Source organism: Mycobacterium sp. E735, from assembly GCF_001666955.1.
GTDB lineage: Bacteria > Actinomycetota > Actinomycetes > Mycobacteriales > Mycobacteriaceae > Mycobacterium.
Genome location: NZ_LZIX01000107.1, coordinates 1 through 49,237 on the forward strand (window position 1 = coordinate 1; position 49,237 = coordinate 49,237).

The window sequence follows — 49,237 nt, forward strand, 5'->3', positions numbered from 1 at the left end:
GGGTGTACCGGCTGGCTTACCGCCTCTCGGGCAATCAGCATGACGCGGAAGACCTGACGCAGGAGACCTTCATCCGGGTTTTCCGATCGGTGCAGAACTACCAGCCGGGAACGTTCGAAGGCTGGCTGCACCGCATCACCACCAACCTTTTCCTCGACATGGTGCGCCGGCGCGCCCGCATCCGGATGAAGGTCTCCTGCGTCAGGTCTTCCGCGTCATGCTGATTGCCCGAGAGGCGGTAAGCCAGCCGGTACACCCGGTCGGCGTGCTGACGGACCAACTCGTCCCACGAGGGCATCGTGGACTTGTCCCCGGTCGCGTCGAAAACCGCGGTGCCCTGCAGGCCGTCGGAAGGCTCCACCCACTCGTCGGCGGGGCAGTCCTGCGGGTGCGACATGCTGGTCGGGCCCAAAAGCGTGGTGATGATCGAATCCTCCGAATCCGTCCTGTCACAAAGCGACAAGTCGTCATCGACGGCAACACGTGGCCGCCAATCCGTATTCCCGGTCCCACCCGCTCCGCGATCCATAGGGACACCGTCGCGTATGGGCGTATGTGCGATATATGAACAGTCTGAGCTCAGCCTGAGAAACCTTTTCGTTACCAGCGCTGTGCTGGACATATCCGTCGCGGGGTGAGGTTAAACGCACCGGCTTTCCCGGGCGTGTCGTGGCGGCGCGGCTTAGGCGTGCCATGCCGGGGCGCGCACCGGAGTGGAATACGCTGCGGGCATGGACGGCACCGACGCAGACACCCCCGGCCAGCCGGCGCCCAGTCGAGCCGAATCCCTCTTCGCGCACGCCGAGGGGTCGATCTCCGAGGACGCGCTGCTGGCGGCCGCCCGCGAGCGCGCCGTGGACATCGGTGCGGGCGCGGTCACGCCCGCGGTCGGCGCGCTGCTGAGCCTGCTGGTCAAGCTCAGCGGCGGCAAGGCCGTGGCGGAGGTGGGCACCGGCGCCGGGGTCAGCGGACTTTGGTTGCTATCCGGCATGAGCGACGACGGCGTCCTGACGACGATCGACATCGAACCCGAGTACCTGCGGCTCGCCAAGCAGGCCTTCTCCGAGGCCGGGATCGGCCCCTCGCGCACCCGGTTGATCAGCGGCCGGGCCCAGGAGGTCCTCACCCGCCTGGCCGACGAGTCCTACGACCTGGTGTTCGTCGACGCCGACCCGGTCGACCAGCCCGACTACGTCATGGAGGGCGTGCGGCTGCTGCGGTCCGGCGGCGTCATCGTGGTGCACCGGGCCGCTCTCGGCGGGCGCGCCGGCGACCCCGCCGCCCGCGACGCCGAGGTGGTCGCGGTGCGGGAAGCGGCACGGCTTATCGCCGAGGACGAGCGGCTCACGCCCGCCCTGGTGCCGCTGGGCGACGGCATCTTGGCCGCGGTTCGCGACTGACCCGCGCGGCGACCCGCCGCGCCCGGCCGCGCCGCGCTTGCGATCGCCACTGGTCCGATGGTGGCGACCCGCCGCGCCCGGCCGCGCCGCGCTTGCGATCGCCACTAGTTCGATGGTGGCGACCCGCCGCGCCCGGCCGCGCCGCGCTTGCGATCGCCACTGGTTCGATGTTTACGAATTCTTGACGCGATACCACCTTGACTCGCGACTGAACGGCCGTTTAACGTACTGAACATGCGTTCAGCCGACCTGACCGCAACCGCTCGAATCCGCGACGCGGCCATCGAGCAGTTCGGACAGCACGGCTTCGGCGTGGGACTGAGGGCCATCGCCGAAGCCGCGGGGGTGAGCGCCGCGCTCGTCATTCACCACTTCGGTTCCAAGGAAGGCCTGCGAAAGGCCTGCGACGACTACGTCGCCGAAGAGATCCGCAGTTCCAAATCGGAGGCGATGCGGTCCAACGACCCCGCCACCTGGTTCGCGCAGCTCGCCGAGATCGAGGAATTCGCGCCGCTGACAGCCTACCTCCTGCGCAGCATGCAGACGGGCGGCGACCTGGCGAAGATGTTGTGGCAGAGGATGATCGACAACGCCAAAGAGTACATAGAAGAGGGTGTGCGGGCCGGGACGATAAAGCCCAGCCGTGACCCGAAGGCCAGGGCCAAGTATCTCGGCATCACGGGAGGCGGCGGCCTCCTGCTCTATCTGCAAATGCACGACACGCCAACGGATTTGCGTGCGGTCCTGCGCGATTACGCCAGGGACATGATCCTGCCGGCCCTCGAGATCTACAGCGAGGGCCTGATGGTGGACCGCACCATGTACGACGCATTCCTGGCCGCCGAAGATCAAGGAGGATCACATGCCAGCTGACAGTGTCGCACCCATCGAAATACGCGGGTTGACCAAGAACTTCGGAGCTGTGCGTGCGCTGGACGGCCTCGACCTGACGGTGCGCGAAGGTGAAGTCCACGGCTTCCTCGGCCCGAACGGCGCCGGGAAGTCGACGACCATCCGCATCTTGCTGGGCCTGGTCAAGGCAGACGGCGGTAGCGTTCGGATGCTGGGCGGCGACCCGTGGGCCGACGCGGTCGCGCTGCACCGTCAGATCGCCTATGTGCCAGGCGATGTCACGCTGTGGCCGACATTGACCGGGGGCGAGACCATCGACATGCTGGCCCGCATGCGCGGTGGCATCGATGAAAGGCGGCGCGCCGAGTTGGTCGAGCGCTTCGACCTCGACCCACACAAGAAGGCGCGGACTTACTCGAAGGGCAACCGGCAGAAAGTCTCGCTGATCTCCGCGTTCTCGTCGCGCGCCCGCCTGCTGCTCCTGGACGAGCCGAGCAGCGGCCTGGACCCGTTGATGGAGAACGTCTTTCAGCAATGCGTCGCCGAGGCTCGCGATCGCGGCGCGACCATCCTGCTGTCCAGTCACATCCTGGCCGAGACCGAAGCGCTGTGCGAACGGGTGACCATCATCCGGGCCGGCAAGACCGTCGAGAGCGGCTCGCTGGACTCGATGCGGCATCTCAGCCGCACCTCGATCAGGGCCGAAATGACCGGCGACCCCGGCGACCTCACGCGCATCAAGGGCGTCGAGGACGTCAGCGTCGAAGGCAACACCGTGCGTGCCCAGGTCGACGGCGAAAGCCTCGGAGAACTGATCCGGGCACTTGGCGACGCGGGCGTGCGCACCCTCGTCAGCCAGCCGCCGACGCTCGAGGAACTCTTCCTGCGCCACTACGACACGGCGGACAGGGTGTCCGCATCATGAGCACCGCAACCTTGGACCGGTCACACCGCCCCGCCCACCCCGCACCGCAACGGCGGCCGAACTTCGCGGGGACGCTTGGCATGCTGCGGCTCTACCTACGGCGCGACCGGGTTTCGTTGCCGCTGTGGGTGTTGCTGCTGTCGGTGCCGCTGGCAACGGTGTACGTCGGCAGCATCGAGAAGGTCTACCCCACCGAGGCGGCGCGCGCCGGCTTCGCGGCTTCCATCATGGCGAGCCCGGCACAGCGTGCCCTCTACGGGCAGGTCTACAACGACAGCCTTGGGGCGGTGGGCATTTGGAAGGCCGGGATGTTCCACCTGCTCATCTCGGTGGCCGTCATCCTGACCGTCATCCGGCACACCCGCGCCGACGAGGAGGCCGGCCGGACCGAGCTCGTGGACTCGACCGCGGTCGGGCGCTACGCCAGCCTCAGCGCCGCCCTCCTGTTGTCCTTCGGGGCCAGCCTCGCCACGGGCATGATCGGCGCGGCGGGTCTGCTCACCACCGATGTCGCCCCGGGCGGGTCCCTCGCCTTCGGTGCGGCGCTGGCCTGCTCCGGCCTGGTGTTCACCGCCGTCGCCGCGGTGGCCGCGCAGTTGTCGCCGAGCGCGCGGTCCGCCCGCGGCGCCGCGTTCGCGGTCCTGGCGGCGGCCTTCACACTGCGCGCCCTCGGCGACGCCGGTTCGGGCGCGCTGTCCTGGCTCTCGCCGCTGGGGTGGTCGCTGCAGGTCCGGCCGTACGCGGGCGACCACTGGCCGGTTCTGCTGTTGCACCTGGCGACGACCATCGTCCTCACCGCGGTGGCCTATCGGCTCCTCGCGAGCCGTGACGTGGGTGCCGGGCTGTTCGCCGAACGCCCCGGCCCCGGCTCCGCCGCCCCGGCGCTGGGCAACGTGTTCGGGCTGGCATGGCGGCTGGACCGCGGTGCCCTCGTGTTGTGGACCGTGGGCCTGTGCCTCTACGGCATCTTGATGGGCAGCGTGGTGCACGGCATCGGCGACGAGCTCGGCGGCAGCAACGCCGCGCGCGACATCGTTCTCCGAATGGGCGGGACCAACGCCTTGGCGGAGGCTTTCATCGCCGTCGCGTTCACCATGCTGGGCATGGCCGCGGCCGCGTTCGCGATCTCGCTGACGCTGCGGCTACACCAGGAGGAATCGGCGCAACGGGCCGAGACGACGCTGGCCGGTGCGGTGTCGCGAACCCGTTGGCTCGCCAGCCACGTGCTGGCCGCACTGCTCGGATCCACGGTCGCGATGCTGCTCAGCGGGCTGACCGGGGGGCTGGTCTACGGAGCCGCAGCCGGTGACATCGGCGGCAAGGTGGCCGTCGTGGTGGCGAGCGCGGCGGTACAGCTGCCCGCCGTCTGGTTGTTGTGCGCCGTGACCGTCGCCGTGTTCGGGCTTGCGCCGCGATTCACACCCGTGGCGTGGGGTGTTCTGGTCGGGTTCATCGCCCTGTACCTGATCGGCTCCCTGGCCGGGTTCTCCCAGTGGCTGCTCGACCTGGAGCCGTTCGCCCACATCCCGCGCGTCGGCGGCGATTTCACGGCCACACCACTGTTGTGGTTGCTCGCCATAGATGCCACACTGATCGCCCTGGGAGCCGTGGCTTTTCGACGACGCGATCTGCGAGTTTAGGAGCGTCATGAAGATCGGTGTTCGACTGGCGGCATCATCGATTCTCGGAATCGCCGCCTATGCTCTGGTCCTGTTCTTGCCGGCCGGCACCTTCCGCTATTGGCAGGGCTGGGTTTTCATCGCCCTGTTCACGGTGGTATCGATCGTCCCCACAATCTATCTGGCGCGCAAACATCCGGCGGCCCTGCAACGGCGCATGCATGCGGGACCGCAGGCGGAAACCCGCACGGCCCAGAAGGTCATCAGTGCCGGCGCCTTCGGAACCCTCTTCGTCGTCATGGCGTTCAGCGCGTTCGACCATCGGATGGGCTGGTCGACCGTGCCCGTGTGGCTGTGCGTGGTGGGTGACGTCCTGATGGCGACCGGCCTGGCCGTCGCCATGCGCGTGATCATCGAGAACAGTTATGCCGCTGCGACCGTGACGGTGGAGAGCGGCCAGAAGGTCGCCTCCGACGGGCTCTACAGGTTCGTCAGGCACCCGATGTACGCGGGGAACGTGATCATGATGGTGGGAATGCCCCTGGCGCTCGGCTCGTACTGGGCACTTCTCCTCGTCGTTCCCGGCGTCGCGATCCTGGTGCTGCGCATTCTCGACGAGGAGAAGCTGCTCAAGACGGAGCTCCCGGGATATCGCGAATATGCGCAACGCGTCCGCTATCGGCTGCTGCCGAGTGTGTGGTAGCCGTTTAATCTGATCCCGTGGTCCGCACTCCCGCGCCCACCAGGGATCGGCCGTGGCGTCGCCCGGGCGTCCTTCGCTACGCGCTGAGCCGGATACGCGGCTTCGCCAAGCCGCCGGTCACTGTGACCGACCCACCGGCCGAGATCGCCGTCGACCGTGACGTTGCCGTGCCCACCCGCGACGGAACGACGTTGCGGATCAACGTCTTCCGGCATGCCGGCGCCGGGGCCGGGCCGGTCATTCTGAGCATTCACCCGTACGGCAAGGACAATCTGCCGAAGCGCCGCGGCAACAGGTGGACCTTCTCCATCCAGTACCGGGTACTGCGCCAGCCCCGGCCGGTGACCTTCTCGGCGCTGACCGGTTGGGAGGCGCCCGATCCCGCGTGGTGGAGCGCGCAGGGCTTCGTCGTGGTGAACGCCGACTCGCGGGGCTGTGGCCACTCCGGCGGCACCGGAAAGCTGTTGTCGCGGCGAGAGGCCGAGGACACCTACGACCTGGTGCAGTGGATCGCCAGTCAGCCGTGGAGTGACGGGCGGGTCGTCATGCTCGGGGTGTCGTACCTGGCCATCAGCCAGTACGCGGCCGCGGCCCTACGGCCGCCGGCACTGCGGGCGATCTGCCCATGGGAAGGGTTCACCGACGCCTACCGCGACCTCACCTTTCCCGGCGGGGTCCGCGAACGGGGCTTCACCCGGGTGTGGTCGCGCAACGTGCGGCGCGACACCCGCCAGGCCTACGACCTGGAGCGGATGCAGGATGCCCACCCACTGCGTGACGAGTTCTGGCGCTCGCTGGTGCCGGACCTCGCCGCGATCGACGTGCCGATGCTGGTGTGCGGCAGCTTCTCCGACAACAACCTGCACGGCCGCGGCTCCATCCGCGCGTTCACGCACGCGAGTTCCGGCCACGCCCGCCTCTACACCCACCGGGCCGGTAAGTGGGCGACGTTCTACTCCGAGCCCGCGCTGGCCGAGCAGCTGAAATTCTTCCGGGCGGCGCTGGACGGGGCGCCCGGTTCCCGCAGCGTCCGCTTGGAGGTCCGCGAAGACCGCGACACCGTCGTCGCGGTGCGCGAAGAGGCCGACTGGCCGCTGGGGCGAACCCATTGGCGGCCAATGTATTTGGCCGCGGGCGGACTGCTGACCGCTTCGCGGCCGTCGGCAGAGGGTGGCATCTCGTTCGAAACCCGCTCCGGCGCAGCCGCTTTCAGCTGGACGGCGCCGGAGGATGTCGAGTTGACCGGCCCGATGGCGGCGCGGTTGTGGATCGAGCTGGCCGGCTGCGACGACGCCAACCTGTTCGTCGGCGTGGAGAAATGGCGCGACGGGCGGTTCGTCGGGTTCGAGGGTTCGTACGGTTACGGCCGGGACCGGGTGAGCACCGGGTGGCAACGGGTCTCGCTGCGGGCGCTGGATCGCGAGCTCTCGCGGCCGTGGGAACCCGTCGCGGCATGCACCGACCCACAGCCCGTCCCCGCGCACGAGGCCGTCGAGGTCAATGTCGCGCTCGGCCCGTCGGCGACGCTGTTCCGCGCCGGCGAGCAGCTGCGGCTGGTGGTCGCCGGGCGCTGGTTGTGCCCGAGAAACCCGCTTACCGGCCAGCTCCCCGCGGCCTACACCGGCTCCCCCCGCGGGCGCATCAGGCTGCGTTGGGGGCCGCGCTACGACGCGCACCTGCTGATCCCGGAGATCCCGGGCTAGATCCGGTCGGCGTCGGCTTCCCCGGTGCCCGCATCGTTGCCGGGCTAGATCCAAACGCCCTTGCCGACCGCGACGACGCCGCCGGCGCTGATCGCGAACCGCTCCCGGTCCTTCTCCAGGTCCACGCCCACCATCTCGCCGGGGCCGACGACCACGTTCTTGTCCAAAATCGCGTGGCGCACCACGGCGCCCCGACCGACCCGGGCGCCCGGCATGATCACGCTGCCCTCCACGATCGCGCCGTCGTCGACCACGACGTTGGACGACAGCACCGAGTTGCGCACCGAGGCGGCCGAGATGATGCTGCCGGCGCCGACGACCGACTCCTGTGCCGATCCGCCATTGACGAACTTGGCCGGCGCCAGGTTCTCCGACTCCCCCCGGATCGGCCAGCGCTTGTTGTACAGGTTGAACACCGGGTGCACCGACACCAGGTCCATGTGAGCGTCGTAGAAGGCGTCCAGCGTCCCCACGTCCCGCCAGTAGGCCCGGTCGCGGTCGGTGGCACCGGGCACCTCGTTGTCGTTGAAGTCGTACACCGCAGCCATTCCGTCGCCGACCAGACGCGGGATGATGTCACCGCCCATGTCGTGATCGGAGTGGTCGTCGTCGGCGTCCGCGCGGATGGCGTCGATGAGGACCTTGGTGGTGAAGATGTAGTTGCCCATCGACACGAACGTCGAATCGGGGTCGTCCGGGACGCTCGGCGGGTCCAGGGGCTTCTCCACGAAATCGCGGATGCGGCCGGAGTCGTCGGCGTCGATGCAGCCGAAAGCGCTGGCCTCGGCGCGCGGCACCCGGATGCCGGCCACGGTTGCCCCTGCCCCACTTTCGATGTGGAACTGGACCATCTGCTCGGGGTCCATCCGGTAGACGTGGTCGGCGCCGAAAACGACTATGTAATCGGGGTCTTCGTCGTAGATCAGATTGAGCGACTGGTAGATCGCGTCGGCGGAGCCGGTGTACCAGCGCGGGCCCAGGCGCTGCTGGGCGGGCACCGGCGTGATGTATTCACCGGCCAGACCGGACAACCGCCAGTTCTGCGAAATATGACGGTCCAGTGAATGCGACTTGTACTGAGTGAGAACGCAGATCCGCAAATAGCGGGCATTGACGAGGTTGGACAGCACGAAGTCGATCAGTCGGTAGGCGCCGCCGAAGGGGACCGCGGGCTTGGCCCGATCCGCGGTCAGCGGATACAGCCGCTTGCCCTCACCCCCGGCCAGGACAATGCCCAGCACGTGTGGCGCTTCCCTCATGGGTCAAACCTATCGGCCGTCGCGAACCGCTGCCAGAGGGATCGCTCTATTGGCGATCTGCTGCGCGGCTGTCCGTCAAGGTCTTTGGTTTCCTCCCCGATTGTCCAGCCCGACTCGCGGGCCTCGCCAACGCCGAACTACCGTGCGGGTATGCGGGTGGCGATGATGACTCGGGAGTACCCACCGGAGGTCTACGGGGGAGCCGGTGTACACGTCACCGAACTGGTCGCCCAACTGCGCCGGCTATGCGCGGTCGACGTGCACTGCATGGGCGCGCCGCGGCCGAACGCCTTCGTGCACCAGCCCGATCCGCGCCTGCAGGGCGCCAACGCGGCGCTGTCGACGTTGTCCTCGGACCTGTTGATGGCCAACGCCGCGTCGGCGGCCAGCGTCGTGCATTCGCACACCTGGTACACCGGCATGGCCGGTCATCTGGCCGCCCTGCTCTACGACATCCCCCACGTACTGACCGCCCACTCCCTCGAGCCGCTGCGGCCGTGGAAAGCCGAGCAGCTCGGCGGCGGCTATCGCGTGTCGACCTGGGTGGAGCACACCGCCGTACAGGCCTCGGACGCCGTCATCGCGGTGAGCTCCGCGATGCGCGAAGACATCCTGCGCGTCTACCCCGCCCTGGACCCCAGCGTGGTGCACGTCATCCGCAACGGGGTCGACACCGACGTCTGGCATCCGGCCGGACCGACGCAAACCGGGTCGCTGCTGGCGGAGCTCGGGGTCGACCCGGACCGGCCCATCGTGGCGTTCGTCGGCCGGATCACCCGGCAGAAGGGCGTCGCCCACCTGGTGGCGGCGGCGCACCACTTCGACCCCGAAGCGCAGGTGGTGCTGTGCGCGGGCGCCCCCGACACCCCGGAGATCGCCGACGAGATGCGGTCCGCGGTGGCGCGGCTGTCCGACCACCGGCGCGGCGTGTTCTGGATCCGAGAGATGTTGCCCATCGGCGAATTGCGCGAAATTCTCTCGGCGGCAACCGTATTCGTGTGCCCCTCGGTGTACGAGCCACTGGGCATCGTGAACCTGGAGGCCATGGCATGCGCGACGGCGGTGGTGGCGTCCGACGTCGGCGGGATACCGGAGGTGGTCGCCGACGGGGTGACCGGCTCGCTGGTGCATTACGACCCCAGCGATCCGGCCGGTTACCAGGCCAGGCTGGCCGAAGCGGTCAATGCGCTCATCGCCGATCCCGAGAAGGCGAAGCGCTACGGCGAGGCGGGACGGCAGCGCTGCGTCGAGGACTTCTCCTGGGCCCACGTCGCCGAGCAGACCCTGGACATCTACCGAAAGGTGTGTGCGTAGCGCAGCCGTCCGTCGGCGCGCGTTCAGCTGGAGCTCGTGACACCCTTGAGTTCGTCACCGAGGGCGGCGGCTTCGTCGGGCGTCAGCTCAACGACCAGTCGACCGCCTCCCTCAAGTGGTACCCGCATCACGATGCCGCGCCCCTCCTTGGTTGCTTCCAGAGGACCGTCGCCGGTCCGGGGCTTCATCGCCGCCATCGAGTGCTCCCTCCAGGTTCGAGCTGGCCCGCCTTTGCGGACCTGGTCGGCGCCGAGCATGCCCCGCCAGCGATTTTCCAGCCATACCCGACATCGAACTGCCAAATCACGCCTCTATTGTTCCCTATCCAGGTCACGAGTTGAACAAAGACCCGGTTCTCCGGCCTTAGCGGGCCGGTCACGGCCCGCGCCGTCAACGGGGGGAAGGCACCCAACAACCCCGGATATGGTCGTCGACCATCCCGGTCGCCTGCATCAGCGCATAGGCGGTGGTCGGCCCGACGAACCGGAACCCGCGCCGCTTGAGGTCGCGCGCCATGGCCTTAGATTCCTCAGTGGCCGAGGGGATTTGGGAGCCGTCCGCGGGCCGGGGGCGCGGCTCTGGCGCGAACGACCACAGCAGCTTCGACAGGTCCGCGGGGGTTCCCAGCTCAGCGGCGGCGCGGGCGTTCGCGATCGTCGCGTCGATCTTGGCGCGGTTGCGCACGATTCCGGTGTCCGCCATCAGCCGCTGCACGTCGGCGTCGCTGTAACCGGCGACCTGCCCGAAGTCGAAGCCGGCGAAGGCCCGCCGGAAGTTCTCCCGTTTGCGCAGGATGATCAGCCACGACAGCCCGCTCTGGAACGCCTCCAGGCTCATCCGCTCGAAGAGTGCCACCCCGTCGTGCACCGGGCGGCCCCACTCCTGGTCGTGGTAGTCGCGGTACATCTCGAAATCGGGTCCCGGCCGGATGGCCGCCCAGCTACACCGCACCAGCCCGTCATCGCTCACATCTAGTCCTGACGATCCTCGGCCTCCCCGGGTTCCACGTCCCCGGGGTCGGCGTGGGCCTCCGCGGGGGCGTGCACCGCGGCCAGCTGGCCGCGCAGCGCCTCGAGCTCGCGGGCGAGCCGGTCCAGCACCCAGTCCACCTCGCTGGTCTTGTATCCGCGCAGCACCTGGGTGAACTTGACGGCATCGACGTCCGCGCCGGTCATACCGTAGGCGGGCAAGACCGTCGCGGTCGTGCCCCGCGGCAGGGGCGGCAACTGCTCGCCCCGTCCGAACAGCAGGCTCGCCGCGCCGAAGAGCACGATCGCCACCAGCACCAGCACCACCAGGTAGAGCAACACCAACGCCACGTCGTCGATACTGCCCTATGCCACCGACACCGCGATGACGCAGCGGGGCCTTAGCGCGGCCGCAGCACCTTCATCGGCGGCCGGTCCGCCAGCGACACCGGCGACGTGTGCTGGGTGAAGTCCTGAAAGTCGGAACCCTCGGTGTCGTCGACGAAGAACTGCGTCAGCCCTACGCCGGAGTCGGGCACCCCGCACCGGGAGAGCAGGGTCGCGATGACCTGGCGGCTCATGGCGCCCAACTCGGCCAGCGGCCGGTTGCGATGCGCGCGCACACCGAGGTTGACCTGGGCGATCGCCCCCAATCCCAGCCGGTCGAAGGTGTCCAGCAGCAGGCCGATCTCCACGCCGTAGCCCGGCGCGAACGGCACCGACGTCAGCAGTTCGCGGGTGGCCGCGTACTCCCCGCCGAGCGGTTGCAGGATGCCGCCCAGCTCCGGGCGCAGCGCGGCGAGCAGCGGCCGGGCCACCAACTCGGTGACCCGTCCGCCTCCGGTCGCGCCCGCCACGTCGCCCACGCGCAGGGGGCGCCGGTAGAAGCTCTTGACCAGGTGGACGCCGTCGCCGGTGAGCAGCGGGCCGACCAGCCACGGGACGAACATCGGGTGCGGGTTGATCAGGTCGGAGTCGACGAACACGACGATGTCGCCGCTGGTGGCCGCGAGCGAGCGCCACAGCGCCTCGCCCTTGCCCGGCCGGATCGGCACCTCGGGCAACGCCTGCTCCCGGCTGACGACGCGGGCGCCGGCGGCGACGGCGCGGATCTCGGTGTCGTCGGTGGAGCCGGAGTCCAGCACGATCAGCTCGTCGACCAGCCCGTCGACCAGCGGTGAGATGCTGTCGATCACCGATTCGATGGTCTCTTCTTCGTCGAGGGCCGGCAGCACCACCGAGATGGTGCGGCCCGCCTTGGCGGCCTCGAGTTCGGCGACGGTCCAGCCCGGGCGGTTCCAGCTGCGGTCGGCCAGCCAGGTGTCGCCGGGGCGGGCGGCCAGCACCGCGTCGTGGGTGAGGTCGCCGGCGAACAGGTCGGATGCCGTCATGCCAGCCCCCTTACCGTGCGCGCGGGCGGGCGTATGCCCTGGATCGAGGCCACCATTTCGAGCACCCGGCGGGTCGCGGCGACCTCGTGGACGCGAAACATCCGCGCACCGGCGGCAGCCGCCAGCGCGGTGGCCGCCAACGTGCCCTCGAGCCGCTCGGTCAATTCCACCCCCAGAGTCTCCCCGACGAAGTCCTTGTTACTCAAAGCCATGAGTACGGGCCATCCGGTATTAACAAGATCGCTGAGGTGGCGCAACAGCAGCAGGCCGTGGAACGTGTTCTTGCCGAAGTCGTGGGCCGGGTCGATCAGCACGCGGTCGCGGGCCACCCCGCGGGCGACCGCGCGCTCGGCGGCGGCCGTGACCTGGCGAATGACGTCGTCGACCACCCCGCGGGTGGTGGTTCCGTAGCGCACCCGGAACGGACGCGTGCGGGGCAGCGCCCCGCCGGTGTGCGAGCACACCAGGCCCGCCCCGAACTCCGCGGCGACCCCGGCAAGGTCCGGGTCGATGCCGCCCCAGGTGTCGTTGATCAGGTCCGCCCCGGCGGCGCAGGCCACCCTGGCCACCTCGGAGCGCCAGGTGTCGACGCTGATCAGCTGGTCGGGGAACGCGTCGCGCAGCCATTCGATGAACGGGATCAACCGGGCGATCTCGGTGTCCGCGTCGACGTCCTGGCCCGGGCCGGCTTTGACGCCGCCGACGTCGATGACGTCGGCACCTTCGGCGACGGCCCGGTGTGCGGCGGACCGGGCGGCCTCGTCGCTGAAGGTCGCGCCCTTGTCGTAGAACGAATCGGGGGTGCGGTTGACGATCGCCATGATCAGCGGCCGATCGCCGGCGACCGGGCGGCCGCACCAGGTCGATCCGGCTGACGCCGACGGTGTCGATTGCACACGTCCATGGTGCCCGGTCGGGCCCGCGAGTGTGCGGCCAGCCGCACGGTGGACGCCGAATGTGCGGCTGGGCGCACACTCAGCGCGCAATCAGCCCTTCGGCCGCTTACCGTCGGCCACCTCGTCGGGGTACTCGTCGTAGTACGGCACGTAGCCCTCGTCGCGGCCGGCCAGCACGTAGAGCGGGTCCTTGATGTCCGGCCCGTAGGCCTGGTCGCGCAGTTCCACCTTGCGGCTCTTGAACGTCGTGGTGTGCTCGAGCGACTCGACCACCCGCACGAACAGCGGCAGCGCGTAGGCGGGCAGCTGGCCGTACACCGCGTTCGCCAGCGACTTGCCGTCGAACTCCGCGCCGTCGCGCAGCTTGACCGCGGCCATCCCGGCGCGGCCGCCGGTGCGCGGGATCTCGACTCCGAAGACCGTGCACTCCTCGACGTGCTCGTCGGACGCCAGCGCGGCCTCCACCTGGGTGGTGGCGACGTTCTCGCCCTTCCACCGGAACGTGTCGCCGAGACGGTCGACGAAGGCGGCGTGCCCCATGCCCTGCGGGCTCATCACGTCGCCGGAGTTGAACCACACGTCACCCTCGCGGAAGGCGTTGCGCACCAACTTCTTCTCGCTCGACTCCTTGTCGGTGTAGCCGTCGAACGGCTGCAACCGGTTGACCGGGCTGAGCAGCAGGCCGGGCTCACCCGGCGGCACCCGGCGCACCCGCCCGTTGTCGTCCCGCAGCGGGGCACCGGTGTCGGGGTCGTACTCCACATAGGCCAACGGCATGGGGAAGACGCCGGTGGTCCGCGGCACGTTGAAGATGTTGATGAACGCCGTGTTGCCCTCGCTGGAGGCGTAGAACTCGCAGACCCGGGCGATGTCGAACCGATTCGTGAACTCGTCCCAGATCTCCGGCCGCAACCCGTTGCCGGCGATCACCCGCACCCGGTGCGCGCGATCGGTGACCTTGCGCGGCTGGTTGAGCAGATAGCGGCAGATCTCGCCGATGTAGATGAAGGCCGTCGCCTCCGCGGCGATGACCTCGTCCCAGAATTTCGACGCCGAGAACGACTTGCCCAGCGCCAGCGTGGCCCCGGAGTTGATCACCGACGACAACGCGACCGTCAGCGCGTTGTTGTGATACAGCGGCAGGCAGCTGTACAGCGTGTCGGAGCTCTTCAGCCTCAGCCCGATGCCGCCGAACGCCGCGAGTGCCTTCAGCCACCGCAGGTGGGTCATCACGCTGGCCTTGGGGAATCCCGTTGTGCCCGAGGTGAAGATGTAGAACGCGGTGTCCTTGGCCTGCACGGCCGACGCCGACGGCGGGTTGGTGGCCGGGGCGCTGACGGCGAACCGCTCCAGGTCCTCCACGGTCATCGTCTCGGTGTCGCCGGCGCCGCCGCACTCGGCCACCGCGCTGACCAGGTCGGTCTCCGCGATCAACACCTTGGCCTTGAGCAGGCCCAGGCTGTGCGCCAGCACCTCGCCGCGCTGGTGGTAGTTCAGCATCCCGGCGACGGCGCCGCACTTGACGGCGGCCAGCATCGTCAGCACCGCGTTGGGCGAGTTGCGCAGCATGATCGCGACGACGTCGCCGCGGCCGACACCGCGCGAGGCCAGCACCGCCGCGTACCTGTTGGCGGCGGCGTTGGCGTCGCGGTAGCTCAGTTGCTGGTCGCCGAACCGCAGGAAGATGCGGTCGCCGTATCGGGCGGCGCGGTCGGCGAACACCGTGCCGATCGACTTCTTCGAACCCGGCTGGGCCAGCAGTCCGGTCATCGCCCCGCGAACGATCACCGGCATATCGGCCAGCAACCTGGGCGCCCGAGACGCGAGATCGGTCAGTTTGACCGCCGTGCGCGCTCCCCCGTCGTGATTCGACACGTCATCCCTCAATTCTTCGTGAACAACCCGGCGCACAGCCTAGTAGGGCTGGCCGGAGTGCCGGGCCCTCAATCCGGCGCGCACGCCTCCACGGCGGCGCTCACCTTGTCGACCAGCAACAACCGGTCCATCGCCGGCTGCGAGATGTAGCCGCTGTCGAGCAGCCCGCACAGCCAGAGCCACAGGCCTTCGTAGTGGCCCAGCGGGTCGAGCATCACGATGGGTTTGCCGTGCAGGCCGAGATAGCCCGTGGTCCACGAGTCGAGCAACTCGTCCAGGGTGCCGACGCCGCCGGGAAGCACGACGAACGCGTCGGCACGCTCCTCCATGACCTGCTTGCGCTCGTGCATGGTCCCGGTGACGATCAGCTCGTCGGCGTCGGTGTCGGCAATCTCGCGGCGCATCAGGATTTGGGGGATGACGCCGACGGTCCGGCCCCCGCGGGCGCGCGCCGCGGTCGCCACCGCGCCCATCGCCGACACCCGGCCGCCGCCCCACACCAGGGTCCAGCCGCGCTCGGCGATCGCCTCGCCCAGTTCGGCAGCGACCGCGAGCAATTCGGGATGTTCCGGGCCGGACGCGCAGTACACACAGATCGCCCAGTCGCGCATACAACGAAAGGTAGACCAAGCTTGCTGCGGGCCGCATACCGCGCGCAATAAAATCCGGCGATGCCGATTCGATGGAACGTCCCCCAGCACGCCTCGGCCCTGGACCGGCTGGCCGCGGCGCTCGCGACGGGCAGGGGTGCGGTCGTCCTCGGCCCGGACGGCTGCGGCAAGTCCACCTTGGCCCGGATGGCCGCCGAAGACTTCGGCCGCGACCACCCGGACACCCGCGTCCGCTGGGTCACCGGCACCCCGACCGAGCGGGCGGTGCCGTTCGGCGCCTTCGGCCACCTGGTCGAGATCGCCGACATCGGCAAGCCGGCCGCGCTGTTGCGCGCCGCCCGGGCGTCACTGGACGGCCCAGAGCACGGGGATCTTCTGCTCGTCGTCGATGACGCCCACGACCTGGACATCCTGTCGGCGACCCTGGTGTACCAGCTGGCGCTGGCCGGCAGGGCCAGGCTGATCGTCACCGGCCGCGCCGCGTCGTCTCCCGAGGCCATCGCGGCGCTGTGGACCGATCGCGTGCTTCCGAGAATCGACATCGAACCGACCGGCGGGATGACCACGGCTGCGGAGGTCGACGCGTTCCTCGCCGAAATCCCCGCGGCGGCCCGGGCGGTGCTGGACTACCTCGCCGTCTCGGAGCCGCTGTCGCTCGCCGACCTGGGCGCCCTGACCGGCGCGGACGCGGTCCGCGAGGCCACCGACTGCGGGGCGGTGGAGACGCGGGCGCGCGGCGGGGAGTCGGACGAGCCGGTGGTGTACACGGCCCACCCGCTGTTCGCCGAGCGGGCGCGCGCCGCGCTCGGCGGCGACGCCGCGCGGCAACGGCGCACCGAGTTGGTGCGGCTGCTGACGCAGCACTCGTCGGACCACCTCAGCGACCGGCTGCGGTTGGCGTCACTGGCCCTGGACAGCGACGCCCCCCAGCCGACCGCCGAGGTGGTGGCCGCCGCGCAGCAGGCGCTGCGGCTGGGCGACCTGGCCCTGGGCGAACGGCTGGCCTCCTCGGCGCTGGAGCGCTCCGGCGGGCTGGCCGCACGGCTGGCGCTGGCGCACGCCCTGGGGTGGCAGGGCCGCGGCCGCGAGGCCGACGCGGTGCTGGGCGGGCTGGACCCCGCCGCGCTGACCGAAGCCGCGCTCATGGACTGGGCGCTGCTGCGCGCGGCCAACCAGTTCTGGATGCTCGGTGAGCCCGAGCGGGCCACCGCGTTTCTGCGCACCGTCCGCAATCGCGTCGCGGACGCGGCCGCCCGTACCACCCTGGACGCGCTGAGCGCCACATTCGCGATGAACGCGGGCAACGTCGGGCACGCCGTGAAGGTCGCCGGCGAGGTGCTGGCCGCGCCGGACGCCGACGACCAGGCGGTGGCCTGGGCGGCCAGCGCGGCGGCGCTGTGCGCGGCGCGGCAGGGGCGTTTCGACGACGTCGAGCCGCTGGCCCAGCGCGCCCTGGCCGCCGAACATCCCGGGTTGCTGCGTTTCACCATCGGGTTGGGGCAGACTACCGCGCTGTTGATGGCGGGCCGGCTCGAGGCGGCCCGCGAACTCGCCCAGCAGTTCACCGATTTCGCCGAGTTGCAGCAGCCGGGCCGCGCGATCGGCGAGGTGCTGCTGGCCCATGTGTTGCTCGCCGACGGTGAATTCGCCCGGGCCGCTGCGCTATTGGGCCCGGCGGCCGCGACGCTGGAACGCACCGGCTATTCGTGGGGGCCGCTCTCGCTGACGTTGTTGGCCACCGCCCTGGCCCAGCAGGGTGATATCGCGGCCGCGGGAAAAACGTTGGGAAGGGCCGAATCCCGGCACGGTACCAAATCGGCGTTGTTCGCGCCGGAGCTCGGCGTCGCCCGGGCGTGGCGGCTGGCCTCGATGCGTGACGCACACGGTGCGGTGGCCGCCGCCCGCGATGCCGCCCGCATGGCCGAGCGCGGCGGTCAGCGGGCGGTGGCGATGCGCGTGTGGCACGAGGCCGTGCGGCTCGGCGACACCCGCGCGGCCGATCCGTTGGGCCGGCTGTGTGACGAGATCGACTGCGCGGCAGGCAAACTCGCGCTCACCCACGCGCAGGCGCTGGCGGCTGGCGATGGTGCGGCGCTGCTGGCGGCGTCGGACGACCTGGCCGCGGTGGGAATGCGCGCGGCGGCCGCCGACGCGGCCGCGCAGGCGCGGCGGTGCGCGGGCTGACTAACCGCGAGCGTCACGCCAGCGCGACCGCCGGCGCCGAGCGTCACGCTGGCGGGACGCTCGGCGACCGGCCAGCGAAAGACTAGCCGCCGAGGTAGCCGCGCAGCATGTCCACCGCGGCGGTGATGTTGGCGACCGGGACGCTCTCGTCGCGCCGGTGCGCGAGGTTGGGATCGCCCGGGCCGAAGTTGACGGCCGGGATGCCCAGCGCGGCGAACCGCGCGACGTCGGTCCACCCGTACTTCGCCCGGACGTGTCCCCCGGCGGCCTCGACCAGCGCCTTGGCCGCGGGCTGCGACAGCCCGGGCAGCGCGCCCGCGGCGGCGTCGGTCTGCTCGATCCGCACGTCGAGCCCGTCGAACACCTCGTGCACGTGCTGCAGCGCCGCGGCTAACGACCGGTCGGGCGCGAAGCGGAAGTTGACCGTGACCGCGGCCGCGTCGGGGATGACGTTGCCCGCCACGCCGCCGTCGATGCGGACGGCGGACAGGCCCTCGCGGTATTCGCATCCGTCGATGTCGACGGTGCGCGCGGAGTAGGCGGCCAGCCGGTCCACGACGGCGCCGAGCTTGTGAATGGCGTTGTCGCCCAACCACGGCCGCGCCGAGTGGGCGCGCGTTCCGGTGGCGCTGATCACGACGCGCAGCGTGCCCTGGCAGCCGGCCTCGATGTAGCCGCCGGTGGGCTCGCCCAGGATGGCCACGTCGGCGGACAGCCAGTCGGGCAGCTCGCGCTCGATGCGGCCCAAACCGTTTGCCGCCGCGTCGATTTCCTCGCAGTCGTAAAACACCAGGGTCAGGTCGTGGACCGGTTCGGCCACGGTCGCAGCCAGATGAAGGAAGACCGCGTCACCCGACTTCATGTCGGCGGCGCCGCACCCGTACAGGTCGCCGTCCTCGAGGCGGCTGGGCAGGTTGCCCGCGACCGGGACGGTGTCGAGATGTCCGGCCAGCAGGACTCGCGACGGCCGCTGGCGGCGGGTGCGCGCCAGCACGGCGTTGCCGTTGCGGACGATCTCGAAACCGGACGTCTGGGCGCGCAGCGCGGCCTCCACCTCGTCGGCCAGGCGCGCCTCGTCTCGTGATTCGCTGGGGATGTCGACCAACGCCGCGGTCAGCTCGATCGGATCCCCACGCAAGTCCAGCACGGGTCCAAGGTTATCCGCTGCCGGGCGGCAAGTAACCTGGCCGCCGTGACTGGAGCTGTGGGCATCGGACTGGCGACGCTGGCCGCCGACGGATCGATCCTCGACACGTGGTTTCCCGCACCGGAACTGACCGAATCGGGCACCGGCGGCACGTCTCGGCTGGCGTTGTCGGACATCCCGCCGGAGCTGGTGGCGCTGGTCGGCCGGGACGACGACCGCGGCACCGAGACCGTCGCGGTGCGGACGGTCATCGGCTCGCTCGACGACGTGGCCGCCGACGCCTACGACGCCTACCTGCGGCTGCATCTGTTGTCGCACCGGTTGGTGACGCCGCACGGGCTGAACGCCGGCGGCCTGTTCGGGGTATTGACCAATGTCGTGTGGACTAACCGCGGTCCGTGTGCGGTCGACGGGTTCGAGGCCGTCCGGGCCCGGCTGCGCCGGCACGGGCCCGTGACCGTCTACGGCATCGACAAGTTCCCGCGGATGGTCGACTACGTCGTGCCGACCGGGGTGCGCATCGCCGACGCCGACCGGGTGCGCCTCGGCGCCCACCTGGCGCCCGGTACGACGGTGATGCACGAGGGCTTCGTCAACTACAACGCCGGCACCCTGGGCGCGTCGATGGTGGAGGGCCGCATCTCGGCCGGCGTGGTGGTGGGCGACGGTTCCGACATCGGCGGTGGGGCGTCCATCATGGGCACGCTGTCCGGCGGTGGTACCGAGGTCATCTCGATCGGCAAGCGGTGCCTGCTCGGCGCCAACGCGGGGCTGGGCATCTCGCTGGGCGACGACTGCGTCGTCGAAGCGGGCCTGTACGTGACCGCGGGCACCAAGGTCGCCACGCCCGACGGCCAGCTGCTGAAGGCCCTGGAGCTGTCCGGCGGCAACAACCTGCTGTTTCGGCGCAACTCGGTCAGCGGGGCCGTCGAGGTGGTGGCCCGCGGCGGTCAGGGCATCGCCCTCAACGAAGACCTGCACGCCAACTGAGCGCGGCTAGACGTCCGCGGCGACCTTCTCCGCGGCGGGGACGGCGCCCAGCGTCGTTCCCCTGGTTTCGGGCAGCAGATAGACGGACGCGAAACTGGCCACCACCAGCGTGGCCATCATGAGCCCGATCGCCCAGCTGCCGTAGGTCGCCAGCAGGGTGCCGGCCATCAGCGGCGGCACGGCCGCCCCGAGGACGCCGGCCAGGTTCATCGCCACCGCCGCGCCGCTGTAGCGGAAGCGGGTGGCGAACAGTTCGGGCACGAACGCCGCCGTGGGACCGTTGGCCACCGCCGCCGCGCCGAACATGCCGACGATGGCGACGACGTACAACACCGGCCTGCGGGTGTCCAGCAGCGGGACGACCCCGAACGCCCACGGCAGGCACGCCACCAGTCCGCACAGCATCACCCGGCGCCGCCCGACCCGGTCGGAGATCCACGCCGAGAACGCCACGAACACCATGCTGGTGAGCCCGCCCAGCGCGCCCACGCCCCAAATGAAGCTCCGCGAGTAGCCCAGCTGGTTGTGGGCGTACATGACGAGGAAGGTGTTGCCCAGGTAGACGAAGCCCATGCCGCCCAGGAAACTGCCGGCGACGAGGACGATCTCCCGCCGCTGTAACCGCAGCAGCTCCGCGAGCGGCGCCTTGGGTACCAGGTCGCGGGCCTTCTCCTCGACGAAGAGCGGAGTCTCTTCGATGTTCAGCCGCACGTACAACGCGATGCCGATCAACCCGCTGCTGATCAGGAACGGGACCCGCCATCCCCACGCCATGAACGCCGGGCTGTTCTCCCCCATGGTGACGTTGACGGCCAGAAACGTCAGGCTGGCGAGGATTCCGGCGGTGCCGCCGCCGAGCAGGGTGAACATGCCGTACCAGCCGCGCTTGCCGGTCGGGGCGTACTCGGCGCTCAGCAGGACCGATCCCGCCCACTCGCCGCCGACCGCGAACCCCTGCAACAGCCGCAACACGATCAGGATCAGCGGCGCCGCGATGCCGATCGACGCCGTGCTGGGGACCATGCCGACGCTCACCGTCGAGGCGCCCATGATCAGCAGCGTGGCCACCAGCGTCTTCTTGCGGCCGAGCCGGTCCCCGAAGTAGCCGAAGACGGCCGCCCCCAGCGGGCGGGACAGGAACGCCGTTGCGAACGTCGCCATGGCGGCGACGGTGGCCAGCGTCGGACCGAGCGCCGGAAAGAACACCGTGGGAAACACCAGCGCCGCCGCGGTCCCGTAGATCAGGAAGTCGTAGAACTCGATGGCCGAGCCGACGAGGCAGGCGGCGGCAATCCGCCGCATGGGGGTGGTGGGCCGGTGCACGGTTACGACGGTAGGTGACGCTTGCCGGTCACGCTCGGCGCTGAAGCTGGCAACTTGCTGCGTGTCAGCCGTCGGCCAGCAGCTGTTTTTTCAGTACCTTGCCCATCGCGTTGCGGGGCAGCGCGTCCACCAGCCGCACCTCGCGTGGCCGCTTGTGCACGGAAAGCTCTTGGGCGACGTGGTTGATCAGGTCGTCGGCGTCCAGACCCTCCGCACCGACGATGAACGCGACGATCCGCTGGCCCAGGTCTTGGTCCGGCATTCCGACGACCGCGGCTTCGCGCACCCCAGGATGGCCGAGCAGCGCCGTTTCGATCTCGCCCGCGCCGATCCGGTAGCCGCCGGACTTGATCAGGTCCACCGACTCGCGGCCCACGATGCGGTGCATGCCGCCGCCGTCGATGACGGCCACGTCACCGGTGCGGTACCAGCCGTCGGCGTCGAACGCCTCGGCGGTGGCCTCCGGCCGGTTCAGGTAGCCGTCGAACATCATTGGGCCCCGAACCTCAAGGCGCCCAACGGTTTCCCCGTCGTGCGGCACCGGGGCGCCATTCTCGTCGAGCAGTCTGGTCTGCACGCCGGTGAGCGGCAGACCCACCCAGCCGGCGCGTCGCTCGCCGTCCGCGCGGGTGGACAGCGTGATCAGCGATTCGGAGGCTCCGTAGCGTTCGACCGGCTCATGCCCGGTCAGCCCGGCCAGCCGGTCGAACACCGGCACCGGCAGCGGTGCGCTCCCGGACACCAGCAGCCGCGCCGCGCGCAGCGCCCGGGCGGCGGCCTCGTCGCCGACCACCCGCGACCACACCGTCGGCACCCCGAAATAGAGGGTTCCCCCGGCCTGCGCGTAATTCGCCGGCGTCGGTTTTCCGGTGTGCACGAAGCGGTTTCCCACCCGCAGCGACCCGAGCAACCCCAGTACCAGCCCGTGCACGTGAAACAACGGCAGGCCGTGCACCAGCACGTCGTCCGGTGTCCACTGCCAGGCCTCCGCCAGGGCGTCGAGGTCGGCGGCGATCGCGCGCCGGCTCAACACCACGCCCTTGGGCAGCCCGGTGGTCCCGGAGGTGTAGATGATCATCGCGGTGGCGTCGGGCGACGGCTCGGGGTAGCGGTGCCAGGACCGGGCGTGCAGCCGCACCGGGATGTGCGGCAGCCCCTCCGACTCGTCGGGGACGGGGCCGAGCCAGGCCCGCACCCCGGAATCGGTGAGCATGTGGCGGCGCTCGGACGCGCCGACATCGGCGGGCACCGGGACGAACGGCACGCCGGCGATCAGGCAGCCGGTGACCGCCAGCACCGTCGACGCGGTCGGCGTGGCCAGGATCGCGACCCGCTGTGCCCCGGCGGCCCGCTCGGCCACCGAGGTGGCGGCGCCGACCAGGTCGCCGCGGCTCAGCACGGCGCCGTCGATGCGCACCGCGTCGGCGATGTCGGTGGCGTTGACCGCCGCGGGATTCAGGGACGCCAGCAGCACTTCAGCAGGCTACCCGGCGGCGGGGAGGGTCAGCCTTGCTCGTCCCAGATCTTGGTCAGGGTGGACAGGATCTCCTCGCCGCGGCCCAGGCCGCCGAGGTGGCTCTCGCCCGGCAGCACGATCAGCTCGCAGTCGGGCAGCAGGGACACGACGTGCTCGCCGTGCGCGAACGGCACGATGTGGTCGCTGTCGCCGTGCCACCAGCGGACCGGGACCTTGACCTCGTCGAGCCGGAATCCCCAGTCCTGGGTGAACAGGATGATGTCGTTGAACGGGGCCGCCAGTTGCTTGCGGCTGCCGTTGAGCAGGTCGTCGAGGAACATGGCGCCGAACTCCGGCCGGGTCAACAGGCGCCGGTCGCCCTCGGGCGATATCGCGGCGTAGAGCAGCAGCCCGGGGTTCGCGACCGGTCGAATCATCCGGATGACCAGACTCGCGCCGATCCGCAGGGGATCGCCGCCCAGCTTCAGCAGGGGCGCCATCCGCTTGCCCAGGTTCATCAGCCCGCTGGTGATGCCCTCGTCGCCGAGGAAGGGCGCGACGCCGCCGAGGATGCCGGCCGCCACGACGCGATCGGAGAGCACGGCGGCGGCCGCCAGCGCGTAGGGGCCGCCGCCGGACAGGCCGATGACGGCCATCTTGTCGATGCCCAGCGTGTCGGCGATGGTGCCCAGGTCGTCGGCGAAGGCCCGGATATTCGGATAGCGGTGGGGCGTCGAGGAGCCGGTTCCGGGACGGTCCAAGCCGATCAGGCGGATGTGATGGTTCTCGGCGTAGACGCGCGCCTCTACCGGGATCTGCCGGCGGGCGCCGGGCGTTCCGTGGAACCAGAACATCGCGCGCCCCTGCGGGTCGCCGAATTCGGCGAAGCCGATCTGGCGGTCCTCCCCGACGGCAATGTTTCCTTCGAGCTTCGGGCGGGCGATCTCGATGACCATGCCAGCAGCCTCGCATGTGACGGGCCGTTTACGAAATGCTCACGGCTCCGGCGTTGAGCGGCCGCTAAGCGCGGCGGCCGGAGCGGGCGTCGATCCAGTCGGAGTATCGGGTGGCAAAGATCGTGGCGTTCTCGTCGGTTGCGAGGGTGCGATCGTCGATAAGGGCTCCGAAGTATGGCGCCCGGACGCCAGTCACGACCCTACGGTGATCACCAATTGCCGCAAGGCCCGCGCGGACGAAGTCGTCCATCCCCATCGCTTCTGGTCCCGCGATCTCCCGCACACCGTTGAGGGGTGGCCCGGCAGCGACGTCGGCCACGGCGGTGGCGACATCGTCGGCCGCGATAGGACGGAACAAGGCGGGTGGCAGCCTGACGATGTCTCCGTCCGTCGCGGAATCGGCTAAGCCAACCGCGAATTCGTAGAACGGCGTTGCCCGCACGATCGAATAGGGCCGGCCCGAATCCTTGATCAGATTTTCCTGAGCCGCTTTCGCGGTGTTGTAGCCGCTATCCGGCATGATCTGCGCGCCTACTACGGACAACGCGACATGGTGTTCCACTCCCGCGTCATGTTCAGCGGCAAGAAGATTCGTCGTCGTGGTTGTGAAGAAATGCATCACGGGCTCATCGTCGAACAACGGTGAATCGGCGACGTCGACCACGACGTCCGCACCGGCGACCGCGTTGGCGAGGCCTTCACCGGTGAGCGAGTCGACACCCGATCGGCGTGAGGCGGCGAGCACGTCGTGCCCCTGCGCGCTGAGCTTCGACGCCACTTTCGAGCCGATCAGCCCACGCCCTCCAATGACTACGATCTTCATGATGAACCTTTCAGTCGTCTGACTTGTCGGGTGGTCGAGGGCGCAGAAGCGCCGGTGATGACTTTCTTGGCCTCAAATGCATTCGGGGCGCCTTGCTGGTTCTCCAGGGAGCGATAATCCCGCCCGGTTGTGGACGTACCTGATCATGAAGCGGTCCGGGGTGAGTTGTCATCGCCCCAACCACTCTTTCACCCGGGTGAGTAGCGCGCCGCCGTGAACCGACGCGTGGATTGCGTTGATCGGGTGGACGATTACTGAGGCGGAGGTGACTCGGTCGCGGCCGAGGGGCTACCGGGCAGCGCGGGTTGCACCCCCGGCCGGTCACGGCACAGCGCCGCGATGTCGCAGGGCACCGGTTGGCTTCCGGCAACGGGGTTGGTGATCCACAGTGCGGAGCACAACGCGCCCAGGGCGAACAGCGCTGCGCTCACCTGTAACACGTGGGCGAATCCGGAGGCGCTCGCCGTCCCGACGCTGATCAGACCGATAGTCCCGATCGACGTCAGCGCGGCCAGCCGTGAGACGCCGTTGTTGATGGCTGACGCCAGGCCACTGTGTTCGATTGGCACCGAGGCCAGCGTCAGCGCCGTCAATGGCGTGATCGTCGCGACCAGCCCGAGGGCCAGCACGATCATCCCGGGAAGCAGGTCGGTAATCGCATGGAATCCATCAGGTTTCGGGCGGACCAGCAGCAGCCCGATCCCCGCCAGGGCGGGCCCTGCAATCAGGAACGCGCGTGGTCCCACCCGTGCGGCGATGCGGCCGACATGACGGGCGAATACGAACGACAACACCGGGATCGGCAGGGTGGCCAGGCCGGCGGCGGTGGCTGAGTAGCGGCCGATTTCTTGGGTGTAGAGCGTGATGGCCAGCGACCCCAGCGTCAACGCACCGTAGACGAACGCGGTGACGAGGTTGGCGGCGGCGAAGTTGCGAAAGGCGAACAGCGGCAACGGAAGCATCGGGCGCCTACTGCGGCGTTGCCAACCCACGAAGCCGGCCAGTGCGGTAATCCCGACCACGGTCGGTGCGATCACCGACGGGTCGGACCAGCCGTCGCGTTGCGATTCGATCAACGCATAGACGGTGGCGCCCAACCCTAGCGACGATAGGACCACCCCGGCGGTATCTACCTGAGCGCCTTCGACGCGCCCCGACATCGGGCACAGCCAGAAGGTCAGCGCATACCCGACCGCCATGGGGATCGCTGACAACACGAAAATCCAACGCCAGCCCAGCCAATCGACGCACATTCCGCCCAGCAGCGGGCCCAACGCGAAGGCGATTCCCGTCCACCCGGTCCAGACACCGATCGCTGCGGACTGGTGTGCTTTGTCGAACACCGTGTTGATCAGCGCCACCGAGCCCGGAACGAGAAATGCCGCACCCAGACCCTGGATGAGGCGCGCGGTGATCAGCATCGCCGGTGAGGTGGCAGCCGCCGCCAACACCGAGCCCGCCCCGAACGCCAACAGCCCGAACCTCATCACCGGAACGCGGCCGAACATGTCCGAAATGGACCCGCCGGGGAGGATCGCGGCCGCCGTGGCCAATAGGTAGCCATCGACGATCCATTGCTGCAACACCAAGCCGCCGCCGAGGTCGTGTTCGATGGCCGGCAATGCCAGGTTTATCACCGTGGAGTCGAGGAAGGCGACCATCGACACCATCACCGCGACCACCATCGCACGGCTGGTCGGTGCCGCGTCGCGCAACGTCACTGTCGGCGCCGTCCGGGTTGTGACGATGAGTGGTGATCCGGGATGTTAGTAAGGCTTGCACCGGCGTAATCGCCGTTCATGGTTGTCCTCCTTCACCTTTCGTTCCCGCCCATTCGTGCGTGTTCAACACGCGGGGGGAAGACGTTTGCGAAAGCGGGTGCTGGTCAGCAATGCGCCGGTGGAGAGGCCGGGTTATCGCTCACGCCGGCAGGATGGCGATGACTTCGACTTCCACGCGGATGTTGGGCCACACCAACCCGTCGATGATGGCGAACATGGCGGCGGGTTCGTGGCGAATGATCTCTTTGCTCACCGCCAGGTATGCAGACGCGTTGTCACGGCGGGTGATCCATTGGCGCATGTAGACGATGTCGGTGAGCTTGGCGCCGGCCTTGCCGAGCGCACTTTCGACGTTGGCCCAGCACTGCCGGGCTTCGTCGATGAAGTCCTCGGGCAGAGTGCCGTCTTCGCGCACCCCGGGCGTACCGGAGACGAAAATCTGCGTGCCGCCACCGGATACGGTGAGAGCATCGGCGTATTCGCCGATGTGATCGGCCACTCCGGTGCGGATCCTGGCAATAATGGTCATCTCGCGACTCCTTCTTCGTGTGAGGTCTTTTCGGCTGACTGGTTAGACGTCGGGCGTGATGACCACTCCGCTGCACTCGCGCCCGGCGACAACATGTGCAAGTGCGTCCGCGGCCTGATCCAGGGGGATGGAACGCGGGCTCGGCATGTTCAACCGGTGGGAACCGAGCAACGCGGTCAGGCGATCGAGTTGAGCGCCGTCGGAACGGACGTAAACCGCGATGACCTTGATGCCACGGGTGGACGCGGGCGGGCCGGGGGTGATAGTGGCCAGCCGGCCACCGTCGGCAAGCGCGGACATCGCCGCAGTAGCACCCGCGGGGGCAGCGTTGGCGACGGCGGCGATGGAGCCTTTCGCCAATGCCCTGGCTCGCTCTGGCCACGTCGGGTCGCGGTAGTCGATCACTTCGCGGGCGCCGTACCCGCGAACGCGGTCCGCGCTGCCGGGGCCGGCGGTGGCTAGCACGTCGACCCCACGCAGGGCTGCCAGCTGGACGATGAGCCCGCCGGTGATTCCACCCGCGCCGTTGACGAGCAACGTCTCCCCACTGTGCACGGCCAACGCCTCGCTGACCACCTGTTCGGCCGTCAACGCCGGCACCGGAAAGATCGCCGCGGTCTCCCATGAAACCTCGGGCGGTTTGTGCGCGAGCGATCCAACGGGTGCGATCACAAGCGGCGCCCACGTGCCTTGGTCGCGTAGCGGCACGGGATGGCACAGCACCGCATCGCCCACACTGAATCCGCCCGGGTCCGCGCCAACGGCCTTGACGATTCCGGCAGCCTCGACGCCGAGCGCTAGCGGAGGACGCGTGGCAACGTCCCAGCCACCGGTGCGAACGATGTTGTCCCAGTTGCCAACACCGGCACCGCGAACGTCGATGAGTACTTCGTCGGCTGACAACGGCCGCGGCTCCTCCACCTCGAACGTCTCCACGTTGCCACCGAACGCGCGCACCCCGGCTACGAGCATGGTCACGGCGAAACGACCGGCCGGGCGTAGGTCATTGTGTCTCCCTCAACAATCGTCGTCTCAACCGCTCTGATGAATAAGGCGTCTCGCGTGGCCAATGTTCTGCATTCGTGGCGACCCACTTGCCGGTAACGGGGCAAGTTCGGACTCTTGGGCCAGCAACAGATCCCAGACCTGATTGATCGTCGGGTGTGGCGCGACGGCGTGGCGCAGCAGGCCTACCGGAATCTTCGCGACGATAGCCAGGGTGGCCGCTTGAACCAGTTCCGAGAATTCCGGGCCGACAAATGTCGCTCCGAGCAGTGTGTCGGTCTCGGCATCGATGACCAATTTCGCCCATCCTTGGAAGCCATCTCTGAATAGGGCCAGGAATGACAGTGCACCTGGGTACCGGGCAGTTCGCGTCCGCACCACGAATCCTTCTGCGAGGGATTGGCTTTCGGTGCGCCCCGCCTTGACCACTTGAGGCTCGGTGAAGATGACTTGTGCAAGGCTTCCCGCATCGCGGGCCGCCAGCTCGTGGGCCCCCAGTTCGCGGCCCGCGGCCCGGGCCGCGATGATCTCTGCCACGAGATGGCCGTGGTAGGTGGAGATGTGTGACAGCCGAGCGCGCCCGGTGGTGTCGCCCAGGGCGTAGAGCCAGTCGCCTGTGACGCCGACCGCCTGGAGATGGTCGTCAACGGATACGAACCCGCCCCGTGGCAGGCCAACGGTTTCCAGTCCGATGTCCTCGGTGTTGCTGCGCCGTCCGGCGGCCAGGACGACCTCGTCTACCTCGATGGTCTGGCGGCCGAAGGTTGCGGTGACGAGGCCACCGGACCGCGGGCGGGCTACCGCCGACAACTCCGTCTCAAAGTGAACCGTCACGCCTTTGCTTCGCAGTGACTGCGCAACCAAGTCGCGGGCTTCTGGTTCGCAGCCGGGCAGCAGAGCGTTTCCACGTACCAGAAGTGTTACCGCAGAGCCCAAACCGGTCAGGATAGTCGCGAACTCCACACCGACGGGCCCACCACCCACCACCAGTGCGCGGGGTGGCACTTCTGTCATGGTGGTCAAGTCCCGATTCGTCCATGGGCGTGCTTGGGTCAGCCCAGGTATCCCCGGCACGTTGGGACGAGTGCCGGTGGCCAGAACGACCGCGTGGCGTGCCTCCAAGACGGCTTCGGTGTTATCGGCACGCTCTACGCGCACAGTTCGTTGGCCGCTCAGCCGGCCGAATCCATGGAACACCGATACACCGGCTTGCCGCAGTGAGGCCACTCGGTCTTGGTCCGAGAGGTGCTCGATGATCGCGTCGCGTTTCGCGAAAACGGCAGCAACGTCCGGTCGATCGCCCGAAACAATCTCGCGCACGCCAGGAACCGCCTTTGCGAGGTTGAGCACCTCGATCGGGCGAAGCAGTGTTTTGCTCGGGTTGCACCCCCAGTAATGGCACTCCCCAGCGACCAGACGATCCTCGACGAGCGCTACCGAAAGGCCCGTGGAAGCAAGCTTCCGGACCGCGGCCACACCGCCGACCCCGCCACCCACCACGATCACGTCGAAGTCCGTGCCGGCCTTCATCTGCCGCCACTTCCGATGATCGGCGGCGTTGGCCGGCCGCGGCGCAACTCGTCGGCATGCTTCGAGTTGGCGGATTCGCTACGGCGCACGCGGTGTGTGCGGTCGGTGCGTGGGCGCGAAGCCGGGCCAAGTATCGCGTAGGCTGCGGCAGCGCTCGCGGCGGAGAAGACACTGTAGCTGAGCGGTGATTCCAGGCCGAGGGAGATGGCCATCGTGGTTCCAAATATTACGAGCATCAGGCACGTTGCGGCGCCGACGAGGTTCGGCCGCCAGCCGGCCAGAAGCAAGATTCCGAGCGCCGTTTCGGCGGCGGTTGCGGCCCACACGATGACGGTCAACAGCCAGCCGGATGCAAACGGAACAAGCTGATGGGCGTAGTCACCGAAAGCACTCATGCTTCCCCAGCTACCCTGCCCCAACGGCTCCCACCAGCCGAATCGGTCGGCAACAGCGGACAGAAAGGCCGCGGCAAGCGACAAGCGCATTGCCATCCGGACAACCCGGATGGCGCTTGGCGTGGGCATCAACGGCTCCCGCTCAGTCGTAATCTGTTCCAAGATGATGTCTTTCAATTCGTCGGTGACGTCGCTACCGCGGCGGCTCGCTTTCGGTGGTGTCATCCGTCGTGAGCGGGCCGTCTCCGGTATCGACCAGGAAAACTGCCAGCAATTCGGCAGGTTCGGTGGCGCTGGCATTTTCGCTGACCGTGTGGTGCGCGCCCGGGAGTTCCCGCCAGGTCTCACCGGCGTGATACACACGAGCGGGTTCACCTTCGACTTGGCTGCGGATCTCTCCGGAGATCACGTAGGCCATGATGAACGCCGATTTCGCGTGGTGGTGCGCGCCGCTTTTTGCGCCCGGCGGATAGCTGACGGCCACTGCTTCAAGAGACTTGCCGGGAACATTTGTAGGCTGGTTGAAAACTGTTTGCACAACCGGGTTCTGGCCCGAACTCTCCTGCCCAGGCCCGGCTTGGGCCGCAGGCGCGAGCGTCACCGCAACCGACAGTCCGGCGAGTGCTACCTTCAGAGCCATTCTTGGCCGCCTTCCTTTGGGATGTCCCAAGTGCATGCGAAGTCTGCTGTGCACCAACGGGTTGCACGAATCGAAGCGGTAGGCAAACCGTCCCCCGGTAGCCAGCGAAGATACGAGATGAAGTGCGGCTGCAGGTCGACCGATCACCGGAGGTTCCTCAGTCTTCCGCGACCCGCAGGACCGTCTTGCCAGGGATGCGCTTGTCGTTCGCGAATGCGGCGGCGGCTTCGGCGAGCGGTAGCACGGCACCCACTACGGGTTTGAGGCGTCCGTCCCGTACTCGCGCGGCAAGCGCGGCGAGCTGAGCTCGATCGGCTTCGACGAGGAAGAATACTCCGCGCCCATCGCGCGGCAGGATCTTTGGCGGCTCGGCGACGGTGACGAGCGTTCCGCCGGCCCGCACCAGAGCCGCCGAGCGGGCCAGAATGTCGCCACCGATCACGTCGAACACCACGTCGACTTCACCCGCGTCCTCTAGGTTTTCGGAGTCCAGGTCGAGGAAGGTGTGGACTCCGAGATCCGCCGCGCGGCCTCGATCTGCGGTCCGGCCGGTGCCGATGACGCGGGCACCGACCTCGCGAGCGAGCTGAACCGCGATCGACCCGACCCCACCCGCTGCGCCGTGGATCAGAACCGTTTGGCCGGCGACCAGGCGGCCGTGGTCGAACAGGCCCTGCCAGGCGGCCAAGCCAGAGATCGGCAGCGCAGCGGCCACCGTATGGTCGATGTCGATGGGCAGCGGAGCGAGGTTGCGGGCTTCCACGGCGGTGTACTCGGCCAGCGAGCCGTTGCGGGCCCAGTCGGCAAGCCCGAAGACCCGCTGACCGACGCTCAAAAGAGTCGTGCCGTAGCCTAACTCGACCACTACGCCCGACAACTCGTGTCCCGGCACGCTTGGTGTCCGGTCATGACCCGCGCGGTCGATCCAAGTGTGCGGCCAGTCGAGCTCCCCGCGTGTGAAACCGGCTGCGTGCACCCGCACGACGACGTCGTTGTCGGCCGCCTGAGGGTAGGGAAGGTCCGTTAGCGCCAGACCCCCGACACCGGCATCACGATCTCGAACAGCGATGGCTTGCATTACATTTCCTTTCTGATTTCGGTTGGTGTCGTCAGGTCAGCCGCTGGTTGCGGTTGTACGCTCACGAGCTCAAGCCCTAGGTCACGGACCCGGTCGAGGAGCCCGAAAAGCTGTGACTGATCGTGGATTTCACCAGTGAACACGGAGTCGGTCGCGCCGGCCTCGAGGCGCATCCCGTCTAACGCGGACCCCAGTCGCTCGGTCACGCGACCGCGGATGCAGATCCGGTACATCGTCCGCTGCACTGAACCCTCCGCTCGTCAGCTGCTGAAGAATCAGCGTTCACCGACGCAGGGTGAGCCGTCATCACCCGGCGAGCTGATTCACCCGGGTGAGCACCGAGGCGTCATCGGGAGGCGGCGACACAGCTCTGGTCCTCGTCGGCGTCCCCGAGGGCAGCATCGCCGACACCGCGTAGCGCCCTAGTCGCCAACAGCTTCGATAACCTCGGCGTCGCCCGGTCATCCGGTCGCTGCGCGGACATAGTCGCCGATTTGGCGCAGCGAGCGCGTCGCTTCGGGAATCATCGGCGCGGCGAATTGGAACACGTGGATTTGGCCCGGCCATACCTTTACCTCCGCGGGCACGCCGGCGGTGGCTAGTCGTTGCGCAGCCACCTGCGCGTCGTGCAGCAACACCTCGGAACCGGATACATGGATCAACATGGGCGGCAGCCCGGGTTGGATGTGATCAAGCGGCTCGTATAGGCAGTCGGCACGCCCGTCGGCGTCGCGGCGTCCTGCGGCGCGGGTGATCAAACCATGGAAGGCGTCGAACGCTCTGGGGGGGAACATCGCATCCGAACCGATGTTGGGGTGGCGCGCTTTGGGCTTTGCGGTCAGCTGCAGCAGCGGTGACATCGTTACCAGCGCCGCCGGCCGCTCACCGCATTCCAGCAGGCGTTGAGCCAGCGTTAGCGCCAGATAGCCGCCGGCGGAATCGCCCGCCAGCACGATCTGGCTGGGCGCAAAACCTTTTCGGCGCAGCCAACGGTAGCCGTCGTGGCAGTCGTCGACCGCATCGCTGATCGAGTGCTTGGGAAGCTTGCGGTAGTTGGGCACCAGCATAGGCGCGTCGGCGAACCTCGACAGCGTGCTCACCAATCGGCCGTGCGAGTGGGCACCGCAGGTGAGGAACGCCCCTCCATGCAGATAGAGCACGACCCGGCGGGTGCCGTCGGCCGGGGGCACACCCCCGGCGCGGATAAGCTGCGCGGTGCAGTCCGCCAGCGCGACGCCGGCGCGCACCGTGCCAAGTGGCGGCGCGATGCCGCGAGCGGCGAATTCGACGGCGCCCCAGGGCCATGGCGCCGAGGGCAGATGGCTGCCCACGCTCAAGGTCGGCCGGATCGTCAGCCGGGCGCTCAACGAAGCGATGCGCGCGGCCACGCTAGGACCCTCCTGGATGACGTCCACGACGGCGTTCGCGCGGACCGGCAGCCGTCGAGCTTTGTGTGCCCGGGCTGCTCCCAGGCCGGGGGATGCTGGGTCTGACGCGGCGGCGGGTGCGCTCATGTGAATTGTTCCGCGCGCTCACCCAGTTGAACCGGCGCCGAGCCGGGTCCCGGGTTGGTCGTGCCGAGTCTGGTTGACGCTCGATGAGCATGCTGGGCATAAGTGCGCACCCTGGCGGTCAGCGAATCTGGGTGATTCGCTTAAGTTTTGGCCTGCGCCTCCGCATAACGGACATTGTTGGCCGGCGGTAGCCGCCTGATGGTCACGGCGCGCCCATACGGCCGCTCGTCCCAGCGCCAACGCCTTATGGCGCCGCCTAACCCCGTAGGCGATCGTCGCGGCCGCGACCGAGGATCCCGCGCAAACCATGGCGGCGACGCCGAAATCCAGCAGCTGACCATTGATGAGCATGAGGACCGCGTAATCTCCGGCCGCAAAAGCCACAAACAGGGCGGCACTGCGTAATCGGGTCATGGCGCCAGCCCGTCGAGTCCGATCGAGCGGACGGCAAAGATGCTGCGCAGGTATCCGGTAGGACGCCCGCATGTGGTGCAAATCGGATGGGTGCCGCACCGGGATGCCACCTCGCGTTTGTCGCCGACGTACGTCGCCATCGCCCATTGCACGGTGGCCAGGCAGGCTTGACAAAGCGTCTCGATGAGGTCGCCGTCTGGGGTTAGCCCCAGCTGGTCACATCCATCGACGGCGTGTATCTCGGCGACTGCCACCGCCGGCGCACCGCACGCGATGCCGGTCGACACCCCCTGGGCACTGCAGATGGGCTGCAGCGCGTGAAGTTGATCTTCGATCGCCGGTACGGTGTCCATCGCGGCATCTGCCTTCCGATGCGCCCACCGCCGGGCGGACGCGGCAGCGTCCCGGATTCGGTGCGGCAGCCACGGTGCTCGCGCGGCGCCGGAGGCGTATTGAGCACGCGGCCGTTTGAATTGGCGATGGTTCATCTGGCTTTCTCCAATTCGGCGATGGGTTTCGCGGTGGCTAACGCAGCAAGGCGGTCGTCCGCCGTCGCGACCCGTTTCGCGCTTGTGCGGCTTCGAACGCAGATCGGATAAATTGCCTGTTCCACGGATCCCCGGCTGCGATCTGTTAGGCCAGCATTCATTGAGGTGGGATGAGTGGACATCACCCCGCAAACTGATTCACCCGGGCGATTCGGTGAGTATCGCGAGCAGCGGACGCATAATCGATTTCGCGATTGCGCCAGTGGTGATTACGAAAGAAGAACCCGAAAACGGGTCGTGGGCGTTTCAGTCATTATCAGAAATACGAAATATGTTGCAGTGCAACACGATATAGTTGTGCGGGGCGCTCGGCTGTGTGATCAGCGAGAGCGCGGGCGCGTGCGACTACCTGGGTGCGCGACGTCCCACTGCGCATCGATGCGGGTCACCCGGCGGTCCTCAATGACGAGCCACAGCGCTCCAGCGGCCGCGCCGAGGACGGCGATGAGCACCGTGGTGGAAAGCCATTCGTAATGTCGATACGCGGCCGCTGCCGCCGTGCCGATCAGGCCGAACATCGCTACGACCAGCAGGATCAACCCCGGCCAGAGGAAGTTGTCCTTCATCGCGATACCCGCGTGCGGTTGTGTGGTCCGGGAGTGATCCGTCGGATCGTCATGCGTGTCTCCCATCACGGCTCCCTCCATAGTCGGACGAGATCGAAATATTTGGTCAGGTCGAAGCGGCGCCGTCGCGGATGAGCAGCTCGGGCAGCGTAATGGCCCCGATCGTTGTCACCAGCCACACCACGACCGTCGTGGCCAGCCAGGATGCCACGCCGGCAATGGTGAGCCCGTGCGTCACGACCGACCCGATGAACAACGCGAAGATCGTCAATGCCAATCCGGTGCCACCAAGAAACAGGGACGCATAAGGGTGGGGCAACTTCAACATCCACAGGGACAGGACCGCCTGCGATACCGCGAACACCACTACGGCGCCGACGAACCCCGATGCCGACAACGAAACCGCGGGAACGATCCAGGCCGCAATCAACAATCCGGTCGCCCACGATGCCAGCAGCACCACTGCCCGCAGCAGGACTTGCCTCATGGCGTTACTCGTAGGTCGAAAGGCTCTGACTGGGCGAACAACGACGATGACGCCGGCCGAACACACTGCCAGCAACCGGGATCGATATCGGGACCGTCGTCAACTCTTGTTGCCATGGGGCACATCCTGGCGATAGGCAGGGTGAGTTGTCATCGTCCGGGCCGCGATTCACCCGGGTGATCCCTATGCGATGCCGTAGTCGTTTATCTTGCGGTAGATCGTCGCCCGCGACATTCCCAGGGCGCGGGCCGCCTCCTGCTTGTTGTTGCCGTTGTCCTGCAGGCTACGGACGATCGCGTCGCGCTCGAGGGCTTCCATCTGGGTCAGCTTCCGCCGGGTGACCGAGCGGCACTCCGGCGGCAACTTGTCGGCGCCGACAACGCCCGAGCGCTGGCGGGCAACGGTCTCGGTCAGAACTCGTCGCAGCTGCGCGACATTGCCCGGCCACGGCAGCCTGCTGAGGTGGCGCATAGCGTCGGGGGCAAGCTCCACATCAGCGCCCCGGGTGATCTCGCGCAACAACAACGGCACGAGTTCTCCCAAGTCGTCAATCCTGTGTCGCAGTGCCGGCACCGAGACGCTCTGGGGGAACAGCGGCAGCAGCTGCTTGACGGGTGCCGAAGGCGGTGCGGAACTTCGGGTCGCCGCGATCCATCCCCGGCCTGCGCGCGTGGCCAGGATCGAGATGATCGATTCGAGTGTGTCAGTGTCGACCTCGTCCACATCGGCGATGACCACTGCGAAGTCCTCATCGCCGGACTCAGCCGCCAGCTCGGCGACGAAGCGCGCTGCGCTCCGAAATTCCCCCGCACGCATCACCCGGACGATTCGACCGGGTTTCACATGCTCTCCCACCGCCTGGGCCAGCCGCGCCCGGCCGGATCCTTTCTCGCCTTCGACCAACACCCAGTCTCCGTCGCGGCAGCACTGCTCCACCTGCTGGCAGCAGCGCAGCCAGGCGCCATCGTGCCCGGCCAACCCAGGGATGTGCGTGCCCGCCGAACGGGCGATCTGCGGGCGCTGGGCGCTTGTCTGGGACGAAAGGTCAACGTGGAAAACGACATTGGTCCGGCCACCGTGTACCGTCGAGCGGTCGGCGGCAGTGATTTTTGCGATGCGCCCGCTTGGCAGAACGGCCAGCGCCGTACCGGACAGCATGGAGCTGAGCATGTCCGACGCGTGTTCGAGTAGCGTCGTCTGCTCGTTGCCGTCCAGCGCCCGGCGCAGATACGGGTTCATCAACACCACATCGCCACCAATCGCGAGCACACCGCTCGAAGATCGCCGTGTCTGCTGCAGATACGCCTCCAACAGCGCGGTCTCACCCTCGTGAGCCACCACCCGCATGCGATCCTCGATTTGACGACCGGCACTGGTAGCCAGCGCGAGCAACAGTGGACGCGATTCGTCGGCCAGACAACTCAGATTGACGGCTCCGATTACCCTGCGCGTTATCGGATCCCGGATCGGCGACCCCGCGCACGCGAAACCGCTGAACATGGCGACGTAGTGCTCGCCACCGCGGATGAAGACGGGCCGCCCGGTCTCCAGCGCAGTGCCGATCCCGTTGGTGCCCGCCACCTCTTCCGCCAAGCTATAGCCCGGTATGAGGCTCACCGCGTCCAATGCGTTGAGGATGGACACTTCTGGGGCGGCCCGTTCGACCACCACCCCGTCGGTTGAAGTCAGGACGACGCTCACGGCTTGCGCAGCCAGGTCGTCGGTGACGCGCCGCAGAACCGGCGCGGCCGCACGCACCAACCGCGAGCCCGTATCGGGTTCACGCACATACGGGAGCTCGACCCGGTCGGGGTGCACGCGGAGGGTCTGCGACCGACGCCAGGAATCCAGAACGCTTGGGGGCAAGGTCTCCCCCTCCAAGGACCCCTCACACAAAAATCGTTCCCGCATCCGGCGAACGTCGGTTTGTACGTCGCCCCACAAGCTCATCGACGCATGGACCTCGCTCCCCGACCGAGAGGTACAGCCGCCCCCAATATCGGTGTCTCAGTTTGAGACGCGCAACCCTGCTCGGATTGAGACGCTCAGTATACGCCCGCGCCGGTGTCATGGATCACGTCAGCTAATGCATCGGACGGATCGGAAGAGTGACGGTGAAGCACCAACGGCACGCGGGCGTCGAACGCGACGGCGGCCCGGTCGTCAGGTGATCCACGCCTGCGATTCCCTCCCGATCCAGCGAAAAGGCGTGGAGAAATGACTATCTATCAGCTAACCGATCGCCTGCACGACGGCCGCACCGTACGCGTCCAGGCAGACCAAATCTCCGAGACGGTGGCCTCATGGCTGGCCGAGTTGGGCGCCTGCAGTCCATTGGTGGAGTTGCTCAGCGCAGCCGTGCACAACGGCGACTGGCCCGCAACGCACGAGATTGCCGATTACCTTTCGGTCGAAGTTCAGGTGGCAGCATGAGATCGGGCCGGGAGGCAGGGCGGGCTTTCGAGACCCACAATCCCGATCGCGGCCAGTCACAGCGGATGGCGCGCAATAACACGTCTACACTGGTTACCAGCGCTAATGGTGGCGACAACTGTGGATACAACGGGGAGGTCTTCCGCCCACCCGCTTCCCGCTGGGGGGCGGCGGTTGGTGTGAGCATCGCCAGGGCGTCGGGGAACGTGCGCATACCGCCGATTCGTGGTCGTGCGGGCGAGCTGAAGGTGATCGACGCCCTAGTCGCGGCGCTGGCCCGGGGGCGCGGGGGCGTTCTGGTCATCGAGGGGCCGCCGGGCATCGGGAAGAGCCGCTTGTTGACCGAGGTCCTGGCGCTCGGCGAAAAGGCCGGGGTTCGGGCACTATTCGGCGAAGCGTTTGAATACCAGCAGACGGTGCCGTTTTTCTCGCTGTTCATGGCGACCCTGCGCGCGGATCCACCTGTCGGTGATGCGGAGGCGTTGCGTCGCTTGGGCACGTCGGCCGATCTCCGCTACTGGGTGGTGCGCGATCTGCAAGCCGCCATACATACCGCGGCGTCCCGAATACCCTTGGCCATCGTCCTCGAGGACATCCACTGGGCAGACAACGCGACCCTGCTGGCGCTGCGGTCGCTGGCCGCGACACGACCCGATGCGCCCGTGCTGTGGGTGCTCACCGCGCGAACCGGCGCCGGCGGACCGGCCGTTCGCGAGACGCTGAGCGTGCTGGAACGCGAGGATGCCGCGTTCCTGCGGTTGACGCCCGTCACACCGAGCGCGGTAGCCGACATTGTGCAAGACGCCGTGCGAGCCAACGCGGATACGTCACTACTCAATCTGGCCGACAAGGCGCACGGCAATCCGTTCCTGCTCACGGAGCTGCTGCGGGGACTGGACGAGGACGGCCGGCTCGATGTCAGCGGCGGCCGCGCGGTTGCCGCCGGAGACACGCTGCCCCGCAGGCTCAGCGACACCATGCAGCAACGGCTCGACCAGCTCTCCACCGCTGCGAGCCAAGTGGTACAGGTAGCCGCGGTGCTGCCGGACCGGTTCTCGGCCCGGCTGCTCGCCGCGATGCTGGAACGCCGACCCACCGCCCTGGTATCGGCGATTGAAGAGGCCGTCCGGGCCGATCTACTCGTCGAAGACGGCGATCAGATGAGGTTTCGTCACGATCTGCTGCGCGAAGCGACACGGCAATCTTTGCCCCAGTCGCTGCGCCGGGCGATGGAGCGACAATCGGCAACCATCATGCTGGAGATGGGAGCGGCGCCCGAGGAGGTCGCAACCCAGCTCGCCCGCAGCGCCGAGGTGGGCGATCAAGCCGCGATCGTCGCCCTGCGCCAGGCCGCACAGTCGGTGGCCAACAGCGATCCGGGCGCCGCGTCGGATTTGAGCATGCGCGCGTTGGAGCTCCAGCCCCCCCAAGACCCCGAACGTGAGCCACTCGTGACAGAAACGATCGTGCTGCTTAATCGGGCCACCCGCTACGAGGAGGCACAACGGTTGGCCAGCACCACCCTGTCCGCCGCGCTGACGCCGGAAGAAGAGGCCAAGATTCGCCTCCGGCTCCCGACGGTAACCACAGAAGCGACAACGCGACACATCGAAGAGAATCTCCGCGCGCTTCAGCTGCCCGACCTCAGCGACGTCACCCAGGCACGACATCGGGGATGGCTGGCGTACAACCTGGCAATGTACGGCCAACACGGACAAGACACCGCGGCAGCCAACGACGCGGCGGCCGCCGCCGCGGCCGCCGGCGATCCCGAATCGAGCATTCTGTCCGGAGTGGCACTTGCCTGCCTCGAGTGCGCGAACGGATACGCGGGCCGCGCTTTACACCGCGTCGAGGAACTTCAAGCCCTGACCCCCGCCGGCGATATGACCGCTCATCACCTCGCGGCAATCCACCTGGCAAACCTGCTTGCCGTGGTCGGACGGTTGGATGATGCCTCGGCGCTGGTGGCGAGCCGCACGGAGAAATCCCGGAAGGAACGCGACGGCATGGGGCTGCACATCTGGGCCCTGACGGCGGGACAGGTACACGTCGCGGCGGGCCGGTTGTCGGATGCCCGCGCCGCCCTCGAGGGGCTGCCAGCGCCGGAGCGAACGGGGTCGACCTTCGTCGACGCGAGGCGCATGTTGATCCTTGCGGAAGTGGCGGCGCGCACCGATGACCGAACGTTGTTGCTGGAGACGGTGAGCTATGCGCGCGACGCGTACTCCAACGGTTCAGTCGCCGTACGTCGAGGGGCCGCGGGGGTGCTAGGGCTACTGGCGTGGCAGCGCGACGACGTTCATGAGGCGGTGCGCTGGCTCGGCGGCGATATCTCGATACTCGTGACACCGTTCTTGCCTACCGTCTTGGATCAGCTGGCCTTGACCGCGCGAGCAGCGTCAGCCGCCGGTGACGCCGGCCTGCGAGCGCGTCTCCTGGACGCTGTCGACGTGCTCGAACGCGAGCGGCCCGGGGTCCGGGTGTTCTCCATAGTCGCCCAACACATCCGGGGGATCCTCGAGCGCGATGCCGATGCCCTGGTGACGGCGGCCGGCGCGCTCCACTCCTGTTCGCGGCCGTTGCTTTACGCAAGCGCGGCCGAGGACGCCGGTGCCGAGCTGAGTCGCGCACAGCGTAACGCTGAGGCGCTCGACCAGCTGAACGCGGCATTCGACACCTACATCGCGTGCGAAGCGATTGTCGATGCCCGCCGGGTCGGCCGCGCGCTGCGCCGGCTGGGCGTGGAACGCCGCATCGTCGCCCAGACTCGGGCGAAAACGGGCTGGGACAGCCTCACCGACTCCGAACTCAAGGTCGTCAACCTCATCGCACAGGGCGCGACCAACCGCTCCGTCGCGCAGCAAATCCACCTGTCCCCCCACACGGTCAAGACCCACGTCCACAACGCATTCGCCAAACTGGGCATCACCTCGCGCGCCCAATTGGCGCAGCTCATGCGCGGCGCCGATTGATCGACAGCAAACCGGGCAGCTGATGCGCGGGCCTACAATGACGTGCACTGCAATGACAGTCCGGTAAACGGTAGACAGGACGCCCCATGGGGCCTTCAACCGGCCTTTCTGATGTCGGCGGTCAGCCGCTGGTCACTCCGCCGATCCGGGGGCGGGCGGCCGAGCTGGAACTGATCCGCGCGCTGGTCACCGCGGCGGCCCAGGGAACCGGGGGTGTGCTGGTCATCGAGGGACCGCCCGGCATCGGCAAGAGTCGGTTGCTCACCGAAGTGTTCGCGCTGGCCGACGGGTGCGGGGCGCGCACCTTGTTCGGGGAGGCGTTCGAGTATCAGCAGGCGGTGCCGTTTTTCTCGCTGTTCATGGCCACGTTGAACGCCGATCCCCCGGTCGGCGATCTAGAGGCGCTGCGCCGGCTGGGCAGCTCGGCCGACCTGCGCTACTGGGTGGTGCACGATCTGGCCGAAGCGATTCATGCGGCGGCCGCGGAGACCCCCCTGGTGATCGTGTTGGAGGACATCCACTGGGCCGACAACGGCACGGCGTTGGCGCTGCGGTCGCTCGCCACAGGACACCCGGAAATGCCCGTCTTGTGGGTATTGACCGCCCGCACCGGGGCGGGCGGGCCCGCGGTACAGGAAACCTTGTCGGTGCTGGGCCGCGCGAACGCCACATTCCTGCGATTGGCGGCCATGACGCCGGACGCCGTCGCCGACATGGTGTGTGATGCGGTGCGGGCGAGGGCGGCGGCGCCGCTATTGGAGCTGGCCGCCAAGGCGCACGGAAATCCGTTTCTGGTCACCGAGCTGGTCGGGGGACTGGGCGAGGAGGGCCGGCTCAATCTCTCCGGTGGCCGCGCGATGGTCACCGGCGACGGACTGCCGCGGCGTCTGGGCGCAACCATGCACCAGCGGCTGGAGATGCTCTCCGACGACGCTTCCGAGCTTGTGCGAGTGGCCGCGGTGCTGCCCGACCGGTTTTCGGCTGCCCTGCTGGCCGCGATGCTGGAACGGTCGCCGGCGTCGCTGCTGTCGGCGGTGGAGGAGGCGGTGCGCGCGGATCTGCTCGTGGAAGATGGTGAGCGGCTGAGGTTTCGGCATGACCTGCTGCGTGAGGCCACCCGGCAGTCGTTGCCGCAGTCGCTGCGGCGGGCAATGGAGCGCCAATCGGCGTCGGTCATGCTGGGCATGGGAGCGGCCCCCGCCGAGGTGGCCACCCAAATCGCGAGAAGCGCGGAGCCCGGGGACAAGGAGGCGGTTGGCGCGCTGCGCCAGGCCGCTCAGTCGGTGGGCCGCGGCGATGCGAGTGCGGCCGCGGACCTGTGCAAGCGTGCGTTGGAGCTGTTGTCCGCCGACGACTCTGAGCACGGGTCGCTGGTTGCCGAAACGGTGGAGCTGCTCAACCGGGCCAGCCGCTACGACGAGGCCGAAGAAGTGGCCGTGACGGCGCTCTCGGCGGCGGCGTCGCCGGAAGAGGAGGCCGAGATTCGCCTCCGCCTCCCGACGATCAATACGCACAGTGCCCAGCGGCGGGTGGAGGAGAATCGGCGAGCGCTGCAGCTCGGCGGCATCAGCGAGGTCACCAGGGCGCGACATCTGGCCTCGCTGGCCTACAACCTGCTGTTCGATCAGCGGGGGCAACAGCGCGCGGCCGCCGACGAGGCCGCCGCGGCCGCGGCGGCGACCGGTGATCTCGAGTCGAAGATCGTGGCCGATGTGACCCTCGCCTGTCTCGACTGTGGGGACGGGTATGCGGGCCGTGCCCTGCGCCACCTCGAGGAGGCGTGCACGCTCGCCCGCGCGAGTGATGCGACGGCGGCCCACGACTTGCTCGCAGCGCACCACGCCAACCTGCTGGCGGTGGCCGGTCGGTTGGACGACGCGGCAGCCAAGATCGCCGACGGAATAGAGCAAGCCACCCGGGAGCGCAACGCGATGGCCCTCGATATTTGGGCCGATATCGACGCGTGGGTCCATCTCGCCGCGGGCCGGTTGTCCGCAGCTCGCGCCGCGGCTGAATCCGTGCCGCGCCGACAGCCGACAGGCGCGACCGACCTGGGTATGGTCCGCGTGGCGCTTCTGGCCGCAGTGGCGGTGCATACCGATGACCGAAACTTGTTGCAACAGACGGCCAATGATGCGCGTGACGCGTACCCCACCGGCGCATCGATGGTTCGTCGGGCGGCGGCGCAGGTGCTCGCGCTCGCGGCGTGGCAGCGCGACGATGTCCACGACGCGATGCGTTGGCTCGGCGATATCGCGCTACTCGGGACGCCACTCACGCCTGAGGTCCTAGATCTGGTGATCTTGGGTGCGCGGGTGGCGTCGGCGGCCGGTGATGCCGGCTTGCGCGCGAGGGTCCTGCAAGCCACCGAGGCGCTGGAGCGTGAGCGACCACCGGTGCCGGTCTTCGCGGGGGTCGCCGGATACGTCCGCGGGATCCTCGAGCGTGATGCCGACGCACTGGTGGCTGCCGCGGAATTGCTTCGCTCGTCTTCGCGGCCGCTTCTCTACGCGGGCGCGGCCGAGGACGCCGGGGCCGAGCTGAGTCGCGCACAGCGCGACGCGGAGGCGCTCGACCAGCTGAACGCGGCATTCGACACCTACATCGCGTGCGAAGCGATTGTCGATGCCCGCCGGGTCGGCCGCGCGCTGCGCCGGCTGGGCGTGGAACGCCGCATCGTCGCCCAGACTCGGGCCAAAACGGGCTGGGACAGCCTCACCGACTCCGAACTCAAGGTCGTCAACCTCATCGCACAGGGCGCGACCAACCGCTCCGTCGCGCAGCAACTCCACCTGTCCCCCCACACGGTCAAGACCCACGTCCACAACGCATTCGCCAAACTGGGCATCACCTCGCGCGCCCAATTGGCGCAGCTCATGCGCGGCACTGATTGACCCATACGTCAAATACGGGCCCCGCCTGGCCTATTCGTCACCCGTCGCCTGCACCGGCCTAGTACTAGCCCCATCCGGCCCTAAACATCAATCCTCGGGCGATGGTTTTGCGCCGCCCCCGCGACGACCGTAGTAATCGACAACTATCAGGCTTCACCCGAGGGAAAGAGCGAACCATGTTGAACGCGGCGCTAGGAATCCTGGCGATGGTGCCAGTGGCGTTCGGCCTCGCTGGGTACGCGATGGTGTCCCGATGACCTATGGTCACGTGAGCTCGCCGAACAGCAAGCGGGACTCTACATCTCGATGCGCATGCAAGCCGCGCTAGCTGACGGGCGACGTCGATCGCCGGCCCCCAACCGCACAGTTACGACGAGCGATTGCACCGGCGCCATCAACTCCGCCATCGCCGTCGGCGGCCCGGCTCTCGCGGCTGGGAGCCAGGTGAGTCGGCTGGCAGCGTCCGACGCCGTTGCCGGGGGCACCGACCATGGCCGTTCTGGAGCGTGCGGCCCCGGCGCGTCGGCGCCGCCGGAAAATCCGCTGGGCGACGAGTTTCGCTTCGGCCGTAGCGATCCGGCTTCTCTCGCGTCACCCGTCGACATCGAGGAGCGAGCGTCGTGACCCGGCTTGGCACCGGAACCGCCCTGCCCAAAGGCTTCGCGGGCGGTTACGCGTCGTCGGCTATATGACCGTTCGGCGGGCTGGGGCTGCGCGAGGGCGTCCCGGCCCGCCGAATTCCATGTGCACACGATGTTCCTTTGACACCCGAGAGTTCCTGGCCGGCAATGACTCTGGCCGTGCCAACCGCTGCGATCTTGCTGCAACTCGTTCGCCAAGGCGGCATCCGCCCCCTGCCCAGTCGGCGCAGCTCATCCGCCGCCCGCATTGACCAGTCGGTCAATTATCACGGTCACTAGCTATACACCGACCCTGCCCTAAACATCACCCGCCGGGTGATGGTGACGGCGTCTTCGCGCTGCCAACGTAGTGATTGGAAACGGCAACGGAAAGCAATGACACAGAGGAATTGCGAAAAGCGGTGATGAGCAAGGTCTTGGCATGTTGATGGCGATCCCGGTGGTGTTCAACGTCGGTGGCTGGGTGTTGTGAACCGAGGGCCATGTGCGTGTGACCGACGTCGACGGGCCGCCACGGCGTCTCACTTTGAGACGCTCGATCACCTCACGTTGAGACGCTCACCATCCGCTCGCCGCGGTGTCATGAGTTGCGGGAGCCACCCGACCGATGGGAATAGAGGGGAAATACGGTGAGCGGGCAGAGCGTGAGCACGGCACATGCGAACATCCTTGAGCCGCTGGCGGCACGGGCATCCGCCAGCACAAACGGGCACCGCCGGCGTGCGCCGGAGGTAATCGAGGGGAGCGAATCTGATTCAATAAGGTCACCGCGAATGCCGGACCGAACGAGCCCGCCCGAACCTGCAGAGAACAACTGGGATGCCCAGACGCCAGCGCCCGGCCACGGCGCTTCACCGCCGAGTTTTCCTGCCCGGCTGCTGGGTTCAACGCATGCTCGGAGTTCGGGCGTGACCGGCTCAGCTGGACCCAGCGACAACAGCGTCGGAGAAGCCGCCGCGCGAGCGGTGCTGCTCGCCACCAAGCTGCACGTCCCCGCCATCGGAGCCCAGCTTGTTCACCGAGCCGCCCTGTTGGACATGCTGTCGACGGAACGCCGCAAGCTGACCCTATTGAGCGCGCCGGCCGGCTGGGGCAAGACGACAATTCTGGCGCAGTGGGCACTGGCTGCGGGTAAGGATCAGCGGTTCGGCTGGCTGTCGCTCGATGCCTCCGACAACGACCCGGTGTGGTTTTGGATGTACGTGATCGCCGCGCTGCAGAAGGTCAGTCCCGGCGTGGGGGTTCGCGCGGTCGAACTCCTCGCGATGGGCGCCGACCCAGTGCAGGTCGTACTGCCCACCCTGCTCAACGATCTCGACACGATTGACGGCTCGATGGTGCTCATTCTGGATGACTACCACCTGGTCGTGAGTCGACCGGTTCATGAGCAGCTGGCATTCTTCATCAGCCGGTTGCCGGCGAATCTGCACTTGGTGCTGGCCACCCGATCGGATCCCTTGCTGCCGTTGGCGCGTCTCAGGGCCTGCGGGGACCTTGCCGAGCTGCGAACCGAGGATTTACGTTTCGGCGCCAGTGAGGCGGACCATCTGCTGAACGACGTCCTGGGTCTGGGCTTGGCCCACGCCGATATTCAGCTGTTGCACCGGCGCACCGAGGGGTGGGCGGCCGGTCTCTACCTCGCCGGCCTCTCGCTTGCCGGACGCGCCAATACCGCCGCGTTCATCAAGACATTCGCCGGGGACAACCGTCATATCGTCGACTACTTGATGGCCGAGGTGCTCGATGGTCAGCCGCCGCAGATGCGCAGTTTTCTGCTACGCACCTCGGTCTTGGGACGGCTCAACGGCGCGCTGTGCGACGCGGTGCTCGAAACGTCCGGCTCGGCCTCGGTCTTGGAGACGATCGAACGCGAAAACCTCTTTTTGGTTCCGCTGGACACGGCGCGTCACTGGTACCGCTATCACCAGTTGTTCGCAGAGCTGTTGCGCACCGAGTTGCGGCGCAGCGAGCCCGATCTCGTGGCCGATCTGCACCGGCGAGCCGCGGCCTGGTTCGAGACCGAGGGACTCATCGATGAGGCGGTGCGCCACTTGGTCGCCGGCGGCGACATCGAGCGCAGCGCCGATCTCATCGCCGAGGACTGGGTCGACGAAATCAACGGGGGCGGCGTGTCGACCGTGTCCGGCTTGCTTGATCTGCTCCCTGAGGAGACCGTTTTGCGGGATCCGCGTCTGAGCCTGGCTCGCGCCTGGATCGCCCTGAGCGTTGGTCAACTCGATGACGCGGCCGAGTGGATCGAGGCCGTCGAAACCCGAGCCACGGTCGACACCGCAGACCCTGGCGTGGTCGGCGCTCAAGTCGTCGTGTTGCGCGCGGTTCACGCCTTCAAGACGGCAGAGGTCGCCACGGCGCTCGAGATGTCTCGCCGGGCGATCACCCTCGATCTCGCCGAAGCGCCGATAGGCCGATCGAGCGCCTACTGCACCTATGGAGCGGCGCTGTATTTCTCGGGCAGCATCAAAGAAGCACAGGCCGCCTTCGAGCGGGCGGTGAAGCTGGCCGAGAAATTGGGCGATCGTCGCGCCCGCGTCGACGCGTTGGGCTACCTGGCGCTGATTTCGGCCGAACAGGGTCACATCGCAGACGCCGAACGGCAGATCCGCCGGGCTTCCGGCAGCTCACGCGACCTGGCGGATGCGGAACACCTCGTGAACGTGATGGTGTCGCTTGCTACGGCCGAGGTCCTCCGCATGCGCGGTGACGCGGTTGCGGCGGTGGCCGCCGCCGACATGGCCGTCATGTCGGCCCGCCAAGGCGGAGCAATCCTGGAGGTGGCCAAGGCGCTGCTGGCCAGAGCGGAGATCTTCAGAGATCACGGCGACCACCAGATGGCAGAGGCCATCCTCGACGAGGTCGGTACCCTGCTGCGCGATTGCGCGGACGCCGGCGTCGGCTCGGCGTTGCTCGCGTCAGGCGGGCGAAGTGCCGGCGCCCCAGCGGCTTCGCGCAACGAGGGGCACCCGGTCGACGAGGAACTGACCCCCAAGGAGCTCGAGGTTCTTCGGCTGCTCGCCACCCGGTTATCGCGGCGTGAGATCGGTGCGCGGCTTTACGTTTCGCTCAATACCGTGAAGACCCACCAGCGCGCCCTGTACCGCAAGCTCCGCGTCGAGCACCGCAGCGCGGCGGTCAGCCGGGCGCGAGAACTCGGCCTCCTGTAGCACGAATCGTCGTATCTGAGAACGCCTCGCGTTAATCACCCGGGCGAACCGGCGGTTGGGTGATGACGGCTCACCCCACGCGGGCGCAGCCTCATAGAGGAGCAAAGGTCGGGTCAGATGGCCTTGCCGACCCGACGCGTTCGAAAGGTGGGCGATGACTGAGGCTTACGTTTTGGGGGGCGTACGAACGCCGTTCACCCGCTATGGCGGCACACTGTCGGGCATTCGCGCCGATGACTTGCTGGGTATGACCATGAAGGGCGCCTGCGACCGGGTGGGTGTGCCGCTCGACGCGGTGGAAGACATCGTGGCGGGTTGCGTGAACCCCGCTCACGAGGGCATGGGCGACGTCGCCCGGTGGGCGGCGTTGGCGGCCGGATTTCCCGACACCGCGGCCGGGTCCACCGTGAACAGATTTTGTGGATCGTCACTGAGCGCGGCGGTGACCATCAGCCACGCGATCAAGGCCGGCGACCTCGGGTTGGGTATCGCCTGTGGAGTCGAGTCGATGTCCCGATCGGGGTGGGCGCTGATGAAGGGCGATGCCGCGTTCAGTCCCCGAGGTCCGGTTCTGATGCTTGACACCATGTGGAGCGGCGCTGGAGGTCCGCCCAACCCGGTGCTGCTGGCCCGCAACGCCTACATCAGCATGATCGAGACCGCGCAGAATGTCGCCGACCGCTACTCGCTGAACCGCGAGGAGATCGACGCGTTCGCAGTGCGATCCCAGCAACGCGCGAAGGCCGCCCGGGATCGGGGTCGGCTGGCCAAAGAGATTATGCCCGTGACGATTCCGGCGACCAAGAAGACACCCGCCCGGCTGGCGGAACACGATGAGTTCATCCGCGACGACACGGCCGCCGCGGCGCTCGCGGCCTTACCGGCCCAGCCGGGCACGACCCAAATGACGGCGGCGAACTCCTCGCCGTTAAGTGATGGCGCCAGTGCCGTCGTCATCGCTTCCGGACAGCGAGCCAGCGAACTGGGCATCGAGCCCTTAGCCAGAGTGGCATCCAGTGCGGTCTACGGCATCGACCCCCTCATCATGGGCGTGGCACCTGCCTGGGCGATCCCGGCCGCGATCCGCCGGGCGGGACTTTCTCCCGACCAGATCGACGTGTGGGAGGTGCACGAGGCGTTTAGCGCCCAGGCGCTCGGCGTACTGCGCGAATTGCCAAACCAGCTGGATGGTTTCGTGGTCCCCGACGACAAGCTGACGCCCAATGGTGGCGCTGTCGCCATCGGACATCCCTTCGGGGCCACAGGAACTCGCTATTTGCTGACGCTGGCGATCGAATTGCGTGAGCGAGGCGCCCGTTATGGGGTTATCGGTGTCTGTATCGGCTCGGGCCAGGCGGTAGCAGTCGTTCTCGAAAATGTTGACGCGGAGTAGAAGACGGATTGCGCGTGACACAGCGGCGGTCAGCGTACGGAGCCGGTGCCGCACGCCGATTGTCCACAACAGATTTCTAGGCCACCCCAATCGCGAGAGCACGCCACCGCCACTCGGCGATATCGCCGGTCGTCTTCACCCGGGTGAATCGGTTTCGAGGGTGATGCCATCTCACCCGCCCCGGCAGCAGGCTCATAGTCGACGAAGCGTTGCGGATCCTTTCCGCGCAGACGCCCGCCCACCAGCAGAGCTGCTGCGTCTCGCCGGCGGGGTCGCAGGACACGTGGGCTAACCAGAACCACGACGGACAACCAAGAAGGGGCACTGACCGGTGAACCCCAGAACAGCACGGCTGCTTTGCGGTGGACAGTTGCCGCGTCCGCGGCTCGCGAGTCTGGCCGCCCTTCACGTCGACGCCAGGGCTCAAGCCCGATCATTTCTCGACTTCGATCGGGTACCGATCTCGCTGGGCCTATACCCGTCGGTTCGCGATCACGGGCACCGCATCATCCTCACCGGTATAGGCGCATCGCAATTGGCGGCCCTGGCGAGCTGGCGGCGGCTCGGTGCGGCCGGCAGGGCCGCGTGGTGGATCGATACGGAACATCTTCTAGAGAATCCGCGGCCGGTCACCTCCGACTCGCTGCTGGTCGTCACATCGCCGTCGGGGTCGAGCAGGCATGCACGCGCTTTGACCAACGAGCTCGGCCGGACCGTGAGACCAGCAGCGATGATCGCGATCACCGATGACCCGGCCAGTCCCCTTGCCGCGGTTGCCGACTGTGAGGTTCTGCTGCGTAGCGGTGCATCGAGCAGCCCGAAAGGGTTTCTGAACGC

The 49,237-nt window shown here is 68.0% G+C and carries 40 protein-coding genes and 2 pseudogenes; 16 read left to right on the forward strand and 26 right to left on the reverse strand.

The features are described 5' to 3' along the window. Window positions 1–191, forward strand: a pseudogene (locus A5704_RS27535) (sigma-70 family RNA polymerase sigma factor); the annotation flags it as partial. Here the strand turns inward: A5704_RS27535 and A5704_RS08845 are convergent. Beyond that, window positions 179–529 (reverse strand): annotated as a pseudogene (locus A5704_RS08845) (sigma factor); the annotation flags it as partial. The pseudogenes A5704_RS27535 and A5704_RS08845 sit on opposite strands and share 13 nt — an antisense overlap. A 202-nt stretch (window positions 530–731) precedes the next feature. On the opposite strand from A5704_RS08845, the gene A5704_RS08850 reads away from it, so the two are divergent. The 6 genes from A5704_RS08850 to A5704_RS08875 all read left to right on the forward strand — a co-directional run bounded on the left by A5704_RS08850 (window position 732) and on the right by A5704_RS08875 (window position 7,202). Next, on the forward strand, window positions 732–1,400 hold the full coding sequence (locus tag A5704_RS08850) for an O-methyltransferase (protein ID WP_067779476.1): 669 nt from the start codon (window positions 732–734) through the stop codon (window positions 1,398–1,400). A gap of 234 nt (window positions 1,401–1,634) precedes the next feature. Then, complete coding sequence (locus A5704_RS08855) at window positions 1,635–2,273, forward strand: TetR/AcrR family transcriptional regulator (protein ID WP_067888551.1); 639 nt, start codon at window positions 1,635–1,637, stop codon at window positions 2,271–2,273. Continuing rightward, the gene (locus tag A5704_RS08860) at window positions 2,263–3,177 is read left to right on the forward strand and encodes an ABC transporter ATP-binding protein (RefSeq protein WP_067888554.1); all 915 of its coding nucleotides are present in this window, start codon (window positions 2,263–2,265) and stop codon (window positions 3,175–3,177) included. Before A5704_RS08855 ends, A5704_RS08860 begins: the two co-directional genes overlap by 11 nt. After that, window positions 3,174–4,817, forward strand: a complete 1,644-nt coding sequence (locus A5704_RS08865) for an ABC transporter permease (protein WP_156675646.1) — start codon at window positions 3,174–3,176, stop codon at window positions 4,815–4,817. Before A5704_RS08860 ends, A5704_RS08865 begins: the two co-directional genes overlap by 4 nt. Before the next feature lie 7 nt (window positions 4,818–4,824). Then, window positions 4,825–5,499 carry an isoprenylcysteine carboxylmethyltransferase family protein gene (locus A5704_RS08870; RefSeq protein WP_067760928.1) on the forward strand — a complete coding sequence of 225 codons (675 nt, stop codon included), beginning with the start codon at window positions 4,825–4,827 and terminating at the stop codon, window positions 5,497–5,499. 17 nt (window positions 5,500–5,516) lie between these two features. Then, window positions 5,517–7,202 carry a CocE/NonD family hydrolase gene (locus A5704_RS08875; protein ID WP_067888560.1) on the forward strand — a complete coding sequence of 562 codons (1,686 nt, stop codon included), beginning with the start codon at window positions 5,517–5,519 and terminating at the stop codon, window positions 7,200–7,202. 44 nt (window positions 7,203–7,246) lie between these two features. Here the strand turns inward: A5704_RS08875 and glgC are convergent, their stop codons facing one another. Next, complete coding sequence (gene glgC, locus A5704_RS08880; RefSeq protein ID WP_067760932.1) at window positions 7,247–8,461, reverse strand: glucose-1-phosphate adenylyltransferase; 1,215 nt, start codon at window positions 8,459–8,461, stop codon at window positions 7,247–7,249. Window positions 8,462–8,611: 150 nt separating this feature from the next. Here glgC and glgA point away from each other — a divergent pair, with 150 nt between their 5' ends. After that, window positions 8,612–9,775, forward strand: a complete 1,164-nt coding sequence (gene glgA / locus A5704_RS08885; protein ID WP_067760934.1) for a glycogen synthase — start codon at window positions 8,612–8,614, stop codon at window positions 9,773–9,775. Window positions 9,776–9,798: 23 nt separating this feature from the next. Here the strand turns inward: glgA and A5704_RS08890 are convergent, their stop codons facing one another. From A5704_RS08890 to A5704_RS08920, 7 genes are all read right to left on the reverse strand, one after another. Continuing rightward, window positions 9,799–9,972 (reverse strand): DUF3117 domain-containing protein, encoded by a 174-nt coding sequence (locus A5704_RS08890; protein ID WP_003878471.1) that lies wholly within the window; start codon window positions 9,970–9,972, stop codon window positions 9,799–9,801. A gap of 193 nt (window positions 9,973–10,165) precedes the next feature. Continuing rightward, complete coding sequence (locus A5704_RS08895; protein ID WP_067888564.1) at window positions 10,166–10,744, reverse strand: DNA-3-methyladenine glycosylase I; 579 nt, start codon at window positions 10,742–10,744, stop codon at window positions 10,166–10,168. Between the two features lie 2 nt (window positions 10,745–10,746). Beyond that, the gene (locus tag A5704_RS08900; protein ID WP_067888567.1) at window positions 10,747–11,094 is read right to left on the reverse strand and encodes a DivIVA domain-containing protein; all 348 of its coding nucleotides are present in this window, start codon (window positions 11,092–11,094) and stop codon (window positions 10,747–10,749) included. Between the two features lie 50 nt (window positions 11,095–11,144). Next, window positions 11,145–12,134: a glucosyl-3-phosphoglycerate synthase gene (locus A5704_RS08905; RefSeq protein ID WP_067888570.1), complete on the reverse strand. Its 990-nt coding sequence runs from the start codon at window positions 12,132–12,134 to the stop codon at window positions 11,145–11,147. Then, window positions 12,131–12,955 carry a dihydropteroate synthase gene (gene folP, locus A5704_RS08910; RefSeq protein WP_067760996.1) on the reverse strand — a complete coding sequence of 275 codons (825 nt, stop codon included), beginning with the start codon at window positions 12,953–12,955 and terminating at the stop codon, window positions 12,131–12,133. The genes A5704_RS08905 and folP overlap by 4 nt, the downstream gene beginning before the upstream one ends. Before the next feature lie 165 nt (window positions 12,956–13,120). Further along, entirely contained in the window at window positions 13,121–14,905 is a 1,785-nt protein-coding gene (gene fadD6 / locus A5704_RS08915) for a long-chain-acyl-CoA synthetase FadD6 (protein ID WP_067785479.1), read from the reverse strand. Window positions 14,906–14,973: 68 nt separating this feature from the next. Next, complete coding sequence (locus A5704_RS08920; RefSeq protein ID WP_067785476.1) at window positions 14,974–15,516, reverse strand: TIGR00730 family Rossman fold protein; 543 nt, start codon at window positions 15,514–15,516, stop codon at window positions 14,974–14,976. Between the two features lie 60 nt (window positions 15,517–15,576). Between A5704_RS08920 and A5704_RS08925 the strand changes: the two genes are divergently transcribed. Further along, window positions 15,577–17,700 carry an AAA family ATPase gene (locus A5704_RS08925; RefSeq protein WP_067888574.1) on the forward strand — a complete coding sequence of 708 codons (2,124 nt, stop codon included), beginning with the start codon at window positions 15,577–15,579 and terminating at the stop codon, window positions 17,698–17,700. Between the two features lie 82 nt (window positions 17,701–17,782). Here the strand turns inward: A5704_RS08925 and dapE are convergent, their stop codons facing one another. Beyond that, window positions 17,783–18,847, reverse strand: coding sequence for a succinyl-diaminopimelate desuccinylase (gene dapE, locus A5704_RS08930; RefSeq protein ID WP_067888577.1), 1,065 nt, complete (start codon window positions 18,845–18,847; stop codon window positions 17,783–17,785). Between the two features lie 36 nt (window positions 18,848–18,883). Here dapE and dapD point away from each other — a divergent pair, with 36 nt between their 5' ends. Continuing rightward, a complete protein-coding gene (gene dapD / locus A5704_RS08935; protein WP_156737642.1) occupies window positions 18,884–19,837 on the forward strand; it encodes a 2,3,4,5-tetrahydropyridine-2,6-dicarboxylate N-succinyltransferase in 954 nt (317 codons plus the stop codon). Between the two features lie 6 nt (window positions 19,838–19,843). On the opposite strand, the gene A5704_RS08940 is transcribed toward dapD, so the two are convergent. From A5704_RS08940 to A5704_RS09020, 16 genes are all read right to left on the reverse strand, one after another. Beyond that, window positions 19,844–21,139, reverse strand: a complete 1,296-nt coding sequence (locus A5704_RS08940) for an MFS transporter (RefSeq protein ID WP_067888583.1) — start codon at window positions 21,137–21,139, stop codon at window positions 19,844–19,846. Window positions 21,140–21,224: 85 nt separating this feature from the next. After that, entirely contained in the window at window positions 21,225–22,634 is a 1,410-nt protein-coding gene (locus A5704_RS08945; RefSeq protein ID WP_067888585.1) for an acyl-CoA synthetase, read from the reverse strand. 29 nt (window positions 22,635–22,663) lie between these two features. Further along, on the reverse strand, window positions 22,664–23,572 hold the full coding sequence (locus A5704_RS08950) for an alpha/beta fold hydrolase (RefSeq protein WP_067760957.1): 909 nt from the start codon (window positions 23,570–23,572) through the stop codon (window positions 22,664–22,666). A 64-nt stretch (window positions 23,573–23,636) separates the two neighbouring features. Continuing rightward, window positions 23,637–24,395: an SDR family oxidoreductase gene (locus A5704_RS08955; protein ID WP_067888589.1), complete on the reverse strand. Its 759-nt coding sequence runs from the start codon at window positions 24,393–24,395 to the stop codon at window positions 23,637–23,639. 251 nt (window positions 24,396–24,646) lie between these two features. Further along, on the reverse strand, window positions 24,647–26,116 hold the full coding sequence (locus A5704_RS08960; protein WP_231968945.1) for an MFS transporter: 1,470 nt from the start codon (window positions 26,114–26,116) through the stop codon (window positions 24,647–24,649). A 199-nt stretch (window positions 26,117–26,315) separates the two neighbouring features. Continuing rightward, entirely contained in the window at window positions 26,316–26,705 is a 390-nt protein-coding gene (locus tag A5704_RS08965) for a Rid family hydrolase (RefSeq protein WP_067888593.1), read from the reverse strand. A gap of 42 nt (window positions 26,706–26,747) precedes the next feature. Beyond that, a complete protein-coding gene (locus A5704_RS08970; RefSeq protein WP_231968950.1) occupies window positions 26,748–27,677 on the reverse strand; it encodes an NADP-dependent oxidoreductase in 930 nt (309 codons plus the stop codon). 60 nt (window positions 27,678–27,737) lie between these two features. Further along, entirely contained in the window at window positions 27,738–29,240 is a 1,503-nt protein-coding gene (locus A5704_RS08975) for an NAD(P)/FAD-dependent oxidoreductase (RefSeq protein ID WP_067888598.1), read from the reverse strand. After that, a complete protein-coding gene (locus tag A5704_RS08980; RefSeq protein WP_231968952.1) occupies window positions 29,237–29,764 on the reverse strand; it encodes a hypothetical protein in 528 nt (175 codons plus the stop codon). Before A5704_RS08980 ends, A5704_RS08975 begins: the two co-directional genes overlap by 4 nt. Before the next feature lie 64 nt (window positions 29,765–29,828). After that, a complete protein-coding gene (locus A5704_RS08985; protein WP_067888601.1) occupies window positions 29,829–30,275 on the reverse strand; it encodes a cupin domain-containing protein in 447 nt (148 codons plus the stop codon). A gap of 157 nt (window positions 30,276–30,432) precedes the next feature. Then, window positions 30,433–31,353: an NADP-dependent oxidoreductase gene (locus tag A5704_RS08990; RefSeq protein WP_067888604.1), complete on the reverse strand. Its 921-nt coding sequence runs from the start codon at window positions 31,351–31,353 to the stop codon at window positions 30,433–30,435. 461 nt (window positions 31,354–31,814) lie between these two features. Continuing rightward, window positions 31,815–32,867, reverse strand: coding sequence for an alpha/beta hydrolase (locus A5704_RS09000; protein WP_067888607.1), 1,053 nt, complete (start codon window positions 32,865–32,867; stop codon window positions 31,815–31,817). A 410-nt stretch (window positions 32,868–33,277) separates the two neighbouring features. Continuing rightward, entirely contained in the window at window positions 33,278–33,634 is a 357-nt protein-coding gene (locus tag A5704_RS09005) for a phosphoenolpyruvate carboxylase (protein ID WP_231968947.1), read from the reverse strand. 515 nt (window positions 33,635–34,149) lie between these two features. Then, on the reverse strand, window positions 34,150–34,476 hold the full coding sequence (gene usfY, locus A5704_RS09010; protein ID WP_369828440.1) for a protein UsfY: 327 nt from the start codon (window positions 34,474–34,476) through the stop codon (window positions 34,150–34,152). A gap of 25 nt (window positions 34,477–34,501) precedes the next feature. Then, window positions 34,502–34,882, reverse strand: coding sequence for a hypothetical protein (locus A5704_RS09015; RefSeq protein ID WP_067760981.1), 381 nt, complete (start codon window positions 34,880–34,882; stop codon window positions 34,502–34,504). 183 nt (window positions 34,883–35,065) lie between these two features. Then, window positions 35,066–36,700, reverse strand: a complete 1,635-nt coding sequence (locus A5704_RS09020; RefSeq protein WP_304442278.1) for a sigma-54-dependent Fis family transcriptional regulator — start codon at window positions 36,698–36,700, stop codon at window positions 35,066–35,068. 399 nt (window positions 36,701–37,099) lie between these two features. Here A5704_RS09020 and A5704_RS09025 point away from each other — a divergent pair, with 399 nt between their 5' ends. The 6 genes from A5704_RS09025 to A5704_RS27545 all read left to right on the forward strand — a co-directional run. Continuing rightward, complete coding sequence (locus A5704_RS09025; protein WP_067760986.1) at window positions 37,100–37,315, forward strand: hypothetical protein; 216 nt, start codon at window positions 37,100–37,102, stop codon at window positions 37,313–37,315. Between the two features lie 179 nt (window positions 37,316–37,494). After that, window positions 37,495–40,290, forward strand: coding sequence for an AAA family ATPase (locus A5704_RS09030; protein WP_067888608.1), 2,796 nt, complete (start codon window positions 37,495–37,497; stop codon window positions 40,288–40,290). A gap of 86 nt (window positions 40,291–40,376) precedes the next feature. Continuing rightward, window positions 40,377–43,184: a LuxR family transcriptional regulator gene (locus A5704_RS09035; RefSeq protein ID WP_067760990.1), complete on the forward strand. Its 2,808-nt coding sequence runs from the start codon at window positions 40,377–40,379 to the stop codon at window positions 43,182–43,184. Between the two features lie 1,549 nt (window positions 43,185–44,733). Continuing rightward, window positions 44,734–47,007 (forward strand): LuxR C-terminal-related transcriptional regulator, encoded by a 2,274-nt coding sequence (locus A5704_RS09040; protein ID WP_067888611.1) that lies wholly within the window; start codon window positions 44,734–44,736, stop codon window positions 47,005–47,007. 154 nt (window positions 47,008–47,161) lie between these two features. Further along, on the forward strand, window positions 47,162–48,400 hold the full coding sequence (locus A5704_RS09045) for a thiolase family protein (protein WP_067888614.1): 1,239 nt from the start codon (window positions 47,162–47,164) through the stop codon (window positions 48,398–48,400). Window positions 48,401–48,731: 331 nt separating this feature from the next. Beyond that, a partial coding sequence (locus A5704_RS27545) for an SIS domain-containing protein (RefSeq protein ID WP_156737575.1) occupies window positions 48,732–49,237 on the forward strand: 506 nt, incomplete at its 3' end.

What these genes read in the sequence shown, in the direction of transcription:
- A5704_RS08975 (WP_067888598.1), bottom strand. Translation starts at nt 29,240, where the DNA reads ATGAAGGCCGGCACGGACTTCGACGTGATCGTGGTGGGTGGCGGGGTC.
- A5704_RS08985 (WP_067888601.1), bottom strand. Translation starts at nt 30,275, where the DNA reads ATGGCTCTGAAGGTAGCACTCGCCGGACTGTCGGTTGCGGTGACGCTC.
- A5704_RS08970 (WP_231968950.1), bottom strand. Translation starts at nt 27,677, where the DNA reads ATGCTCGTAGCCGGGGTGCGCGCGTTCGGTGGCAACGTGGAGACGTTC.
- A5704_RS08925 (WP_067888574.1), top strand. Translation starts at nt 15,577, where the DNA reads ATGCCGATTCGATGGAACGTCCCCCAGCACGCCTCGGCCCTGGACCGG.
- A5704_RS08955 (WP_067888589.1), bottom strand. Translation starts at nt 24,395, where the DNA reads ATGAAGATCGTAGTCATTGGAGGGCGTGGGCTGATCGGCTCGAAAGTG.
- A5704_RS08850 (WP_067779476.1), top strand. Translation starts at nt 732, where the DNA reads ATGGACGGCACCGACGCAGACACCCCCGGCCAGCCGGCGCCCAGTCGA.
- A5704_RS08990 (WP_067888604.1), bottom strand. Translation starts at nt 31,353, where the DNA reads ATGCAAGCCATCGCTGTTCGAGATCGTGATGCCGGTGTCGGGGGTCTG.
- A5704_RS09005 (WP_231968947.1), bottom strand. Translation starts at nt 33,634, where the DNA reads ATGGACACCGTACCGGCGATCGAAGATCAACTTCACGCGCTGCAGCCC.
- folP (WP_067760996.1), bottom strand. Translation starts at nt 12,955, where the DNA reads ATGGCGATCGTCAACCGCACCCCCGATTCGTTCTACGACAAGGGCGCG.
- A5704_RS08965 (WP_067888593.1), bottom strand. Translation starts at nt 26,705, where the DNA reads ATGACCATTATTGCCAGGATCCGCACCGGAGTGGCCGATCACATCGGC.
- A5704_RS08890 (WP_003878471.1), bottom strand. Translation starts at nt 9,972, where the DNA reads ATGGCGGCGATGAAGCCCCGGACCGGCGACGGTCCTCTGGAAGCAACC.
- usfY (WP_369828440.1), bottom strand. Translation starts at nt 34,476, where the DNA reads ATGGAGGGAGCCGTGATGGGAGACACGCATGACGATCCGACGGATCAC.
- A5704_RS08860 (WP_067888554.1), top strand. Translation starts at nt 2,263, where the DNA reads ATGCCAGCTGACAGTGTCGCACCCATCGAAATACGCGGGTTGACCAAG.
- A5704_RS08940 (WP_067888583.1), bottom strand. Translation starts at nt 21,139, where the DNA reads ATGCGGCGGATTGCCGCCGCCTGCCTCGTCGGCTCGGCCATCGAGTTC.
- A5704_RS08980 (WP_231968952.1), bottom strand. Translation starts at nt 29,764, where the DNA reads ATGCCCACGCCAAGCGCCATCCGGGTTGTCCGGATGGCAATGCGCTTG.
- glgC (WP_067760932.1), bottom strand. Translation starts at nt 8,461, where the DNA reads ATGAGGGAAGCGCCACACGTGCTGGGCATTGTCCTGGCCGGGGGTGAG.
- A5704_RS09000 (WP_067888607.1), bottom strand. Translation starts at nt 32,867, where the DNA reads ATGAGCGCACCCGCCGCCGCGTCAGACCCAGCATCCCCCGGCCTGGGA.
- A5704_RS08870 (WP_067760928.1), top strand. Translation starts at nt 4,825, where the DNA reads ATGAAGATCGGTGTTCGACTGGCGGCATCATCGATTCTCGGAATCGCC.
- A5704_RS09035 (WP_067760990.1), top strand. Translation starts at nt 40,377, where the DNA reads ATGGGGCCTTCAACCGGCCTTTCTGATGTCGGCGGTCAGCCGCTGGTC.
- glgA (WP_067760934.1), top strand. Translation starts at nt 8,612, where the DNA reads ATGCGGGTGGCGATGATGACTCGGGAGTACCCACCGGAGGTCTACGGG.
- A5704_RS08920 (WP_067785476.1), bottom strand. Translation starts at nt 15,516, where the DNA reads ATGCGCGACTGGGCGATCTGTGTGTACTGCGCGTCCGGCCCGGAACAT.
- A5704_RS08865 (WP_156675646.1), top strand. Translation starts at nt 3,174, where the DNA reads ATGAGCACCGCAACCTTGGACCGGTCACACCGCCCCGCCCACCCCGCA.
- A5704_RS09015 (WP_067760981.1), bottom strand. Translation starts at nt 34,882, where the DNA reads ATGAGGCAAGTCCTGCTGCGGGCAGTGGTGCTGCTGGCATCGTGGGCG.
- A5704_RS09025 (WP_067760986.1), top strand. Translation starts at nt 37,100, where the DNA reads ATGACTATCTATCAGCTAACCGATCGCCTGCACGACGGCCGCACCGTA.
- A5704_RS08905 (WP_067888570.1), bottom strand. Translation starts at nt 12,134, where the DNA reads ATGACGGCATCCGACCTGTTCGCCGGCGACCTCACCCACGACGCGGTG.
- A5704_RS08855 (WP_067888551.1), top strand. Translation starts at nt 1,635, where the DNA reads ATGCGTTCAGCCGACCTGACCGCAACCGCTCGAATCCGCGACGCGGCC.
- A5704_RS09045 (WP_067888614.1), top strand. Translation starts at nt 47,162, where the DNA reads ATGACTGAGGCTTACGTTTTGGGGGGCGTACGAACGCCGTTCACCCGC.
- A5704_RS08950 (WP_067760957.1), bottom strand. Translation starts at nt 23,572, where the DNA reads ATGGTCATCGAGATCGCCCGCCCGAAGCTCGAAGGAAACATTGCCGTC.